The sequence below is a fragment of the Streptococcus sp. CCUG 71758 genome, assembly GCF_011714815.1.
GTDB lineage: Bacteria > Bacillota > Bacilli > Lactobacillales > Streptococcaceae > Streptococcus > Streptococcus halitosis.
The window spans coordinates 55,850-113,520 of record NZ_RXXO01000003.1 but is presented as its reverse complement, the minus strand read 5'-3'; the positions used below and the strand labels follow the sequence as shown (position 1 = coordinate 113,520).

Sequence of the window (57,671 nt, the reverse complement as noted above, 5' to 3'; positions counted from 1 at the left end):
CAGTTGGAGTTGGACAATGCAGAGTATGAAAATAATCGCATTCAAGAAGAAATCAACGCACTTTATGATATTTTCACTCGTGAAATTGAGGCTCAAAAAGTCGTTGAGAATCTCCTCTCAACACTTCCAACCTATCTCAACCACTTGAAAGAAAATAACCAGGTGCTTGTTCAAGATCTTGAACGCCTGAATAAAACTTATCTTCTTCCAGAAAGTGATGGAAATCATGTTCGCCGACTTCAAGAAGAATTAGCTGCACTTGATACTGCTATTTTAGAAATAACAGAGGATCAAAGAGAATCTGCTCAAGCCTATTCTGTTCTTGAAGAACAGTTGGAAATGCTTCAAAGCAATCTCAAAGATATTGAAGATGAGCAAATTTCTGTGAGCGAACGACTTGCGCAAATTGAAAAAGACGACCTCAATGCTCGCCAAAAAGCAAATGTCTATGTGAATCGTTTGCACACCATCAAACGTTACATGGAAAAGCGAAACTTACCAGGAATCCCTCAAAGTTTTTTGAAACTCTTCTTTACTGCAAGTCATAACACTGAAGATTTGATGGCGGAGCTAGAACAACCGCAGGTTAATATTGAATCTGTTAAGCGAATTCTTGAAATTGCAACGAATGATATGGCAGTACTTGAGACAGAAACATACGATATTGTTCAGTATGCAACTTTGACAGAGCAACTTCTCCAATACTCAAATCGTTACCGTTCATTTGATGAACGCATCCAAGAGGCTTTCAACGAAGCACTTGAAATTTTTGAGAAAGAGTTTGACTATCGGGCATCATTTGAGAAGATTTCTCAAGCCTTGGAAGTTGCAGAACCAGGAGTTACAAATCGTTTTGTGACTTCATATGAAAAAACACGTGAAGCAATTCGCTTTTAAAATAGAAGCTTAGAGAACTCTAAGCTTTTTCTTTATTTTTGAAATGGAGCTAGATTACCTGTTTATCATTGAAATAATAGCTTTGATTTGATATGATGGAAATATGAAGAAAAATATGAACCGTGTTTCTCACGATAAAAAGAGAAGTATATTGCTTTCCTTTGTTGGGATCTTAGGAATCGCTATGATTCTTTTGGGAAGTGCCATTGGCTACAAGGTTCTACAAAAGCAATCTTATGAACAAAAAATTGAAGCGTTAAAAAGCGAAAAGGATCAGCAATTCAACTCAGGTAGTCAGAGGGACAATTTCCGAAAAGGGCAAGCGGAGGTGATTGCCTACTACCCTCTGCAAGGAGAGGAAGTTATTGCGTCTATTAGAGAAAAAATCAACCAAGACATCAAAGAAAATCTAGAAGATAAAGAGGATCTGGTCTTTTATTATACTGAACAGCTGGATCCTGTCTTAAAGGGAGTTGTTGCTCGTAATATCAGCAAGCAAGTCTACGATTTGTCTGCATCAAAGGTTGAAGAAAAAGAAAAGACTTCTTTAGGAAAAATTTTCTTGACTGAAGATGGGAAAGATTTTGACCTCAGTAAACTTTTTAAAGATGCAAGCAAGGCTAAGGAACTCTTACTAAGTCAAATCAAATCAACTCTAGAAGATAAGAAACTTGACCAGGCAAAAATTGATCAGGTTGTCAAAAACTTCACAGATCAGGATTTGGCATCTTGGAGTTTTGATTATAAAGATAGTCAAATTATCCTTTATCCTGCTAATCCTGGAGAGACTGTTGAAGAAATTGCTTTACCAATATCCAGTTTCTTTGATGTCATTGATTCCTCTTATTTACTAGAAAAAGATGCTGAACTTTATCAAGCTTACTTTGCCAAGAAAAATAAAAAGGTTGTAGCCTTGACCTTTGATGATGGTCCTAATCCGACTACAACTCCACAAGCCTTGGATACCTTGGCTAAGTATGGTGTAAAAGCAACCTTCTTTGTACTTGGAAAAAACATAGCAGGAAATGAGGATCTTCTGAAACGAATGAAATCGGAAGGTCATGTTGTGGGAAATCATAGCTGGGATCACCCTATCCTTTCTAAATTATCCCTCGAAGATGCTAAAAAGCAAATCACTGATACAGAAGATTTGTTGACTCAAGTTTTAGGATCAAGCTCTAAACTGATGCGTCCACCTTATGGTGCCATCACTGATGATATTCGAAATAGTCTTGACTTGAGTTTTATCATGTGGGATGTGGATAGTTTAGACTGGAAGAGTAAGAATGAAGCTGCTATTTTGACAGAAATTCAACACCAAGTTCGTAATGGTTCTATCATTCTCATGCATGATATCCATGCTCCTTCTGTTAATTCTCTACCAAGTGTCATTGAGTATTTAAAGGGTGAGGGTTATACATTTGTGACCGTTCCTGAATTGCTCAATTCTCGCTTGAAGGCTCACGAGATCTATTACGACCGTGATCAATAATTGTTAAAATCTAAAGGAGCAAGTGTTCTGATAATCAGAATTTTGTTTCTTTAGATTTTCTTCACATAGAAAGGAAAAACGATGAAATCTTACACCCTTAATAATGGAGTTTCAATCCCAGTTTTAGGATTTGGAACATGGAAAGCTGAAAATGGAGAGGTAGCCTACCAAGCTGTTTTAGAAGCCTTGAAGGCTGGTTATCGTCATATCGATACTGCAGCTATCTACAAAAATGAGGAGAGTGTTGGTCGCGCTATTCGAGATAGCGGTATTCCTCGCCAAGAAATCTTTGTAACGACCAAACTCTGGAATACCAATCACAGCTATGAAGAAGCTCACCAAGCATTTGAAGAATCAATGGAAAAACTGGGATTGGACTATCTAGATTTGTACCTGATCCATTGGCCAAATCCAAAACCACTAAGAGAAAATGCCGAATGGAAAACTCGCAATGCTGAAGTCTGGAGAGCGATGGAGGATCTTTACCAAGAAGGCAAAATCCGTGCTATCGGCGTTAGTAATTTCCTTCCCCATCATTTGGATGCTTTGCTTGAGACAGCAAGAATCATCCCGGCGGTCAATCAGGTTCGCTTGGCGCCAGGAGTTTATCAAGAGGAAGTGGTTGACTACTGTAAAGAGAAAGGAATTCTCTTAGAGGCTTGGGGACCATTTGGGCAAGGGGAGTTGTTTGATAAGAAAGAAGTCCAAAAAATTGCTGCTAAGCATGGGAAATCAGTGGCCCAAATTGCCTTGGCTTGGAGTTTGGCAGAAGGATTTTTACCCCTACCTAAGTCAGTGACGGCTTCTCGCATCCAGAACAATCTTGACTGTTTTGGAATTGAACTCAGCAAAGACGAGCGAGAAGTCTTAAAGACAATTTCAGTGACTTCGGGCGCACCTCGTGTGGATGAGATGGATTTTTAGTTTGTGAAATCTGTTTATACCGAAATAACAAAGACTAGGAATTTTAAATCCTAGTCTTTTTGTGTATAAAAAATCTAAATTATTTGTATAATAAAATAGTTTTATAAATTGAAATAAATGAACAAGTTTAGAAAATGTTGCTTTGATAGAACAAATAACACGAACGATAAAACTAAATAAGAACATTACATACGCAAATATTACATTTTTGTGACAATTCAGATTTTTATGAAAATTTTTGATTATTTGCGTTATAATAGGTATACTTTAAAGAAAAAGGAGATTATTTATGGATAGACGACAACGTTTTTCATTAAGGAAATACAAATTTGGTCTTGCTTCAGTTTTATTGGGAACTGCTTTGGTTTTTGGAGCAAGTCAAGTCAGTGCCAACGAGCAGAGTACAGGTGAAAATCAAGCCCAAACTCAGGCAATCAAGACAGAGCTAAAAGACGATAAACACTCAAACTCTTCAACTGACCAAACCAATACTAATGGGATAGCACCAGTAGTTGGAGAGAAACAAGAAGTTGAAACTTCTAAAGAGGATGCTAGTAAACAAGATGCTAAGGTAAGAACTTCGGTTGATAAAACTGCTGAAGCCCAAGAATCAGGAAAAGATAGCGCAGTTGCAAAAGAAGAAAATCAAGGTGTCGTTCAAAAAGAAACAACAGTAGCTACCAGTACAGCGCCTGCTACTGAGAAGGCTTCTAACATAGAGAACAAAGAGGCTCAAGCAACGACAGCTCCTAAAACTACTGGAGAAACGGCAACTACTGAAAAAGAACAAGAAAAAGCTGAGTCTGCAAAACCCAATAGTCTTTCAAGCAATGATATCATCACAGTACCGAAAACTTGGAAGGCTGGTTACAAGGGGACAGGGACTGTTGTTGCCATTATTGACTCCGGGCTTGATTTGAATCATGAGGTTCTTCGAATTTCGGATCCGTCAAAAGCAAAATTTAAAAACAAGGAAGCCATCGAAGCAGCTAAAAAGGCTGCTGGAATCGACTACGGTAAATGGTATAGCGATAAGGTTGTCTATGCCTATGACTACTTTGACGGAACAGATAAGATTAAAGAAGCAGAAAGAACTTCTCATGGGATGCACGTAACAGGGATTGCTGCTGGAAACCCTGATAAAGAAGCACCAAATGGTGAAAAGGTCTATGGTGTTGCACCAGAAGCCCAAGTCATGTTTATGCGTGTCTTTTCAGATCGCCAAAAAACGACCAGTTCGGCCCTTTATGTAAAGGCGATTGATGACGCAGTTGCCTTAGGAGCAGATGCTATTAATATGAGTTTAGGATCTAGCACAGGTTCTATGGTGGATGCTGGTTCTGATATTGTGGATGCCATCAAACGGGCTCGTGCCAAGGGAGTGTCTGTTCTTATATCAGCAGGGAATAGCAATACATTCGGAAATGGTTATTCAAAACCGCTAGCCGAAAACCCAGACTATGGCTTGGTTGGAAATCCATCCACTGTTGAAGACTCAATTTCAGTTGCTTCTGTCAACAACAAAACATTGACAACAGCTGTTTTTGAAGTTAAAGGTTTAGAGGGAAATGCCGGCCTTCATAACGGAAAATTTGATTATAATCAACCTGAAGCAGATAAGGACTTTGAAAAAGGAAAAGAGTATGAATACGTCGAAGCAGGGTTAGGTCGTGAAGAAGACTTTGCGAAGTTGGATTTAACTGGGAAACTTGCCCTCATTCAGCGTGGAGCCATGAACTTTTCAGAGAAGATCAAAAATGCACGAAAACACGGTGCAGTTGGTGCTTTGATCTACAATAATGTAGAAGGTGCAAACATCAATATGTCTATTGATGATGAAGCAAAGAAAATTCCTTCTGTATTTATTTCTAAACAGTATGGTGAAGCCTTAAAATCAGGAAACTACAAGATTGTTTTTAATGGTAAGATGGATAATCGTCCTTCTGATGTAGCCAATCAGCTATCTGACTTTTCAAGTTGGGGAGTGACCACCGATGGACAATTGAAACCAGACGTGACAGCTCCTGGCGGCAATATCTACTCATCTTTTAATGACAATACCTATGGTAGTATCAGCGGAACCAGTATGGCGGCTCCTCACGTTACGGGTGTTGCAGTTCTGGTTAAGGAATACCTTCAAAAACACCATCCAGAATTGACTCCTGAGCAAGTATCAGAGACTGTCAAGGCCTTGATCATGTCAACTGCAAAACCACATGTTAATAAGGACACAGGCACTTATACCTCTCCTCGTCAGCAAGGTTCTGGTATTGTGGATACAGCTGCTGCAGTGTCAACTGACCTCTATGTAACGGGTGAAAATGGTTATCCAAGTGTGACTTTGGGAAATGTTGGAGATCAATTTACTTTCAAGGTCACTGTACACAATATTTCAGATACTGACCGTACTCTCAAGATGGTTGTGAATACCAATACAGACGAGGTCCAAGATGGAAAATTCACCCTTCGACCTCGAAAACTAACGGAGACAGTCTGGCCTGAAGTGACTGTCAAAGCCCACAGCAGTCAAACAGTCACTGTTAAAGTGGATGCTCGAAAATTTGCTGCTGAACTCAGCAAACAAATGCCAAATGGCTATTTCCTTGAAGGTTTTGTTCGATTTGTAGATCCAGCAGATGATGGGGATGTTGTGAGTCTTGCATTTATGGGCTTCCGAGGTGAATTCCAAAATCTCCCTGCTGTCGAAAAACCAATTTACAATCTTGTCCGAGAAGGAAAAAATGGATTTTACACAGAAGTAGACAAGGAAAATCCTGCAGTTAACTACTCTAATGATGCGACCTATCTAGCCACCTTGCAAAATGACCTTCTAGTTTCTAAAGGTCAACGCCAAGGACGCCGAATTACCGTTCTTGGGATTGAACAAAATGCTGAAGGTAAGCATGTTCTTCAGTTGGACGAAAAAGGGAATGTCCGTATTGCTATTTCTCCAAATGATGATGGAAACAAAGACCTAGTTGAATACAAAACGGTTGCTTTGAGAAATCTTGTAAATCTTCGGGCTACAGTTTATGCGGCTACGGATACTAAGCATGAACATCCTATTTGGGAGGGCGATGCAAAGGATCTTCGTAAGAATTATTTTGATGGTGACAGTAGAAATCTGAAGAGTTATATTCTAGATAATACTGCTTGGAGAGGTCAGGATTTTGATGGCAATACCGTTGCAGATGGTTTATATGACTATGTTATTAGTTACACACCAGACGTTCCAGGAGCTAAAGAACAACACACAACCTTTAAAATTCAGATTGATACTCAAAAACCTGTCATCACAAGTGGTTATATTCGCTTTAAAGATGGAAATCAAGAATTCGTAGCTCGCAAACCAAAAGATGTCGGTCAAGGCGGTATCCTTTCAGAAAAAGTCTTCTACCTCACACCATTTGACCAGAAAGGGACCATGGTTCTAACTGGGAAAGACCAGTCTGGAACTCGTGCGCTTGAGAACGCTCATCTGATTAAGGCAAATGCTGACGGTAGTTATACACTTCCTAAGGATGTTGACAAGGCTAATATTTACTATCTTGTAGAGGATTATGCAGGAAATGTAGATTATATCTCACTTGCTGAACTTGTCCGCGATCAAAATAGTGGTCGAGTGAAAATTGCCTTGAAGGATGCAAAAACAAACCAGGATATTGATACCCTCTATGTCTATCGAATCAAAAATAGCAAGGGACAATATGTTGATGTTGACAAGACAAAAGCGATTCATTTCTTACAATTTGGTCATTATACAGCAGAAATTTTCAGTTATGACCGAACAGAATTGAAATTTATCAGTGCCTTGTCCCAAGAGTTCGACTTGACGGAAGAAAATAGTTTCCAAACCATTACCTTCCTAGCAAATCTCCTAGAATATGCACCAGTGTCTGTTTCCTTCAACCAAGCAGTTCCAAAGACGACTACTGTGGTTCTGAAAGGAGAAGATGGGACAAGGATCACTCTTCCCGCTGAAAAATACGGTCAATACGCCTTTGGTAAGAAAGTTGCTACAGGTCGTTATACTGTACAAGTTACCTTGCCAACTGGATACGAACTCCTTGAAGATCTCGTTTCCTTGCTCGTTCAGCCAGGTCGAAATAATGCTTTGCGTCTATCTATTGTGTCTAAGTTGGCCTTAATTGCTGCGGTAAATCAACAAAAAGAACTGGTAGAAACGTCTCGTTACTTTAATAGTAGTGCAGATAAGAGAAAAGCTTATGACCAAGCTTTCCAAGTGGCGCAGTCAGCCTTATCAAGCAAGTTGAAGCAAGAATTGATTGATGGCGTTCTTGCTAGTATTGAGGCTGCTGGTAAAGCTTTGGATGGAAAAGATTCGAACGTTACAGCCTTGAAAGAAGCTATGAAAGCTTACTACGCAACGACTAAAACTGGACGATATGCTAATGCCAAGGAAAAAGTACGTCGTGCTTATGATCGTGCCTTCCAAGAAATTGCTTTACTCGCTGTGGACCCTAAAGTCAAACAAGATCAAATTGACCAATCTCTTATTGCCCTAGCTACAGCTAAAAGTAAACTAAATGGCAAGGCCACAGACTTCTCTAGTCTAAAGAAACTGGTCAAGGATGAACGTCTTTTCCAAGAAAAGAATGCGAGATTTATCTACGCAGATAAGAAAGAAAAAGTAGCTTATCTTTTAACTTTTAAAGAGGCACAGGAACTCCTTAATGATCTAGGAGCGAGCCAAGAAGATGTCAAAGATGCCATTACAGCATTGAAACAAGCCAAGAGAAATCTGCATGGCAAAAAACCAAAAGCAAGAAGACATCCTTAAACAGGACTTTCTGAAGCTTTACTAATAAATGAGTCTAGAACTTTGTTTTCAGACTCATTTTTGGTTTACACTAGCTAGAAAATCTGCTATAATACTAGCTAGGAAAGAAAGTCTTATGGCGTTTTTCAAGCGAGCTTGGGGTAGTGGGAGCCAAGTAGAACAAGGTAAGAAACTGGCGCTTTCTGTCGTATTTTTAAAAACAATGAAGTAATAAATTAGGGTGGAACCGCGTTTCTGACGCCCCTAGGTCACTTGACTTAGGAGCAAAGACACGGTTCTTTTTGTATCCAAAGTCATAAGAATTTATAAAAAAGGAGTAAACAATGTCTAAAAAATTGACTTTCCACTGCGTCAGTGGCAGAGACCTCCTTACAGTCGGACTGCCCCACGCTCAGCACTAGAGTGCCTGAGCTAGACGCAGTACTAACTCGTCTTGCCTCGTATAATCGACAAGGCAGACTCGTGTCGCAAAAAATCATTTTTTATTAAGGAGTATTCAATGTCTAAGAAATTAACATTTCAAGAAATTATTTTGACTTTGCAACAATTTTGGAATGACCAAGGTTGTATGCTCATGCAGGCTTATGATAATGAAAAAGGTGCGGGGACAATGAGTCCTTACACTTTCCTTCGTGCTATCGGACCTGAGCCATGGAATGCGGCTTATGTAGAGCCATCACGTCGTCCTGCTGACGGTCGTTATGGAGAAAATCCTAACCGTCTCTACCAACACCACCAATTCCAAGTGGTCATGAAGCCTTCTCCATCAAATATCCAAGAACTTTACCTTGAGTCTTTAGAAAAATTGGGAATCAACCCTTTGGAACACGATATTCGTTTCGTTGAGGACAACTGGGAAAACCCTTCTACTGGTTCAGCTGGTCTTGGATGGGAAGTTTGGCTTGATGGGATGGAAATCACTCAGTTCACTTATTTCCAACAAGTTGGTGGATTGGCAACTGGCCCTGTGACTTCGGAAGTTACCTATGGTTTGGAACGTTTGGCTTCTTACATTCAAGAAGTGGACTCTGTCTATGATATCGAGTGGGCCGATGGCGTAAAATATGGAGAAATTTTCATCCAGCCTGAGTACGAGCACTCAAAATATTCATTTGAAATTTCGGATCAAGAAATGTTGCTTGAAAACTTTGATAAGTTTGAAAAGGAAGCTGGTCGTGCCTTGGAAGAGGGCTTGGTTCACCCTGCCTATGACTATGTTCTCAAATGTTCACATACCTTTAACCTGCTTGATGCGCGTGGTGCTGTATCCGTAACCGAGCGCGCTGGCTATATTGCTCGTATCCGTAACTTGGCCCGTGTCGTAGCTAAAACTTTTGTCGCAGAACGCAAACGCCTAGGCTACCCACTTTTAGATGAAGCAACACGAGCTAAACTCTTAGCAGAAGACGCAGAATAAAGAGAGTGATAAATTACGAAAATGGGCGAACAGAGTGAGCCTTGAGCCAGTTGCCGTAGTGATGAAGGTATCCTTAGTGAAGCTAAGGATACTAGGCAAAATTGGAGACTTTAGGCTCCAATTTTAGCAATGAAACAACGAAGTTGGTTGCTTGCGTGCCAATCACATAAGGCAAACTGGAAAATAAAAAGATACTTTTCGGAGAAAAAACATGACAAAAAACTTATTAGTAGAACTCGGTCTTGAAGAGTTACCAGCCTACGTAGTAACTCCTAGTGAAAAACAACTAGGTGAAAAAATGGCAACCTTCCTCAAAGAAAATCGTCTTTCCTTTGAAGCCATTCAAACTTTCTCAACACCACGCCGTTTGGCTGTTCGTGTGACTGGTCTTGCAGACAAACAGTCTGATTTGACAGAAGATTTCAAGGGACCAGCAAAGAAAATTGCCTTGGATGGTGATGGAAACTTCACCAAAGCAGCTCAAGGATTTGTCCGTGGGAAAGGATTGACAGTTGAAGATATTGAATTCCGTGAAATCAAGGGTGAAGAATATGTCTATGTTACCAAGGAAGAAGTGGGTAAACCAGTTGAAGCCATTGTTCCTGGTGTTGTAGATGTCTTGAAGTCCTTGACTTTCCCTGTCAGCATGCACTGGGCTAACAACACTTTTGAATATATCCGCCCTGTACACACTTTGACAGTTCTTTTAGATGAAGAAGAGTTTGACTTGGATTTCCTTGATATTAAGGGCGGTCGTGTGAGTCGTGGTCATCGTTTCTTGGGACAAGAAACCAAGATTCAGTCAGCATTGAGCTACGAAGAAGATCTTCGTAAACAGTTTGTAATCGCGGATCCTCGTGAACGTGAGCAAATGATAGTTGACCAAATCAAGGCAATCGAAGCTGAACATGGTGTACGTATCGAAATTGATGCTGACTTACTGAACGAAGTCTTGAACTTGGTTGAATACCCAACTGCCTTCATGGGAAGTTTTGATGCCAAATACCTTGAAGTTCCAGAAGAAGTCTTGGTGACTTCGATGAAGGAACACCAACGTTACTTTGTTGTTCGTGATCAGGATGGTAAACTCTTGCCAAACTTCATTTCTGTTCGTAATGGAAACGCAGAGCATTTGGAAAATGTTATCAAGGGTAATGAAAAAGTCTTGGTAGCACGCTTGGAAGATGGAGAATTCTTCTGGCGTGAAGACCAAAAATTGGTGATTTCTGACCTTGTTGAAAAATTAAACCATGTGACCTTCCATGAAAAGATTGGTTCCCTTCGTGAACACATGATTCGTACAGGTCAGATTGCCGTCCTTTTGGCGGAAAAAGCTGGTTTATCAGTGGATGAAACGATTGATCTTGCCCGCGCAGCATCCATTTATAAGTTTGACTTGTTGACAGGGATGGTTGGTGAGTTTGATGAACTCCAAGGAATTATGGGTGAGAAATATGCCCTTCTTGCTGGGGAAACTCCAGCAGTTGCGGCTGCCATTCGTGAACACTACATGCCTACATCAGCGGATGGAGCTCTCCCAGAGAGCAAGATCGGAGCCATTCTAGCCATTGCAGACAAATTGGATACGATTTTGAGTTTCTTCTCAGTTGGCTTGATTCCATCAGGTTCTAATGACCCTTATGCCCTTCGTCGTGCAACTCAAGGTGTAGTTCGTATCTTGGATGCTTTTGGTTGGCACATTGCTATGGATGAGTTGATTGATAGCCTTTATGCTTTGAAATTTGACAGCTTGACTTATGGAAATAAAGCAGAGGTCATGGACTTTATCAAGGCTCGTGTTGATAAGATGATGGGTTCTACTCCAAAAGACATTAAGGAAGCGGTCCTTGCAAGTTCGAACTTTGTCGTGGCGGATATGTTAGAAGTAGCAAGTGCTCTTGTCGAAGCAAGCAAGGAAGAAAACTTCAAACCGTCTGTCGAATCTCTCTCTCGTGCTTTCAACTTGGCTGAGAAAGCAGAAGGATCTGAAACAGTTGATCCTGCTCTCTTTGAAAATGAAGAAGAGAAAGCCTTGGCGGAAGCAGTAGAATCACTCGTTTTATCAGGGACTGCAAGTCAGCAATTAGAACAACTCTTTGCGCTTAGTCCAGTTATTGATGCTTTCTTTGAGAATACTATGGTAATGACCGATGATCAAGATATTCGTCAAAATCGATTGGCTGTTTTGTCGCAATTAACCAAGAAAGCAGCTAAACTTGCACGCTTTAACCAAATCAATACCAAGTAGACTCTCTATTAAACGAACTGTATCTTTTTACAAAGGAGATAAACATGGATTCAAAAAAAATCGCTCGTATCAACGAGCTCGCTAAAAAGAAAAAAACAGAAGGCTTAACTTCTGCTGAAAAAGTAGAACAAGCTAAACTTCGTGAGGAATACATCGAAGGCTATCGTCGTGCTGTTCGTCACCATATTGAAGGAATTAAGATTGTTGATGAAGAGGGAAATGACGTCACACCAGAAAAACTACGCCAAGTGCAACGTGAAAAAGGTTTACACGGTCGCAGTTTAGATGATCCTAACTCATAAAATGAAAGGGGGCTGTAGATGATTTACAAGCCCTTTTTCTGTTGTAATAACAAAAGGAGCCAAATGGCTCCTTTTTGGTTTCTTAGTTGCTTGCACCAGAAGTAGCGTCTGCGCCACCACCGTGGCCTCCAGCATCACCTGAATCAGAAGCGCCAGAAGTAGCATCAGCGTCTCCATGACCTCCAGCAGCAGGAGCAAATGGTCCGCTACCACCTACCAAACGTTGACCCGTTTCTTTTAGGTACCAGTCAAGCCATGGTTGGAAGTTAAAGACAATTTCATTGATACCAGCGTATGATCCGTCAGGATAGTACATCGCTTGGTAGTTGTGAGTATTGATGACGCCTGCAGGAGAACCTGGAACGATCGTACGGACGTATTCTTGGTTTCCGTTGCGAAGTGTTCCGATGACCCACTCTACATTCTTCATACGTGCTGGTGGAAGAGAATTGTGAACAGTCGACATACGGTTACCTGATTGAGGTGGTACACGTTTGGCAAACATGGTGTCTGGATCTTGGTGAGCGTTGTTGTAGTAGAGGAATTGGTTGTTATCGTCAGCGTATGTCAATTCAAATGGCATAGCTTTCAAGAACATATCAATTTGGTTAACCGTCAAGATACCGTGGTCCAATTTGACATAGGTATCACCAGAAACAGCTCCAGTGATTGCAGCAACTTTTTCTACCCATTCTGGATCGTCAGGATCAACTTCTGTAATGGTTGTAGCGATTGGTTTTCCACAATCCAAGTCTTCTGGTTCAATTGGTTTTGGTTTTTTCAATTTTGAAACGACTCCTACGTATTTTACAAAGTTATCTAAGCAAGTTTCAAGGAATTTAACAGTTCCTTCATTAGTGATATTTCCGTCGTTATCAAAAGCTTCCTTAGCTTTACCAAGAAGGAATTCATTACCTGGAAGCGTGTAGGCATTAACACCTGGAGCGTCAAGGATTTTACGAAGGTGAACTTGGGCACGTGATGTTCCTTGGTCATAGTATGATGCACCCACAATCATAACAGGCTTGTTTTCAAATGGATGAACTTCGTATGAAAGCCATTCGAGTACAGATTTGAGTGAAGCTGAGATAGTGTGGTTGTGCTCAGGAGTTGCGATAATGACACCATCAGCACGTGTAATTTTGTTATACAAGAAACGCAATTGGAAGCTTTCGTCCCATTTTTCGTCTTGGTTAAACATTGGAACTTCGTCGATTTCAAGGACTTCTAATTCAAATTTGAATTTGAAATTGCGACGAATAAATTCCAAGAGTTTGCGGTTATATGATTGATCGTAGTTTGATCCAACAAGTCCAACAAATTTCATTCTTTCGGTCTCCTATCTTACAAATTTTCCCAGTCAAATTCTTCTGCATCTTTACGAAGCAATTCTTGTGCGTTGCGCAATTTTTCAGTAATTTTCACGAAGATACGGAAGTCATCAAAAATAGCATCCAATTTCTTGATGACATCAAGGTCAACCAAGTCACCACTTGGGTTAAATGCTTGAAGAGAGTGTGAGAGCAAGAATTCATCTGGAAGAACATTTGCCTTGATTTCAGGAGCATTCAAGATTTGACGAAGTTGCAATTGGGCACGAGATGAACCAAGTGTGCCGTATGAAGCACCAGTAATCATGATTGGTTTGTTCAAAAGTGGGTAGATACCGTAAGATAGCCAAGCAAGAGCGCTCATCAAAACTGCAGGGATAGAGTGGTCGTACTCAGGAGTACCGATAATCACACCGTCAGATGCTTCAATTTTAGCTGCAATCTCAAGAATTTCAGCTGGAAGTTGCTTATCTGCTGGTTTGTTGAAAACAGGGATATCCTTGATTTCAACGAGTTCAATTTCAGCTTTATCAGCAAAGTGTTTTTGCATGTATTGGAGCAATTGGCGGTTTGTAGAACGTTTAGAGTTCGTTCCAACAATGGCAATAAGTTTTAGCATGAGATTTCCTTTCTCTTTTTACATAATACAATTTTGAAGGCCTGAAGAACATGCAAGGCGTCCCTCTTTGTCGATGAGGATGGCTTCAATCCCATCTATAATTTCGACTTGCCAGAGGATAGAAGCGCTTCGCTCTCCGAAAAGGCGTGTTGTCCAAATCTCACCATCAACGGATTTATCAGAGATAATCGTTAGGCTAGCGAGATCGGTTTCGACAGGGAATCCTGTCTCACTATCAAAGATATGGTGATAGTCTTTTCCATCTACTGTCAGGTGGCGTTCATAGATACCTGAAGTGACAACGGATTTGTTAGAAGCAGGGATAGTTAGGAGATGATTGCCACGAGGATTTCGCGGATCTTGAATCCCAATCTGCCAGGCTTTCCCTTCTTTGGCTTGATTGTTCCCGATGGTGAGGATATTTCCTCCGAGATTGATCAAGGCAGAGGTGACACCGTGTTCTTTCAAATACTGGGCAACCTTATCTGCACTATAGCCCTTAGCTAAACAACCTAAATCAAGCTTCATTCCTTTCTTCTCTAAAAAGACAGTAGAGCTAGTCGGATCCAACTTGATAAAATGCGGGTCAACTAGAGATAAGACAGCTTCGATTTCTTTAGAGTCTGGAAGCCGTGCATCTGCAAATCCGATTCGCCAGGTTTGAATCAAGGGACCAATACTGATATTGAGATGGCTAGATGGTGCTAGACTATGCTCCAGTCCAAGAGCAATCAGTTCAAATAGGTCAGAATGAACCCTAACAGGTGCGATTCCAGCCTGGTAGTTGATTTCCATCAGTTCGGATTCTTGACTGTTGGCGTTAAAGCGGTATTCGAGCTCCTTGAGCAAATCAAAGGCTCCTTGAAGTAGGCAATCAGCCTGTTCATCTACTAATGAAATCGTGATCGTTGTTCCCATTAGCCGTTCCGAACGTGAGTGAAGAGGCAAGCTACCAGCTCCTTTCTCTTTATAGGAAATTATTCAATATAAGGTCGTCAAAGAAAAATTAAACCCCTTACATTTTCTCTCCATGTATCTAGCATATCATAAAGTCAGCGTTTTCACAAATGAATTTTGACAAAAAGTCAAGAAATATGCTCAAAATTAATATGAAAACGATAGAAAAATTAGATTTATCAATGTTAAGTGTATTTTTTTCTGAAAAAAAGAGAATTCTGAGCAAATGCCTTGTAAACGCTAACAGTAAATGATATACTAGGAAGGTAAATCAAAAATTAAAGGTAGGAATTTTTCTATGAGTAAAATCGTTGTAGTTGGTGCTAACCACGCTGGTACAGCTTGTATTAATACCATGTTGGACAACTTCGGACATGAGAACGAAATCGTAGTGTTTGACCAAAACTCAAATATTTCATTCCTTGGTTGTGGAATGGCGCTTTGGATCGGGGAACAAATTGATGGCCCAGAAGGCCTCTTCTACTCTGATAAAGAAAAATTGGAAGCAAAAGGTGCTAAAATTTACATGAACTCACCAGTTCTTTCAATTGACTACGATAATAAAGTTGTGACTGCAGAAGTTGAAGGTAAAGAACACAAAGAGTCTTATGATAAATTGATCTTTGCGACAGGTTCAACTCCTATTTTGCCTCCAATCGAAGGTGTAGAAATCGTTAAAGGTAACCGCGAATTCAAAGCAACACTTGAAAATGTTCAATTTGTTAAGTTGTACCAAAATGCAGAAGAAGTTATCGAAAAACTTGCTGACAAGAGCAAACACCTTGAGCGCATTGCCGTTGTTGGTGGTGGTTACATCGGTGTTGAGCTGGCTGAAGCTTTCGAACGTCTTGGAAAAGAAGTGGTGCTTGTTGATATCGTAGACACTGTTTTGAACGGCTACTATGACAAAGACTTCACCCAAATGATGGCGAAGAACTTGGAAGACCACAACATCCGCTTGGCGCTTGGTCAAACAGTTAAAGCCATCCAAGGTGACGGTAAAGTTGAACGTTTGGTAACAGACAAAGAAACATTTGATGTGGATATGGTGGTTCTTGCAGTTGGTTTCCGTCCAAACACAGCTCTTGCTGACGGTAAGATTGAACTTTTCCGCAACGGTGCCTTCCTTGTAGACAAGAAACAAGAAACATCTATCCCAGGTGTATACGCTGTTGGTGACTGTGCGACTGTTTATGACAATGCTCGTAAAGACACTAGCTACATCGCTCTTGCATCTAACGCTGTACGTACTGGTATCGTTGGTGCTTACAATGCTTGTGGACATGAATTGGAAGGAATCGGTGTGCAAGGATCAAACGGTATTTCAATCTATGGTCTTCACATGGTTTCAACTGGTTTGACTCTTGAAAAAGCAAAAGCAGCAGGTTACAATGCAACTGAAACTGGCTTTAACGATCTTCAAAAACCAGAATTTATGAAGCATGACAACCACGAAGTTGCCATCAAGATTGTCTTTGATAAAGACAGTCGCGAAATCCTTGGTGCACAAATGGTTTCACATGATGCTGCAATTAGTATGGGAATCCACATGTTCTCACTTGCTATCCAAGAGCATGTGACAATTGATAAATTGGCTTTGACAGACCTATTCTTCTTGCCACACTTCAACAAACCATACAACTACATCACAATGGCTGCACTTACAGCTGAAAAATAACAATAGCTGAGCTATCTGGCCTTAAGTTAAGGTCAGATAGTTTTTTTAATCCATCTGTACCCAGACAATTATTGTTTTTCTATCTTGTACTTCATTCTAATCTGGCTTAAAATGAAATGGTAGCTACCAATACAAATGATGAGGATTAAGAAATGACTGAAAATCGTTATGAACTAAATAAAAACTTGGCACAGATGCTCAAAGGTGGGGTTATCATGGACGTTCAAAACCCTGAACAGGCTCGTATCGCAGAGGCTGCTGGTGCGGCAGCTGTTATGGCCTTGGAACGGATTCCAGCTGATATTCGTGCAGCTGGTGGGGTTTCCCGTATGAGCGATCCAAAGATGATTAAGGAAATCCAAGAAGCGGTCAGCATTCCAGTGATGGCCAAGGTCAGAATTGGGCATTTTGTTGAAGCTCAGATTTTAGAGGCTATTGAGATTGACTATATCGATGAGAGTGAAGTGCTGTCTCCAGCAGACGATCGTTTCCATGTAGATAAGAAGGAATTTCAAGTTCCTTTTGTCTGTGGAGCTAAGGACTTGGGTGAAGCCTTGCGTCGTATCGCTGAAGGAGCTTCCATGATTCGCACAAAAGGAGAACCGGGGACAGGAGATATTGTTCAAGCCGTTCGTCATATGCGCATGATGAATCAAGAAATTCGCCGTATTCAAAATCTTCGCGAAGATGAACTTTATGTGGCTGCCAAGGACTTGCAAGTCCCTGTAGAATTGGTCCAATACGTTCATGAACATGGAAAATTGCCAGTTGTAAACTTCGCAGCTGGAGGTGTTGCAACACCAGCAGATGCTGCGCTGATGATGCAATTGGGGGCAGAGGGTGTCTTTGTTGGTTCAGGTATTTTCAAATCAGGCGACCCTGTTAAACGAGCAAGTGCTATTGTTAAGGCCGTAACCAACTACCAAAATCCTCAAATTCTGGCTCAAATCTCTGAAGATCTAGGGGAAGCCATGGTTGGTATCAATGAGAATGAAATCCAAATTCTTATGGCAGAGCGAGGAAAATAGATGAAAATTGGAATATTGGCCTTGCAAGGCGCCTTTGCAGAACATGCAAAAGTGCTAGAAAAGTTAGGTGTTGTTAGTGTCGAAATCAGAAATTTAGATGATTTTCAACAACATCAGAGTGACTTGGTGGGTTTGATATTACCTGGCGGTGAGTCTACAACCATGGGCAAGCTCTTGCGCGACCAGAACATGCTGCTTCCCATCCGAGAAGCCATTCTATCTGGATTACCCGCTTTTGGGACCTGTGCGGGCTTAATTTTGCTGGCTAAGGAAATCATTTCTCAGGAAGAAAGTCATCTAGCGACTATGGACATAGTAGTTGAGCGCAACGCCTATGGGCGCCAACTAGGAAGTTTTTATACAGAAGCAGAATGTAAGGGAGTTGGTCAGATTCCCATGACCTTTATCCGTGGACCGATTATCAGCAGTGTTGGAGAGGGTGTAGAAATTCTAGCAACAGTTGATGATCAAATCGTTGCTGCGCAAGAAAAAAATATGCTGGTAACCTCTTTTCATCCTGAGTTAACAGATGATGCTCGCTTGCACCAGTATTTTATCAATATGTGTAAAGAAAAAAGTTGAGAAAAGATTCTCAACTTTTTTACATGTAATAAACAATAGCGATGTACTGAAGTGCAGATGCTGCTAGGATAAAGAGATGCCAAATCATGTGGAAATAAGGTTTTTTCTTAGCGTAAAATCCAGCTCCAACTGTATAACAGAGCCCACCAGTTACCATGAGACTCCAGAAAATTGGTGTTGTTTGACTGATAATGGCAGGAATGATAGCCAGAACCAACCAGCCCATGATCAGGTAAAGGGCAAGGCTGAATTTCTCATTGACCTTTTTAGCAAAGATTTTATAAAGGATGCCAAAGATGGTCGTTCCCCACTGAATGGCAATGATCAGATAGCCAAACCAGTTATTCATCAAAGTCAATACGACCGGCGTATAAGAGCCCGCGATAGCCACGTAAATCATAGAATGGTCGATGATTCGCAAGACGTATTTGTGGGTCGAACCATAGGCCATAGAGTGGTAAATGGTTGACGAGAGGAACATGAGAAAGAGACTGATAACAAAGATAGAAACGCCAAAGGATGATAAAAATCCGTGTGCTTCATAACTATAGGTGGATGAAATGGGGAGTAGGATGAGCATGATAACGGCACCCACAGCATGGGTCACGCTATTAGCAATTTCCTCTCCAAAACTGAGTTTTTTACTGAGTTTTAGACTGGTATTCATTGGATTTCCTCCTCTTCTTTGATAAGGATTAAGTCTAGAGTTTGATGATAGAGTTTAACCGTTTGACAGCTAGTTTGGATAATAGGATTTTCTGGATCAATCCCATGGTTCATGTAGTCTACAAAAGCATCGTAGAGCTGGTCTGAGCTCGCTTGAGTTTGCAGAGTATTAAGGGTCTGAGCAATTTCTTGGATCGAAAAGACAGACTTGAGAGTGGTGATGGCAATCAAACGGGCGATCTGTTTGCGTTGGTATTTTTTCTTGTCTGGCTTTGTCAGGTAACCATGTTTGACATAGTTATTGACCATAGATGCTGTTAGTCCCTTGTCCTTATCTGGAGAGATAGGGGCACAGACCTGATTGACATAAAGTAAAACCTGATCCAGATAGAGGTCAATGTTTGGAATGTCTTCCCATTTTGGGTAGGAAAAGTTAGAATTCATTTCCAACTCCTTTTTATCTAGTTTCGATAACTAGATTATAAAATAATAAAAAACAAAAGTCAAGTTTCAACTGCTTGTAGAAAGCTTTAAATTATGCTATGATGAGAGAAAATAGTTAGAAATGAGGGGAAAAGATGGAGATTCGTTTAGCTTTCCCAAACGAAGTGGATGCGATTATGCAGGTGATGGAGGATGCCAAAAAGTGCTTAGCAAAGTCTGGTAGCGACCAGTGGCAAAATGGCTATCCAAATGCAGATATCATTATTGATGATATCATCTCAGGCCAAGCCTATGTGGCCTTGGAAGAAGGAGAACTGCTAGCTTATGCTACTGTAACCAAGAGTCCAGAGGAAGCCTATGAAGCCATTTATGAAGGAAGTTGGCAGGGGGAAGAATCAGAATATCTGGTCTTTCACCGTATCGCTGTGGCAGCAGATGTCCAAGGACAAGGTGTTGCTCAGACTTTCCTAGAAGGCTTGATTGAAGGTTTTGATTATCTAGATTTTCGCTCAGATACGCATGCAGAAAACAAGGCCATGCAGCATATCTTTGAAAAGCTAGGCTTCCAACAGGTTGGTAAGGTTCCAGTTGATGGGGAACGTTTGGCCTATCAGAAATTAAAAAAATGAAGCAGAAAAAGTACGCAAAGATGCTCTACCCGTCGCCAATTGGAACTTTATCCTTAGTTGCTGACGAGCAATATTTGTATGGAATTTGGGTACAGGACCAAACTCATTTTGAGAGGGGATTAGGAGATGAAACGATAGAAGAAGTTGCTAGCCATCCTGTATTAGAGCAAGTTATTTCCTATTTAGATACCTATTTCGAAGGCAGTGTTCAGGATCTATCTGACTTACCTTTAGCTCCCATTGGAACAGATTTTGAAAAGCGGGTTTGGGATTACTTACAGGCCATTCCTTATGGTCAAACAGTAACTTACGGACAAATAGCTCAAGACCTGCAAGTGGCTTCTGCTCAAGCGATTGGAGGAGCAGTGGGGCGCAATCCTTGGTCCATACTTGTTCCCTGTCATCGGGTGCTGGGGTCAGGCAATCGCTTGACAGGCTATGCATCTGGAGTCGAAAAGAAAGCCTGGCTCTTGCAACATGAAGGTGCAGCATTTCAAGAAAATAAAAAATAGAAAGAAAAGAAGATGTTAGAATTTATCGAATACCCAAAATGTTCAACTTGTAAGAAAGCAAAAAATGAATTGGATCAACTTGGACTGGACTACAAAGCTGTCCACATCGTAGAAGAAACACCAAGTGAAGACGTGATTTTGAAGTGGTTGGAAACTTCCGGTTTTGAAGTGAAACAATTTTTCAATACTAGCGGGATCAAATACCGCGAACTGGGCCTAAAAGATAAGGTGGGAAGTTTGTCAAAACAAGAAGCAGCCAAGCTTCTAGCGAGTGATGGTATGTTATTGAAACGTCCAATTTTGGTGGAGAATGGTGCTGTTAAACAAATCGGCTATAGAAAACCCTATGAGAACTTAGGTTTGAGATAGTTTTTATTTATCTCCTTGATAGGTAAAATATATAGCCTCCCTGTTTTAAAGTGTGATAAACTAGAAGATAGACAAAGTCTGAGTAGCCCGTAGCAAATAATTTGCTTGCGAGCAGAAGTATGATAGAATGAATCATTATCAGGAGAGGATGTTTTTATGACTGTTACAACATTTTTAGCATCAGATTGGTACCAAAGTTTGATGCAACTCATTCCGGATGGTAAACTCTTTAGTTTGCGTTCGGTCTTTGATGGAATTCCAAGGATTGTCCAACAACTGCCTACAACCTTGATGTTGACACTTGGAGGTGCACTCTTTGGTTTGCTACTTGCCTTGATTTTTGCCATTGTTAAGATCAATCGTGTTAAAATTCTATATCCCTTGCAGGCCTTTTTCGTTAGCTTCTTAAAAGGTACTCCAATCCTAGTTCAACTTATGTTGACCTACTACGGAATTCCTTTGGCACTGAAAGCTATCAACCAACAATGGGGCACTGGTTTCAATATCAATGCGATTCCAGCAGCGCTTTTTGCGATTGTGGCCTTTGCTTTTAATGAGGCGGCTTATGCAAGTGAAACGATTCGTGCAGCCATCCTTTCTGTTAATCCAGGTGAAATTGAGGCGGCGCGTAGTCTGGGTATGACTCGTGCTCAAGTTTATCGTCGCGTGATTATTCCAAATGCGGCGGTGGTAGCGACACCGACTTTGATTAACTCTCTTATCGGTTTGACCAAGGGAACTTCTCTAGCCTTTAGTGCGGGTGTTGTCGAAGTTTTTGCTCAAGCTCAGATTTTGGGTGGAGCAGATTATCGTTACTTTGAGCGTTTCATCTCCGTAGCCCTTGTTTATTGGGTAGTCAATATCGGAATTGAAAGCCTCGGTCGTTTCATCGAGAGAAAAATGGCTATTTCTGCACCTGATACAGTGCAAACAGATGTGAAAGGAGACCTTCGTTAATGATTAAGATTTCGAATTTAAGCAAATCCTTTTCAGGACAAACTGTCTTGGATCATCTGGACTTGGATATCCAAAAAGGGGAGGTAGTGGCCTTGATTGGTTCATCTGGAGCTGGGAAATCAACCTTTCTTCGTAGTTTGAACTATCTTGAAACTCCAGATAGTGGAACGATTCAGATTGACAATTTTAAAGTTGATTTTTCTCAGATTAGCCAAGAAGAAATCCTAACCCTTCGTCGCAAGTTGTCTATGGTTTTCCAACAGTTTAATTTGTTTGAACGCCGAACTGCTCTTGACAATGTTAAGGAAGGTTTGGTTGTTGTCAAGAAATTATCGGATGAGGAAGCAACAAAAATCGCCAAGGAAGAGTTGGCTAAAGTTGGTCTTTCTGACCGTGAAAACCATTACCCTCGCCACTTATCAGGTGGACAAAAGCAACGGGTTGCCCTCGCGCGTGCGCTTGCTATGAAACCAGATGTCTTGCTCTTGGATGAGCCCACTTCAGCCCTTGACCCAGAGTTGGTCGGTGAAGTAGAAAAGTCTATTGCAGACGCTGCCAAGTCAGGTCAGACCATGATTTTGGTCAGTCACGATATGTCTTTTGTAACCCAAGTGGCAGATAAGGTTTTATTCCTAGATAAAGGGAAAATCATCGAGTCTGGCACACCGGATGAAATCATCAATCATCCAAAAGAAGAACGGACAAAAGAATTCTTCGCTAGTTACAAACGGACTTATATTTGATATAATAGAAAAAGGAAAACTCAGTTAGTTGGACTAGCTGAGTTTACTCTTTAAAAAAGATAGAAACGAGAGAGATCATGCTGCTGCAACTGTTTTCTTTATATTTCGAGAGTTTGATCTTAACGACCATCCTTGTCGTGATTTTTCTGGGGATTTGGATTGGATTGAGAGCCATGTCTGGTGTGGACAAGACAGCCAAGGCTCGTCAAGCTCATCTCTATGATATGATTATGATTGGAGTTTTGGTCGTTCCGGTGTTATCCTTTGCCGTCATGAGTTTGCTCTTGGTTTTCAAGGCATAATCCTTGCGTGACTAGCAAGAATAAGTTAGAATAAAGATAGTTACAACAAGAAAGAAGGAATCGAAATGTACGATACGATTATTATCGGTGCTGGACCTGCGGGAATGACCGCTGCCTTATATGCTGCTCGAAGCAATCTGAAAGTAGGCTTGATTGAAGGTGGTCTGCCAGGCGGGCAAATGAATAACACATCTGATATCGAAAACTATCCAGGTTATGCCAATATCAGTGGACCTGAATTGGCTGAAAAGATGTTTGAACCACTTGAAAACCTTGGAGTAGAGCATCTTTATGGCTATGTTGAAAATATTGAAGACAAGGGTGACTATAAGAAGGTAATCACTGATGATCAAGTTTACGAAACCCGTACTGTCATCGTGGCAACTGGGTCAAAACACCGTCTTTTGGGAGTTCCCGGAGAAGAAGAACTGAACAGTCGTGGTGTTTCTTACTGTGCAGTCTGTGATGGAGCTTTCTTCCGTGACCAAGACTTGCTCGTAGTCGGTGGTGGAGATTCAGCGGTAGAAGAAGCCCTCTTCTTGACTCGCTTTGCCAAGACTGTTACCATTGTTCACCGTCGCGACCAACTTCGTGCCCAAAAGGTGTTGCAAGACCGTGCCTTTGCTAATGAGAAAGTCAACTTTATCTGGGACTCTGTCGTCAAGGAAATCAAAGGTGAAAACCGAGTAGAATCTGTCGTATTTGAAAATGTAAAAACAGGTCAAATAACAGAGCAAGCCTTTGGTGGTGTCTTTATCTATGTTGGTTTGGATCCCGTTAGCGATTTTGTCAAAGATTTGAATATTCAAGATCAGGCTGGCTGGATTGTGACAGATAACCACATGAAAACTGCCGTTGACGGTATCTTTGCGGTTGGAGATGTTCGCCAGAAAGACCTTCGCCAAGTAACAACAGCAGTTGGAGATGGGGCTATCGCTGGTCAAGAAGCTTACAAATTTATTACAGAACATAGTTAATACACTTCGAAAATCTCTTCAAACCACGTCAGCTTCGCCTTGCCGTAGGTATGGGTACTGACTTCGTCAGTTCTATCCACAACCTCAAAGCAGTGCTTTGAGCTGTCTTAAGCTAGCTTCCTAGTTTGCTCTTTGATTTTCATTGAGTATAATCATAAAAAAGTTTCCAATCAGATGACTGGAAACTTTTTTTATAGTCTATTTCGGAAAACTTCGTACATGAGAATGGCTGCAGCAACACTGGCATTGAGGCTTTGAACATGTCCATTCATGGGAATGGTAATCATCTCATCAACCTGTTTTTTGATGTTGCTCGAGATGCCTTTTCCTTCATTTCCGATGATGAGGGCGATTTTCCCTTTTGTATTCCACTTGTGGCAAGGGGTACCGTTCATATCCGTTCCAAAGGTCCAGAAGCCTTCGTCCTTGAGCTTATCTAAGGTTTGACTAAGGTTAGTCACTCGAGCAATCGGTACGTGCTCAATAGCTCCAGTAGCCGTTTTGGCAACGACTGGAGTTACACCGACAGCTCTGTGCTTAGGAATGATGACTCCTGAAACGTTGGTTGCATCAGCAGTTCTCAAGATAGAACCTAAGTTGTGAGGGTCAGTTAACCCGTCCAGAATCAATAGCAAAGGATTTTCTTCTTGGCGTATTTTTGCAAGGATGTGATCCAGCTCGCTATAGGCAAATTCAGAAACTCGAAGGACAAATCCTTGATGGACAGCGCCTTCGGTCATTTCAGAGAGGGATTTTTTTGAGGTCCAAGAGATGGAGACCTTTTTCTCAGCAGCCAGTTCCTTTACTTTCTCAACATTCTTACCTCGGAGATCATCTTGGAGGTAGAGTTTGTTTCCTGTATTTGCAAGGAGGGCTTCGGTAACGGCGTGGACGCCATAGACAATATCATTTGTTTTCATGCCTTTATTATAACACAAAACCCCGTCTTGCAACGGGATTTTCTTTATTCGAGGATGAGGAGTCCATCTTTGATAGCAAATGGGTCTTTCTCATTGATACGATCGTAGAACATGATTCCGTTGATGTGGTCAATTTCATGTTGGACAACGATAGAGTTGTATCCTTTGAGCTTGATACGGTGTTTTTCTCCGTCCTTGTCAAAGTAATCAACAGTGACGCGAGCATGACGAACAACATAGCCGGGAACTACACGGTCGACAGATAGGCACCCTTCTCCTTCACCGAGGGCGGCGTCCTGAACAGAGTGAGAGACGATTTTGGGATTGTACATAACAGCTTGCAGGTCGTAGGCTTCCTGAGGAGTTTCACCTTCTTCCACAATATTTGGCACTAAAACAGCGATAATGCGTTTTGAGATATCTAACTGAGGAGCGGCCAATCCAACCCCACCGCGGAGTCCCATCTTTTCAGCCATAACAGGATCCTGAGAATTTTTGAGGAATTGCATCATCTTTTCTCCAAGGATGATTTCCTGGTCAGACAGTGGGAAAGTGACCTCCTCAGCAACCGCGCGTAAAGTTGGGTTCCCCTCACGGATAATATCGTTCATATTAATTAAATGAGCAGCTTTTGTAATACGTTCTATAGCAGACATTTTCTCTCCTTTCATTACCTCTACATGATAACACAAAATAGGCGAGAAAGAAAGTAACAGAAGTTCCTAAAAAATAATATAATAAACGGTATTCCTCTTTTGTCTGTGGTATAATAAAAGAAAAGACTTGCAGTAAAAGCAAGGGGGGAATAAAGATGGAAAAGCGACAAGATAGACGGTCTCATGGTCCTATTTTTGGATTGTTGAAGAGTAGTATTGGTTTCTTTAGGAATTATAAATCTTGGACAAATGCCCAGTTTATTACGGTGCTGTTGCTTGCAGTTTCCTTGTCTATGGGGCTGAACTTGTTGACCCAAGCAGTACAAGGGAACAAGGGAACAAGTCCGAGTGGTCAAACAGTTGATTCTGCTCAGACGTCTAGTCAGTCTAAGGAAAATCAGTCTGCCGAAACGACAGCTCGTATCATGGCAAATGGTGACCTTCTCTACCATATTCCTATCTACCGAACAGCTCTGAAAGAAGATGGAACCTATGATTTCCATGAAAATTTTGAGTATGTAAAACCCTGGCTCAAACAAGCGGATTTAGTGCTTGGTGATTTTGAAGGAACGGTGAACAAGGACCACTACTTGGCAGGTTATCCTCTCTTTAATGCACCTGGAGAAGTCATGGATGCGATCAAGGATGCAGGCTACCAAGTTCTAGACTTAGCTCATAATCATATTTTGGATTCTCAAATTGAGGGAGTGGTTTCGACAGCAGAAGCTATTGAAAAGGCAGGGATGACACCCATAGGAGTCTACACACATGAATCCCGTGACCAAGCTCCACTAGTTATCAAGGAAGTCAATGGTATCAAGGTAGCTCTCCTAGCCTATTCTTACGGTTTTAATGGCATTGAGCAGTATATCTCTCAAGAGGATTATAATCGCTATCTTTCTGACCTGAATGAAGATAAGATGAAGGCGGAAATCGAACGAGCTGAGCAAGAGGCGGATATTACTGTCATCATGCCTCAGATGGGAATTGAGTACCAGCTAGAACCGACGGAAGAACAGAAAACACTGTACCACAAGATGATTGACTGGGGAGCTGATATTATTTTTGGAGGGCATCCTCACGTCGTTGAACCTGCTGAAACCGTTGAAAAGGATGGTGACAAAAAATTGATCATCTATTCCATGGGAAATTTCCTTTCAAACCAGCGCATTGAAACCATGCAAGATGAGGAAAATGCCAAGTGGACGGAGCGCGGTGTTCTCATGGATGTGACCATTAAGAAAAAAGATGGCAAGACAAGGATTGAAACTGCCAAAGCGCATCCTACTTGGGTCAATCGGACACCTAAAGGGACTTACTCTCCAGAAGGCTATCCGCTCTTCCTCTATCAGACCTATATCCTAGAGGACTTCATTGAGGGAGGCAGTCACCGTGACAAGTTGGATGAGGCGACCAAGGAACGAATTGACACGGCCTATAAAGAAATGAATGAACATGTGGGATTGAAGTGGTAGGTGCTCACCCTAAAGGAGATAGGATGACGATTAAATTAATTGCAACAGAAATAGAGATTAAATGGATAATACAATAGAAGCAAGAAATTCCTTGGAATAAAGAGAGTTAGAGTTAAGGTGAAATTTGGTGCGAATGAAATAATTTGATTCGCAGAAGATGAAATTTAAAACGTTAAAAGAATTGGTATAAGGCAGTTTATCTTCCACAGGAACAAGCTGCGAATACACCGTCACGTTAGGACGTAGCTTATGATTGAAAAAACAGTAACAGTTAACGACAAAGAAGTGAAGTTCAAATCATCAGCTACCATTCCACGTTTGTATCGTATCAAGTTCAAGCGTGATATTTTTAAAGATTTAGCTAAACTAGAAAAATCATTTAAAGTCAACGAACAAAGTTTTGAGATTGAAGATTTAGAGATTTTTGAGAATGTGGCATGTATTATGGCGTATCACGCAGATAAAACTATTCCTCCAACCATTGATGAATGGTTAGATGAGTTTGATAGGTTTTAGAAATAGGTATTTAGTAGTATAATAAGAGTTACAATACACATGGAGGTAGCTTATATATGAATGTAATATGTTCTGAATTATTTTGGACAGCATTATCTGCTGTAGGGACAATTGGAGCCGTTATTGTAGCTTTATGGCAAATATTAAGACCTAAATCAAGAAAATTATTAGTAAGTAGTACATTCTCTCAGTATCTGGATAAGAAGATGCTGGAGTTTGTAATTACATTGGAAAACATGGGTGATGTTCCCATAATTATAAAAGAATGTGGATTTGGAAAGTTTACAACTAAGGAAGGGAATCAAAAGTTTCTTACAGGTAAAAATGTTAAATTTATAGATAAGAAATTAATCAATGTAATTGATACTTCTATGAATAATTATGTCAATGATGCTAAATTTCCTTTATTAATAAAATCAGGAGAAGCTGTTTTAATTACTTATGAATATATAAGCGAAAAATCTTTTGAATTTGATGATGAATTTATCACTCAACAAACAGAATATAAGTATTTCACTAAAGGAATAGCAGCAGTGAGAGATTCGAGAAATAGGATTTATCTATAAAACAATACATGATCACGGCATTTAATGAAAAACTCTTCAACACATTAGTGGAAAAAATGGTCATACACACAAAAGATAAAGTAGAAGTCCACTTCAAAAACGGTCAGGTCATAGAAATATGATCTGACTGTTTTTATGAATGGAATGAGACATTCATTTTATGATATAATATAAAGGATTAACAGAGATGAGAAATGATGGGGGTTGCCTAAATCGTTAAAAGATGCACACCCTAAATGCCCTTTGCACAGCCCTAATAATAAAAAGGAGCTAATTGTATGATAAAACTCATTGCAACAGATATGGATGGAACCTTGTTGGATCCAAGAGGGCAACTGGACTTGCCACGTTTAGAAAAGATTTTAGACCAATTAGATGAACGAGGTATCCGTTTTGTCATTGCGACGGGAAATGAGGTTCATCGAATGAGGCAATTATTAGAACACTTGGCGAGTCGAGTGATCTTGGTTGTTGCTAACGGCGCTCGTATATTTGAGTATGATACATTACTTCAAGCTCAGACCTGGGATGATGCTATGGTTGACAAGGCTCTCCTTCATTTTAAAGGGAGAGAGTGTCGAGATCAGTTCGTCGTTACCAGTATGAATGGGAGTTTTGTCAAGAAAGGAACTGTTTTTACAGAACTTGATAAATTTATGACTCCTGAGATGATTGAAAAACTCTATCGGCATACAAACTTTGTTGAAGAGCTCAGATCGGATCTCTTTGGTGGAGTGCTTAAAATGAGCATGGTCGTTGGTGAAGAACGATCAAGTTCTGTTTTGCGGGAAATCAATGACCTCTTTAATGGGCATGTAAGAGCTGTTTCCAGTGGTTATGGTTGTATCGATATCCTACAGGCTGGTGTTCACAAGGCTTGGGGATTGGAAGAATTACTCAAGCGCTGGAATTTGCAATCGGAACAAGTCATGGCTTTTGGTGACAGTGAAAATGATGTCGAAATGTTAGAGCTGGCTGGAATTGCCTATGCGATGGAAAATGCAGATGATAATGTCAAGGCAGTTGCGACTGCCCTAGCACCAGCTAACAGCCAGGCGGGCGTTTATCAAGTTCTAGAGAATTGGTTAGAGAAAGAGGGATAGGGTGGCAGTACAGTTATTAGAGAATTGGCTCCTAAAAGAGCAGGAAAAAATTCAAGCCAAGTATCGTGGATTGAATCAAATTTCTGTCCTAGAGCCAGATATCATCTTTATTGGTGATTCGATTGTGGAATATTACCCTCTGCAAGAGTTGTTTGGGACGGCCAAGACGATTGTCAATCGTGGCATCCGAGGATACCAGACGAGACTTTTATTAGAGAATCTGGATGCCCATCTGTATGGTGATGCTGTCGATCAAATTGTTCTCCTAATTGGGACAAATGATATTGGAAAAGATATTCCCATGAATGAAGCCTTGGATAATCTCGAGCGTGTAATCCAATCGATTGCCCGAGATTATCCGCTATCACAAATAAAGCTCCTTTCCATTTTGCCAGTCAATGAGGGAGAGAAATACAAGCAGACCGTTTATATCCGAACCAATGAAAAGATTAGAGAATGGAATCAAGCCTATGAGGCTCTAGCATCCGCTTATATGCAAGTAGATTTTGTGCCTGTTTATGATAGTTTGACAGATACAGAAGGACAACTCAAAAAAGACTATACAACAGATGGCCTCCATCTAAGTGTAGCCGGTTATCAAGTCTTATCGGAAGCCTTAAAAGGGGTTCTTTTCTAAAGAGGTGGCTTGATTTTGCATTTTTCATGAAGATAGGTTATAATGGTTCTATCGTCTTTTGGGGTCGTTACGGATTCGACAGGCATTATGAGGCATATTTTGCAACCCGTGTGGCGACGTAAACGCTCAGTTAAATATAACTGCAAAAAATAACACTTCTTACGCTCTAGCTGCCTAAAAACCAGCAGGCGTGACCCGATTTGGATTGCTCGTGTTCAATGACAGGTCTTATGATTAGCGAGATACGATTAAGCCTTGTCTAGTGGTTTGATAAGAGATTAATAGACTCGCAGTTCCTAGGCTTGAGTTATGTGTCGAGGGACTGTTAAAACAATACATAACCTATGGTTGTAGACAAATATGTTGGCAGGTGTTTGGACGTGGGTTCGACTCCCACCGGCTCCATTATTCCTTTGCATTCTATTGCATTCCTTGGTAAAACGTTGTTAAATCAACGTTTTTTATTTTTGTCTTTGGTATTCCTTGGTATTCTTTTGCTAAAAAAGGATACAAAAAAAGATACAACATTGTTGTATCTAAAAAATAATTTTGCTTTTCTACGGAAGACATGGGATTCGAACCCACGCACGCTGTTACACGCCTACCGCGTTTCCAACACGGCCTCTTAAGCCTCTTGAGTAATCTTCCAATACTTACTCAAATAGTCTACCATAAAGCCACTTATCTTGCAATAAAAATTTTGGAAATAAGAAAAATGATAGAATTTGAAAGAAAATGATAAAAAATGCTTGACTTTGATAGAAATTGTGCTAGAATGAATAGTGTAAACGATAACAGGAGGTGATTTGGTGTTAAAAACTGAGCGGAAGCAACTGATTTTAGAGGAGTTAAATCAACATCATGTAGTTTCCCTAGAAAAATTGGTTAATCTATTAGAAACATCAGAATCGACAGTACGAAGAGATTTGGATGAGTTGGAGGCTGAAAACAAGCTTCGCCGTGTGCATGGTGGAGCAGAATTGCCCCACTCCTTGCAGGAAGAAGAAACCATCCAAGAAAAATCTGTCAAAAACCTTCAAGAGAAGAAGCTACTGGCTCAAAAAGCAGCCTCTCTTATTAAGGAACAAGATGTTATCTTTATTGATGCTGGAACGACAACTGCTTTTTTAATCAAGGAATTGGTTAATAAGAATATTACAGTTGTGACCAACTCCATTCATCATGCGGTACAGTTGGTTGAAAAACAGATTCCAACTGTCATGGTTGGAGGAAGTGTCAAGATGGCAACAGATGCATGTATCGGTGGTGTTGCTCTTAACCAAATCAATCAATTGCACTTTGACCGTGCCTTTATCGGGATGAATGGTGTAGACGATGGTTATTATACGACTCCTGATATGGAGGAGGGAGCCGTGAAACGTGCTATTTTTGAGAATGCCAAACAAACCTATGTTTTGGTCGATTCGTCAAAGATTGGACAAACTTGCTTTGCCAAGGTAGCACCACTTACACGCGCTATTGTCATCACAAGTCAAGGGCATGAGCTCTTGCAGGCTATTAAGAAGAAAACGGAGGTAATAGAAGTATGATTTATACAGTCACACTCAATCCATCCATTGACTATATCGTGCGCTTGGACCAAGTTCAAGTCGGTAGTGTCAATCGTATGGACAGTGATGATAAGTTTGCTGGTGGAAAAGGAATCAATGTCAGTCGTGTCTTGAAACGCTTGGATATTCCTAATACAGCGACGGGATTTATCGGAGGCTTTACTGGTAAATTTATCACAGATACCCTTGCAGAAGAGGAAATCGAAACTCGTTTTGTCCAAGTAGCAGAAGATACTCGTATCAATGTCAAGATTAAAGCAGACCAAGAAACAGAAATCAACGGAAGGGGTCCAACTGTTGAACCAGCCCAGCTAGAAGAGTTGAAAGCTATTTTATCTAGTTTGACTACAGAAGATACGGTTGTGTTTGCGGGTTCGAGTGCTAAGAACCTAGGCAATGTTATCTATAAGGATTTGATTGCATTGACACGCAAGACTGGTGCCCAAGTGGTTTGTGACTTTGAAGGACAGACCTTGATTGATAGTTTGGACTACCAGCCACTTTTGGTTAAACCAAACAATCACGAACTTGGAGCTATCTTTGGAGTGAAACTTGAAAGTTTAGATGAAATCGAGAAATATGCTCGAGAATTGTTGGCTAAAGGTGCTCAAAATGTTATCATCTCTATGGCTGGGGACGGTGCCCTCCTTGTAACATCTGAGGGAGCATACTTCGCTAAACCAATCAAAGGGACAGTAAAAAATTCAGTTGGTGCTGGTGACTCTATGGTTGCTGGATTTACCGGTGAATTTGTCAAATCAAAAGATGCAGTAGAGGCCTTCAAATGGGGAGTGGCTTGTGGGACAGCAACTACCTTCTCGGATGACTTGGCAACAGCGGACTTTATTAAAGAAACATATGAAAAAGTTGAGGTAGAAAAACGATGAAAATTCAAGACTTATTGAGAAAAGATGTTATGTTGCTGGATTTGCAGGCAACTGAAAAAACAGCTGTCATTGAAGAAATGATTAAAAGTTTGGTAGATCACGGTTATGTGACGGATTTTGAAACCTTTAAAGAAGGGATCTTAGCGCGTGAAGCTCTAACTTCCACTGGTTTGGGTGACGGAATCGCTATGCCACACAGCAAAAACTCTGCTGTCAAAGAAGCAACAGTTCTCTTTGCTAAGTCAAACAAGGGTGTTGACTATGAGAGCTTGGATGGGCAACCAACAGACCTCTTCTTTATGATTGCAGCTCCAGAAGGTGCCAATGACACTCACTTGGCAGCCTTGGCAGAATTGTCTCAATACTTGATGAAAGATGGTTTCGCTGACAAACTTCGCCAAGTAACATCTGCAGATCAAGTTATCGAACTATTTAACCAAGCTTCAGAAAAAGCTGAGAAACCTGTTCAAGCACCTGCCAATGAATCTGGTGACTTTATCGTTGCTGTTACAGCTTGTACAACAGGTATTGCTCATACTTACATGGCCCAAGAAGCCCTTCAAAAAGTGGCTGCTGAAATGGGTGTTGGGATCAAGGTTGAAATCAATGGTGCTAGCGGTGTTGGTAATCAACTAACTGCAGAAGACATTCGCAAGGCTAAAGCTGTTATCATCGCTGCAGATAAGGCAGTAGAAATGGATCGTTTTGATGGCAAACCATTGATCAATCGCCCGGTTGCAGACGGTATCCGTAAGACTGAAGAATTGATTAACTTGGCTCTTTCAGGAGATGCTGAAGTCTACCGTGCTGCTAATGGAGCAAAAGCTGCAACAGCATCTAATGAAAAACAAAGTATCGGTGGTGCCTTCTACAAACACTTGATGAGTGGTGTATCACAAATGTTGCCATTCGTTATTGGTGGTGGTATCATGATTGCCCTTGCCTTCTTGATCGATGGCGCTTTGGGTGTGCCACAGGATAGTCTTGGCAATCTCGGATCCTACCATGAGCTAGCTTCCATGTTCATGAAAATCGGTGGTGCAGCCTTTGGCTTGATGCTCCCAGTCTTTGCTGGTTATGTAGCCTACTCTATCGCTGAAAAACCAGGTTTGGTAGCTGGTTTTGTGGCTGGTGCAATTGCCAAAGAAGGTTTTGCCTTTGGTAAAATCCCTTATGCAGCAGGTGGTGAAGCAACTTCAACTCTTGCAGGTGTCTCATCCGGTTTCCTAGGTGCCCTTGTTGGTGGATTTATCGCAGGTGCTTTAGTTCTTGCTATCAAGAAATACGTTAAAGTTCCTCGTTCACTTGAAGGTGCTAAATCAATCCTTCTCTTGCCACTTCTTGGAACAATCTTAACAGGATTTGTCATGCTAGCTGTTAACATCCCGATGGCAGCAATCAACACTGCGATGAATGACTTCTTAGGCGGTCTTGGAGGCGGTTCAGCTGTCCTTCTTGGTATCGTTCTTGGTGGAATGATGGCTGTTGATATGGGTGGTCCAGTTAATAAAGCGGCCTATGTCTTTGGTACAGGTACGCTTGCAGCAACTGTTTCTTCAGGTGGTTCTGTAGCCATGGCAGCAGTTATGGCTGGAGGAATGGTGCCACCACTTGCTATCTTTGTCGCAACCCTTCTTTTCAAAGATAAATTCACCAAGGAAGAACGCAACTCTGGTTTGACAAACATCATCATGGGCTTGTCATTTATCACTGAGGGAGCGATTCCATTTGGTGCCGCTGACCCAGCTCGTGCTATCCCAAGCTTCATCTTTGGTTCTGCAGTAGCAGGCGGACTCGTTGGTCTTGCTGGAATTAAACTCATGGCGCCACACGGAGGAATCTTCGTTATCGCCCTCACTTCAAATGCCCTTCTCTACCTTGCCTGTGTCTTGGTTGGCGCAATTGTAAGTGGTGTGGTTTATGGTTACCTACGTAAACCATTAGAAAAATAATCATAAATACTCAAATGACTGAACACGAAAGTGGGCAGTCATTTTTTGATGATGGAGTTAGGGAGAACGGTCTTTAAAGTGATATAATAGAGGTAAATCTTAGAGAATTTAAATGATAGAATGCTGAAGTTCTACAAATATCTTAGAGGAGATAAGTGTCATGAGTGATTCTAGAAAAGAAGGAATCGACAAACTAGAAAAGGAACAGTTCGGTCGCAAAAGTCTTACAAAAGAAGCGTTACAAGGAACCTATGCCAGCTTGGTGGAGGAAGATTTTCCTGATTCTAAACGAATTCATTTTATAGCTGATTTAGGTAGGAGCCCAGAAATTGCCTTTCATTTTGAACTCATTTGCAACGATTGGGAGGAAGGAACTGACCTAAATTTTGAAGCAAGTTTTGACCAGCATGGGCAGGAGGGAATAGACTATCTTTTGGAAACTCTCAATCAAGAGGAAGATGAGAGTCAACGCATTTTGATTGTTTATTTTCTAGCGAAAATTCTTTTCAAAGTAAGACATAGAGATTTTTATGCATCTTCTTGCAAGCAAGTACTTCCTGTTCTAATCTCTCTTTTACCTAGTTCAGAAGCTTCGAATCGTAGAAAGCTAATCATTGCCCTAGGTTGGATTGGTTCAATAAGTGAGATAGAAATCTTAGGGCAACATCTCTTGACTGACCCAGATGCACTTTGTCGTGCCTGGTCTGCCAGTAGTTTGATGCAATTATCTTTTCATCAAGTTGAAAAAGAAGTCTTGATGGAGAAAACGAAGGATTTGTTTCGAGAGGCGATTCCAGAAGAAAAGGACTTTCGGGCTTGTGCTCTGATGATAGAAGCAGCTCAAGTTTTATTTGGGAAAAAATGGATTCCTACATCTGCTGTAGAGAAGTTGGAAATCGAGAAGATTGAGAAGGCAAGAAAATCAGCAATTAGATTTTTGAAGAAGTAGTGAGACAAGGTTGTTGAAAAATCATATAGAATAGAAAATTCAGAAATATCAACGAAAGATGATTGTGTCTAGTAGATGCAGTCATTTTTTTGATTTCTCTAGATGTTTCTGAAATATGGTATAATAGAAGCATGGCAAACAAAAATACAAGTAAAACAAGACGGAGACCGTCTAAAGCAGAACTCGAAAGAAAACAGGCTATCCAGAGGATGTTGATTTCCTTAGGAATTGCCTTATTGTTGATTATTGCAGCTTTCAAGCTTGGTGCTGCGGGTATCACCCTTTATAATCTCATTCGACTGTTAGTCGGAAGTTTAGCTTATGTGGCTATAGGTGCCCTCCTCATCTATCTTTTTCTATTTAAATGGATCCGCAAGCAAGAGGGACTTCTGTCAGGATTTCTCTGTATCTTCGCTGGCTTGCTCTTGATTTTTGAGGCCTATCTTGTCTGGAAGTTTGGTTTGGAGCAGTCAGTTCTAAAAGGGACCTTGGCTCAAGTTATGACGGATCTGACTGGTATTCGGGTGACTAGCTTTGCTGGTGGAGGTCTGCTAGGTGTTGGACTTTATATCCCCATATCCTTTCTTTTCTCCAATATCGGATCGTACTTTATTGGAGTTCTTTTGATTCTAGTTGGGGCTCTCTTGGTCAGTCCTTGGTCTATTTATGATGTTGCAGCCTTTATTGGAGCTCAGTTCAGATCCTTCATGGAAAAACAGGAACAGAGAAAACAGGAACGCTTCATCAAGAGAGAAGAAGAGAAGGCTCGTCAAGAAGCTGAAGAAGCTGCCAGAATCAAGAGAGAACAAGAAGAACAGGATGCACTACCGCTTCCTCCTGTAGATCCTGAAACGGGAGAAATCTTATCAGAAGTTCCAGACTATGATCTTCCACAAATTCCTGAAAAAGAATGGAGTGAACCGGAGATTATCCTCCCTCAAGCTGAATTTGAAGTTCCAGATGCGGAAGAAGATTTTGAGGATGAAGAGGTACAGGTTGATTTTTCTGCCAAAGAAGCTCTTGAATACAAACTGCCAAGCTTGCAACTCTTTGCGCCAGATAAACCCAAAGATCAATCCAAGGAAAAGAAGATTGTTCGAGAAAATATCAAAATCCTAGAAGAAACCTTTGCTAGCTTTGGTATCAAGGTGACAGTAGAACGGGCTGAAATTGGACCATCAGTTACCAAGTATGAAGTCAAACCAGCAGTCGGTGTACGGGTTAACCGCATTTCCAATCTGGCAGACGACTTAGCGCTAGCTCTAGCAGCTAAGGATGTTCGGATAGAGGCTCCAATCCCTGGTAAATCCTTAGTTGGAATTGAAGTGCCCAACTCTGAGATTGCGACCGTTTCCTTCCGTGAACTCTGGGAACAGTCTCAAACAAAACCAGAAAATCTCCTTGAAATACCTCTAGGTAAGGCTGTCAATGGAACTGCTCGCACCTTTGATCTTTCCAAGATGCCCCACTTACTTGTTGCAGGTTCAACGGGATCAGGGAAGTCCGTCGCAGTTAACGGTATTATTGCCAGCATTCTCATGAAAGCAAGACCAGACCAGGTCAAGTTTATGATGGTGGATCCAAAGATGGTTGAGTTATCGGTTTACAATGACATTCCTCACCTCTTGATTCCAGTTGTGACCAATCCACGCAAGGCCAGCAAGGCCCTGCAAAAGGTTGTGGATGAGATGGAAAACCGTTATGAACTCTTTGCTAAGGTTGGTGTGCGAAATATCGCTGGTTACAATGCCAAGGTCGAGGAATTTAATAGCCAGTCTGAGTACAAACAAGTACCGCTTCCTTTGATTGTTGTCATTGTAGACGAGTTAGCAGACCTCATGATGGTGGCCAGCAAGGAAGTGGAAGATGCCATTATTCGTCTCGGACAGAAGGCACGTGCCGCAGGGATTCACATGATTCTCGCAACGCAACGTCCATCAGTTGATGTTATCTCTGGTCTCATCAAGGCCAATGTCCCATCTCGTGTAGCTTTTGCAGTTTCATCAGGTACAGATTCACGAACCATCTTGGATGAAAATGGAGCTGAAAAATTGCTCGGTCGAGGAGACATGCTCTTTAAACCAATCGATGAAAATCACCCAGTCCGTCTGCAAGGATCCTTTATCTCGGATGATGATGTTGAACGCATCGTAAACTTCATCAAGGCTCAGGCGGATGCGGACTACGATGAGAGTTTTGATCCAGGTGAGGTTTCTGAAAATGACGGTGAATTTTCAGATGGTGAAGCTGGTGGCGATCCGCTCTTTGAAGAAGCTAAGGCTCTGGTTATCGAGACGCAGAAAGCCAGTGCCTCTATGATTCAGCGTCGTTTGTCGGTTGGATTTAACCGTGCGACCCGCCTTATGGAAGAACTCGAAATGGCAGGTGTCATCGGTCCAGCTGAGGGAACCAAACCACGAAAAGTATTGCAACAATAAAAAATAGCTTCTTTCCAAAGCTGGAAGGAAGCTATTTTAGTAGTTATTGATTGCTTTTGTTTTCGGAACTAGTCGTTTTGGACGAGTTTCCACTATCAGTTGTTTCTTTTGTTGAGGAAGGTGTAGAAGAATCCTGAGTTGTTGTTTTCTTCTCTTCTTTTTTCTCTTCCTTTTTATTGGATTGAGGAGTTTCTTCCTGCGAGGTATTTTCTTTAGTGGAAGTGTTGTCCTTGTTAGGAGTAGTATTCTCCTGAGGGGCTTCTTTTTGAATTTCCTTGACAACAGTTGTTTGGGTTGTCGTCGGTTCTTTTTTATTGTTTTTGCTATTATCCATGGCGTTCATGATAGTGATAGTAGCGGTGATTAGGCCAAGGATACTACCGATGGTAGCAATCGTTTTTTGAAAGACAGTAAATCCCTTTTTGATGTGTTCTGTTTTTGGTTTTGAAGTTCTATGATAGTTAGACATGATACTCTCCTTTAATTATGATTTATTATACCTCATTTCTTTAAAAAAATCTTAAAAAAAGAGGACTTGCCCTTTCTTGTCGCAAGCTTTGTTTCATGATACAATAGAAGAAGTGATTTTAGAAAGCGTGAGAAAACATGATCTACTTTGATAATTCGGCAACGACCAAGCCTTATCCTGAAGCACTTGAAACCTATACGCAGGTCGCTTCGAAAATTGTAGGAAATCCTTCTAGCCTCCATCATTTGGGAGACCAGGCGACACGAATTTTAGATGCTTCCCGGCAGCAAATTGCAGATTTGATTGGCAAGAAGAGTGATGAAATCTTCTTTACTTCTGGAGGAACAGAAGGGGATAACTGGGTCATCAAAGGTGTGGCCCTTGAAAAAGCCCAATTTGGCAAGCACATCATCGTATCAGCCATTGAACATCCAGCAGTCAAGGAGTCAGCCCTCTGGCTGAAAAGTCAGGGTTTTGAGGTGGATTTTGCTCCAGTTGATGAGAAAGGGTTTGTGGATGTTGAGGCTCTAGGAGCTTTGATACGACCTGATACGACCCTCGTCTCCATTATGGCAGTAAACAACGAAATTGGATCTATTCAACCTATTGAGGCCATCTCAGAACTGTTGGCAGACAAGCCAACTATTTCCTTCCACGTTGATGCAGTTCAGGCACTCGCTAAGATTCCGACTGAAAAATATCTGACAGATCGTGTAGATTTTGCGACCTTCTCAAGTCATAAATTTCATGGTGTCCGAGGTGTTGGCTTTGTCTATATCAAGTCTGGTAAGAAAATTACGCCTCTTTTGACAGGTGGTGGTCAAGAGCGTGATTATCGTTCGACAACTGAAAATGTAGCAGGGATTGCAGCGACAGCCAAGGCCCTCCGTTTGTCTATGGAAAAGTTAGATATCTTTACTAATAAGGCAGGGCAGATGAAATCAGTCATTCGCCAAGCGCTTTTGGACTATCCAGATATTTTTGTCTTTTCAGATGAGGAAGACTTTGCCCCTCATATCCTGACTTTTGGAATCAAGGGTGTTCGTGGTGAAGTCATTGTTCACGCCTTTGAAGACTATGATATTTTCATCTCCACAACCTCTGCTTGTTCATCCAAGGCTGGAAAACCTGCGGGAACCTTGATTGCCATGGGAGTGGACAAAGATAAGGCCCAGTCAGCTGTGCGTCTTAGCCTAGACCTTGAAAATGATATGAGTCAGGTTGAGCAGTTTTTGACCAAGCTAAAATTAATTTACAATCAAACTAGAAAAGTAAGATAGGAGCATTCATGCAGTATTCAGAAATTATGATTCGCTACGGAGAGTTGTCAACTAAGGGCAAAAACCGTATGCGTTTCATCAATAAACTTCGCAATAATATTTCGGGCGTTTTGTCCATCTATCCCCAAGTTAAGGTAACTGCTGATCGCGACCGTGCCCACGTTTACCTCAATGGAGCCGACTACACAGCAGTTGCAGAATCTCTTAAACAAGTCTTCGGGATTCAAAATTTTTCTCCAGTATATAAGGTTGAAAAATCTGTAGAAGTTCTGAAGTCTTCTGTCCAAGAGATTATGACAGATATCTACAAGGAAGGCATGACCTTTAAGATTTCTAGTAAGCGTAGCGATCACAACTTTGAGCTCGATAGTCGTGAACTCAACCAAACACTTGGTGGAGCTGTATTTGAGGCAATTCCAAATGTCCAAGCTCAAATGAAAAATCCTGATATCAATCTTCAGGTGGAGATTCGTGAGGAAGCAGCTTATCTTTCTTATGAAACTATTCGTGGAGCAGGTGGCTTGCCTGTAGGGACTTCTGGTAAGGGGATGCTCATGTTGTCAGGAGGGATTGACTCGCCTGTAGCAGGTTATCTAGCCCTTAAACGTGGAGTAGATATTGAGGCCGTTCACTTTGCCAGTCCACCTTACACTAGTCCAGGTGCTCTCAAAAAAGCCCAAGATTTGACTCGTAAATTAACCAAGTTTGGCGGCAATATCCAATTTATCGAAGTGCCTTTCACTGAGATTCAAGAGGAAATCAAAGCCAAGGCGCCAGAAGCCTACCTCATGACTTTGACCCGTCGTTTTATGATGCGCATTACCGACCGTATTCGTGAGGTACGAAATGGTTTAGTTATCATCAATGGGGAAAGTCTCGGTCAAGTAGCTAGCCAAACTCTTGAAAGTATGCAGGCTATCAACGCTGTGACCAACACTCCTATCATCCGCCCTGTGGTTACTATGGACAAGTTGGAAATCATTGACATCGCTCAGGAAATTGATACTTTTGAAATTTCTATCCAACCGTTTGAGGACTGCTGTACCATTTTTGCACCTGATCGTCCTAAGACCAATCCTAAAATTAAGAATGCAGAGCAGTATGAAGCACGCATGGATGTTGAAGGTTTGGTTGAGCGAGCAGTGGCTGGTATCATGATTACTGAGATTACACCTCAAGCTGAAAAAGATGAAGTCGATAACTTAATTGACAATCTCCTCTAATCAGAAAATCCAGAAGAATTCAGAAAAACAAATGAAAAAGTTAGTTATTTATCCTTAAAATGGACATTTACTGACTTTTTTTCTATTTTTTATGGTATAATGAGATAAAATTTTGAATATAGAGAGTTTTCTGACAATGAATCATTCCTACTTTTACTTAAAAATGAAAGAACACAAACTCAAGGTTCCTTATACAGGAAAGGAGCGTCGTGTGCGTGTTCTTCTGCCTAAGGACTACGAGAAGGACACAGACCGTTTTTATCCTGTAGTTTACTTTCATGATGGGCAAAATGTCTTTTACAGCAAGGAGTCTTATATCGGACACTCTTGGAAAATTATTCCAGCCATTAAGCGAAATCCTGACATCAGTCGCATGATTGTCGTTGCTATTGATAATGATGGTATGGGACGGATGAATGAGTACGCAGCTTGGAAGTTTCAAGAATCTCCTATTCCAGGGCAGCAGTTTGGCGGTAAGGGTGTGGAGTATGCCGAGTTTGTCATGGAGGTGGTCAAGCCTTTTATCGATGAAACCTATCGTACCAAAGCTGATCGCCAGCACACGGCTATGATTGGTTCGTCTCTAGGAGGCAATATTACCCAGTTTATCGGACTAGAGTACCAAGACCGAATTGGTTGTCTAGGTGTCTTCTCATCTGCCAACTGGCTTCACCAAGAAGCTTTTAACCGCTATATCGAGCGTAAGAAATTGACGCCTGAACAGCGCATTTTCATCTATGTGGGAACAGAAGAAGCAGACGATACGGACAAGACCCTGATGGCTGGCAATATCAAGCAAGCCTATATCGACTCGTCGCTTCGCTACTACCATGATTTGATTGCAGGTGGAGTACACTTGGATAATCTTGTCTTGAAAGTTCAGTCTGGTGCCATCCATAGTGAAATCCCTTGGTCGGAAAATTTACCAGACTGTCTCCGATTTTTTGCAGAGAAATGGTAAGTTAGGAAAGGAGAAAGCCAATGCATATTGAAAACCTTAGCCACTGGAGTGGCAATCTCAACCGTGAAATGTACCTAAACCGTTATGGACATGCTGGGATTCCAGTTGTTGTTTTTGCTTCATCTGGTGGTAGTCACAATGAATACTATGATTTTGGCATGATTGATGCCTGTTCTTCCTTTATCGAAGAAGGTCGTGTTCAGTTCTTTACCCTATCCAGTGTTGACAGTGAGAGCTGGTTGGCCACTTGGAAAAATAGTCATGACCAAGCTGAAATGCACCGTGCCTATGAGCGTTATGTGATTGAGGAGGCGATTCCTTTTATAAAGCATAAGACAGGTTGGTTTGACGGTATGATGACAACAGGTTGCTCAATGGGGGCCTACCATGCACTCAATTTCTTTCTCCAGCATCCAGATGTCTTTACCAAGGTGATTGCCCTCAGTGGTGTTTATGATGCACGTTTCTTCGTTGGCGATTACTACAATGATGATGCTATTTACCAAAACTCGCCAGTAGATTATATCTGGAATCAAAACGACGGCTGGTTTATCGATCGTTATCGTCAGGCGGAGATTGTCGTTTGTACGGGCCTTGGTGCCTGGGAACAAGACGGTCTGCCATCCTTCTACAAGCTCAAAGAAGCCTTTGACCAGAAACAAATTCCAGCCTGGTTTGCTGAATGGGGGCACGATGTCGCCCACGACTGGGAATGGTGGCGTAAACAAATGCCCTATTTTCTTGGACACCTGTATCTATAAAAGGAGTTGCCTATGAATTACCTTGTTATTTCTCCCTACTATCCGCAAAACTTTCAACAGTTTACCATCGAGCTAGCTAATAAAGGCATTACAGTCTTGGGGATTGGTCAGGAGCCTTACGAACAACTAGATGAACCTTTGCGCAATAGCCTAACCGAGTATTTCCGTGTAGATAATCTTGAGAACATAGACGAAGTCAAGCGTGCTGTTGCCTTTCTTTTCTACAAGCATGGTCCTATCGACCGTATCGAGTCGCACAATGAATACTGGCTTGAACTAGACGCAGCCCTACGAGAACAATTCAATGTCTTTGGTGCCAAACCCGAAGACCTTAAAAAAACCAAGTTTAAGTCTGAAATGAAGAAACTCTTCCAAAAGGCAGGTGTACCTGTTGTACCTGGCACTGTTATCCAGACAGAAGCAGATGTAGACCAAGCAGTCGAGACGATTGGCCTACCAATGATTGCCAAACCGGATAATGGAGTGGGAGCGGCAGCAACCTTTAAGCTTGAGACAGAAGACGATGTAAATCACTTCAAGGAAGAATGGGACCATTCAACCGTTTATTTCTTTGAGAAATTTGTCACTTCCAGCGAAATCTGTACCTTTGATGGACTAGTGGACAAGGATGGTAATATCGTCTTTTCAACGACTTTTGACTACGCCCATACACCACTTGATCTCATGATTTATAAGATGGACAATTCCTACTATGTGCTTAAGGATATGGATCCCAAACTGCGCAAGTATGGGGAGGCCATTGTCAAGGAATTTGGCATGAGAGAACGCTTTTTCCATATCGAGTTCTTTCGTGACGGGGACGACTACATTGCCATTGAGTACAATAACCGTCCTGCAGGTGGCTTTACCATTGATGTTTATAACTTTGCTCACTCTTTGGACCTCTATCGTGGCTATGCAGCTATTGTCGCAGGAGAAGAGTTTCCAAGTTCAGAGTTTGAGCCCCAGTATTGCTTGGCAACTTCACGTCGTGCCAATGTCAACTATGTTTATTCAGAAGAAGACTTGCTTGCCAAATACAGCCATCAGTTCAAGGTTAAGAAGATCATGCCAGCTGCCTTTGCGGAACTTCAAGGAGATTACCTGTATATGATGACAACTCCGAGTCGACAAGAAATGGAGCAGATGATTGCAGACTTTGGTCAACGTCAAGATTAATGAAAAGGATGAAAGGAGTTTGACTTCTTTTGTCCTTTTCTTAAAGATAGATTAAATAAAGCGTTTTCCAGAGATTCTTTTAGAAAATCTGTTGCTAAAAGGCCTAAAAATTGATAGAATAAGGATTGTCTAAAAAAATTGAAGGAGAATCTATCAAATGGATTTTACATGGGCTATTAAATATGCCACTGAATTCTTGGGAACTGCTATTTTGATCATTCTTGGTAATGGTGCAGTTGCTAACGTTGAACTTAAAGGTACGAAAGGTCACCAAAGTGGCTGGCTCGTTATCGCTGTTGGTTATGGTATGGGGGTTATGATTCCGGCCTTGATGTTTGGTAATGTATCTGGTAACCACATCAACCCAGCTTTCACTCTTGGTCTTGCAGTTAGCGGACTTTTCCCTTGGGCTCAAGTAGTGCCATACATTATCGCACAAGTTTTGGGAGCAATCTTCGGACAAGCTTTGGTTGTTGCAACTCATCGTCCTTACTACTTGAAAACAGAAAATCCAAATAATATCTTGGGAACTTTCTCAACTATTTCAAATGTTGACCAAGGAACAAAAGAATCACACTTTGCAGCATCTGTTAACGGGTTTATCAACGAGTTTGTTGGTTCGTTCGTTCTCTTTTTTGCAGCACTAGGTATGACTAAAAACTTTTTTGGTGCAGAAGTAATGCAATACATGAAACAAATGGCAACGCAGGCTAATCAAACAGTTGACTTTTCTGAATTAGCTATCAAAGCTCAAATAGCACCACACACAACAGCAGGTCTTTCAGTAGCTCATTTAGGACTTGGTTTCCTAGTAATGGCCTTGGTAACTTCACTCGGTGGACCTACTGGACCTGCTTTGAACCCAGCTCGTGACTTTGGACCACGTCTCCTTCACGCTGTTCTTCCAAAATCGGTTCTTGGTCAACACAAGGGTGATTCAAAATGGTGGTATGCTTGGGTTCCGGTTGTAGCTCCAATTGCAGCGGGTATTGCAGCAGTAGCAGTATTCAAACTACTTTACCTATAAGAAACGAAACTGGGGAAACCCAGTTTTTTGTTATAAAATTTCTAAATAAATCAGATATGTCTTGTAAAATATTCGAAAATCCTTTAAAATAAAAGAGTTGGGGGAATTTATGGATGTGAATAAGATTGTTCGGATCATTCCGACTTTGAAAGTTAATAATCGAAAATTAAATGAGACATTTTACATTGAAACTCTAGGAATGAAACCCTTACTAGAAGAGTCTGCCTTTCTTTCATTAGGTGACCAGACGGGTACGGAGAGATTGATTTTAGAAGAAGCTCCAAGCATGCGAACTCGTAGAGTTGAAGGACTTAAGAAGCTAGCTAGACTCTTGATAAAGGTTGAGGATCCTTCTGAAATCGAGGCCCTTCTTTCTCAAATGAAGTCTCTTCCTCGCTTATTTAAAGGAAGCCGTGGATATGCTTTTGAGATTGTTTCTCCTGAAGAGGATGTGATCCTTGTTCATGCAGAAAATGATATAAGAAATTTGGTTCCACTGGAAACTGTTCCTGAATTTTATTCAAATACAAGTATAAAATACGTGAGCCAATTTGATGTTTCTATGGAGTTGCGTTTGCCTGAGGGGACAGAGAGTTTACTTGATTCTGAAGGAGTAGCGTCAGCAATCACCTTTACTAAAGGGCAAGGGCCAGATTTGGCTGTTGAAAACAATGTTACTTGGGACCTGACGATGTTGAAATTTTTAGTAAAGAATTTTGATCTAACCAGTCTTCGTCAAAAATTTGAAAAGACAGGCTACTTTGTCCCTAAGTCTGAAAAATTCTTCCTTGGTAAAGATACCAATAACATTGAATTGTGGTTTGAAGAAGCATGAAGTTGGAAAAAATTCTAAGAAAAATAGAAAATCAAATCGAGGCAGGGATTTATCCCGGGGCCTCTTTTGCGTATTATAAGGATGGTGAATGGAAAGAGTCTTATCTAGGATTGAGTGATCCAGAAAGGGGCTTGAAAACAGAGAGCGGTTTGGTCTATGATCTGGCCAGTGTGAGTAAAGTTGTGGGAGTGGGGACGGTTCTCATCTTCTTGTGGCTGCAGGGCATATTAGATATTGATCGATCGGTGACGGATTTTTTACCGGAGTGTGATTATTCTGATATCACTATACGGCAACTTCTGACCCATGCCACAGACTTGGACCCCTTTATTCCCAATCGAGACAAGTTAAGTGCAGAGGAATTAAGAGAAGCCATGTTTCACCTCAATAGACGAAATCAGCCAGCCTTCCTATACTCGGATGTTCATTTTTTACTCTTGGGCTTTCTTTTGGAAAAAATCTTTAACCAAGACTTGGATCAGATTATAGAAGAACAAGTTTTGAAACCATGGGGGATGAAGGAAACGATGTTTGGTCCCGTTGAGGTTGCTGTACCAACAGTGAGAGGAGTGGAGGCCGGAATCATTCACGATCCTAAAGCCCGTCTATTAGGAAGACACGCTGGTAGTGCAGGTTTGTTTTCGACTGTTAAGGATTTGCAGATCTTTCTGGAACATTACTTGAAAGATGATTTTGCTGCAGAATTGAGCCGAAATTTTTCTCCTTTAGATGATAAGGAGCGGTCTCTAGCCTGGAATCTGGAGGGAGCTTGGCTCGACCATACGGGCTATACGGGTACCTTTATCATGTGGAATCGAGAGAAGCAGGAGGCGGCTATCTTTTTATCCAATCGAACGTATGAGAAGGATGAGCGTGCCCAGTGGATAGTCGATCGAAATCAAGTGATGGAAATGATTCGTCAAGAGGAGTAGGGAGAAGCATGTCAAAAATCGTAAAAGGAACTCTGTATACAGTAGTGGCAGGGATTGCTTGGGGCTTGTCTGGAACCAGTGGCCAATACCTGATGGCACACGGGATTTCTGCTCTAGTCTTGACCAATTTGCGACTTATTATTGCAGGCTTGGCACTGGTAGCCTTATCCTATATGACTGCAAAGGATAAACTCTATGCTTTTTTTAAAGACAGAAAAAGCCTTTTATCTCTGCTGTTATTTGCAGTTTTCGGGCTTTTCTTAAACCAGTTTGCCTATCTTTCTGCCATTCAGGAAACCAATGCTGGAACGGCGACAGTTCTCCAGTATGTATGCCCCGTTGGGATCTTGATTTATACTTGTATCAAGGACAAGGTGGCGCCTACTCTGGCTGAGATTATTTCGATTGGTTTAGCAATTGGAGGAACGTTTCTGATCGCGACGCATGGGAAAGTCGACCAGTTGTCTGTCACACCCCTAGGTCTGTTCTGGGGCCTCTTTTCAGCCTTGACCTATGCCCTCTATATCATCCTTCCTATTGCTTTGATTAAGAAGTGGGGCAGTATTTTGGTGATTGGTGTCGGGATGGTTATTTCTGGTGTAGTGGCTATTCCTTTCACAGGAGTCTTACAGGCCAGCATACCGACTAGCCTAGATTTTCTCTTTGCATTTGCTGGGATTATCATCATCGGAACGGTCTTTGCCTATACAGCTTTCCTAAAAGGAGCTAGTCTGATAGGCCCTGTTAAGTCTAGTTTATTGGCTTCTATAGAGCCAATTTCTGCCGTTTTCTTTGCCTTTCTGATTATGAAGGAACAGTTTTATGCGATTGATTTTGTCGGTATGGCTATGATTTTACTAGCCGTGACCATTATTTCATTGAAAGATTTACTGTTGGAAATAAAGAGTAAGTAATTAAAAAATCCACTCAATCGAGTGGATTTTGTGTGTATAGATGATTAGTCTTTATTTTCGTGTGGCAAAATCAAGTTCAAGATAATTCCTGTCATGGCTGATAGAGCAGTACCTGAAAGTGTAACTGGGCCAAGTTTGAGGATAGCCCCACCAAGTCCAAGTACTAACATGGCACTTGCGATGATGAGATTACGCATTTGACTGAAGTCAACGCGCTCTTTAATCAAAACTTTTAGACCGTTGCTGGCGATAACTCCGTAGAGAAGGATGGACATGCCACCAAGCACAGCATTTGGAATGGTTGAAATCAAGGCAGTGAACTTGCCTAGGAAGCTAAGAGCAATGGCGATGAAGGCCGCGTTACGGATAACAGAGACAGAAGCGATACGAGTCATCCCGATAACCCCTGTATTTTCTCCGTAAGTCGTGTTAGCTGGTCCACCGAGGAAAGCAGATACAGATGTCGCGATACCGTCACCGAGAAGCGTACGGTGAAGTCCTGGTTCTTTTAGGAATTGACGGCCACAGATTTGGCTCAAAACAGTGTGGTCTCCGATGTGTTCTGAAATTGTTACGATTGCAATTGGCAAGATAGCAATTGTTTCAGGACCGAAGTACAAGTTGTACTCTTTAAAGGCACCACCAGTGCTAAATGGCAAGTAGAAACCAGGAATTTCAAACCAGTTGGCTTGAAGGACTGGGGTAAAGTCAACCAAACCAAGCATCATAGCGAAGATATACCCACCGATGATGGCAAAGAGGAAAGGAATGATACGGAGGAACCCTTTTCCTTTTGTATTGATAAAGGCCGCAATCAAGAACGTAACAACGGCTACAAGAGCGTTCTTCCAGTTTCCGTCTGCTACAAGTCCAGCATTCGTTACAGCAGAACCAGCAAGACCAAGACCGATAACGATAATCATAGGTCCGATAATGATTGGGGGCAAGAGTTTGTCAATCCATTTCGTACCTGCAAAACGAACACTTGCTGCTACAAGGACATAGACCAAACCAGTCAAGATGACCCCAGTTTGAGCAGCAGATACATCGCCTCCCATTTCTTTCATGGCTAGAGACATAGCTGTGATAAAGGCGAATGAAGAACCTAGGTAAACTGGAACCTTAAAGCCAGTAGAAATCATATAGATAAGTGTTCCAATACCGGATGCAAAGAGAGCAACCGATACGGGCATTCCCAAAATTAAGGGAACGAGAATGGTTGCACCAAACATGGCAAATACGTGCTGGAAGCTTAGAAGAATACCTTTACCAGCAGAAGGACGTTGATCAACGTCTAGTAACAAGTCAACAGTTGATTCCTGTTTCATAAAAACCTCACTTTTGGGCACCAAAAAAGAGCCCATTATTTTGCAGCAATAGGCCCTCAGAGTAAGACTTTTTAAAAAATAGCTATCTTTTAAAAATTTATATAAATCTGCGCCTTCGTCACCTCACAGGATGACATTAAAAACCTTTGCTTGTGATAGTATAGCAGAAAAAAATGATTTTGTAAATCATTTTTTCCCGAGCCCGGAAATGCGAGAGCGAGGTATGATTTTGTAAATCATTTTTTCCCGAGCCTAGAAATGTGAGAGCGAGGTTGATTTTGTAAATTGTTTAAAGTGGGCGTTTGTTGGGCATGCCAGCCTTACGTGGATATTTGTTTGGGGTTTCCTTTTTCTTTTCAACCACAGTGATGTAGCGCGGATCTCCATTTGGTAGAGCGTAGCTGAGATTGTTCTCTACCTTGCTAAAGAGGAGGTTGAGAGCGTTCTTGGCTTCTAGCAATTCCTCAGGAGCATTGCTGGCCTTGAGTGCCAATAGTTTTCCTCCGACTTTAAGATAGGGAATGGTCAGCTCAGACAAGACCTGCATACGGGCAACCGCACGAGCCGTCACCACATCAAACTGGGCACGGAAGTTCTTGTCTTGGGCAAAGTCTTCAGCGCGTCCATGGTAGAAGTGAACACCATCCAAATCCAACTCCTGAGCCAAAAGCTGAAGGAAGTTGATGCGCTTATTGAGCGAATCAATGATGGTCACATCTAGCTGAGGATAGAGAATTTTCATGGGTAGACTAGGAAATCCTGCCCCCGCTCCGATATCAAGAAGTTTGATAGTTTCATTTGAAATCAAACCTTGCAGGATGGGAGCAATCGAATCATAAAAATGTTTGAGATAAACTTCTTCCTTGTCTGTAATAGCCGTCAAATTAATCTTTTCATTCCACTCGACCAAGAGCTCAAAATAACGTTCAAATTGGTTCTTTTGCTGGTCAGAAAGTGGAAGATTTTGCTCAGCTAGTAGTCTGTAAAATGTTTCTGGTTTCATAGTAGTTTCCTTCTCTAGTATCATCTTATTTTACCACAATCATTAAAATTTTGATATACTGGTAGTAATCTAAAAGCAGAAAGGAATAAGATTATGACTTGGATTATTCTTGGAGTTTTGGCTCTGATTGTTATTTTTGTGATTGTTAGTTATAACGGTTTGGTTAAAAATCGTATGCAGACCAAGGAGGCTTGGAGCCAGATAGATGTTCAGTTGAAGCGTCGTAATGATCTCCTCCCAAACTTGATTGAAACAGTCAAAGGCTATGCGAAATATGAAGGTTCTACCTTGGAAAAAGTAACAGAACTTCGTAGACAAGTATCTACAGCAACTTCACCAGCAGAAGCTATGAAGGCCAGTGATGCCCTTACTCGCCAGATTTCTGGTATCTTTGCAGTAGCGGAGAATTACCCAGACTTGAAAGCTAGTGCTAACTTTATCAAATTGCAAGAAGAGTTGACCAATACAGAAAATAAAATTTCATACTCACGCCAACTCTACAACAGTGTTGTCAGCAACTACAATGTAAAACTTGAAAGCTTCCCAAGTAACATCATCGCAGGACTATTTGGCTTTAAAGCTGCAGACTTCCTTCAAACACCTGAAGAGGAAAAGGCAGTTCCTAAAGTTGACTTTAGCGGATTAGGTGACTAAGATGTTGTTTGATCAAATTGCGAGCAATAAACGAAAAACCTGGATTTTGTTGCTGGTTTTCTTCCTACTCTTGGCCTTGGTTGGTTATGCGGTTGGCTATCTCTTCATGCGCTCAGGTCTTGGTGGCATGATTATTGCCTTGATTATTGGTCTTATCTACGCTCTGACCATGATCTTTCAATCGACAGAGATTGTCATGTCCATGAATGGGGCGCGTGAGGTTGATGAGCAAACAGCACCAGACCTCTACCATGTAGTAGAAGATATGGCCATGGTGGCTCAGATTCCTATGCCGCGTGTTTTCATTATTGAGGATTCTTCTTTAAATGCCTTTGCAACAGGTTCCAACCCGCAGAATGCAGCAGTCGCAGCCACTTCGGGTCTTCTGGCTATCATGAATCGTGAGGAGCTAGAAGCTGTTATGGGTCATGAAGTCAGTCATATCCGAAACTACGATATCCGCATTTCGACCATTGCTGTCGCCCTCGCCAGTGCCATTACCCTTCTGTCTAGTATGGCAGGACGGATGATGTGGTGGGGAGGCGCTGGTCGCAGACGGAGTGATAATGATCGCGATGGAAATGGTTTGGAGATTATCATGCTTGTTATCTCTCTCTTAGCCATTGTTCTAGCACCTCTCGCAGCAACCTTGGTGCAATTAGCCATTTCCCGTCAGAGGGAATTTCTGGCGGATGCATCCAGTGTGGAGCTGACTCGTAATCCTCAAGGGATGATCAATGCCTTGCGTAAGTTGGAAAATAGCGAGCCGATGCATCACCATGTTGACGATGCCAGCAGCGCTCTTTATATCAATGATCCGAAGAAAGGTGGGGGACTTCAAAAACTCTTTTATACCCACCCACCTATCTCAGAACGAATCGAACGCTTGAAACAGATGTAAAAAAATCCAGAGATGACCTCTGGATTTTTGCTTTTAGTATCTCGCTTTTAACTTGTTATCTCTCCAAAAAATAGTATAATATATGTAATTCTATATAATTGAGGTGAATGATGTATAAGCGCTGGATGACGTTTTTCTTGATTTTGATTTTTATGCCGATTCATTTGAGTATAGCAGAGAAAATCATGCGAATAAATTCATTACCGCTATCAATCCTTTTTACACTTGTTGAACTTGCATTATTTTTATATGTAGGAAAAAAGTATGACTTGTTTCACATTCGGCAAATCAGCCTAAAAGATATTCTTAAATGTTTTCTTTCATACGCCTTGCTTTTCCTGTTTTATATTATGGTCAATTTTTTAGGCCCTACCCAATCAGACACAACTCAAACTGTGCAAAGTTTATCACTTTCATGGTCTGTACTTTTTGTGGATCTCTGTGTTTTGGCACCTGTCACGGAAGAAATCTTTATGCGAGGTATGTTACAGGGGATAGTATTTAAGAATACCTATTTTGGATTGTTTGCCACATCGCTTCTTTTTGCTTATCTTCATGGTCCCTATACTATTCCTAGCTTTATCAGCTATTTAGGTATGGGATTTGCATTTGGGGTAAGGTATAAGACTTCTGACAACCTATGGAATTCCATTCTTTTGCATGTCCTCAATAATCTGGTTGCATTTTGCTTTTTGTAAATGAGATAATGCTACATTAGAATGCTTTGAGCTGTAAGATAGTAAAAAATGATTTCTAGCTTATACAATTTAAACAAAAGCCAGAGCATAATCTGTCACGTCGATGATGCCAGCAGCGATCTTTATATCAATGTTCCCAAGAGCGACGTATGTAAAAAGAATCCAGAGAAGTCTCTGGATTTTTGCTATGTTCAAAAATTATAAATCTTGTAAATCAACAACTTCCAAACCATTTTCTGTCAAACGATAGATACTCGTACAGACCTCTTTTAAGAAGCGTCTGTCATGCGAAACAGTGATCAGACCGCCGGGATAGGAGGCAAAGAGTTTTCTGATTTCGGGTTGAGAAGTGGGAGAAAAATTACGTGTAGGCTCATCCAGAAGGAGAAAGTTTGGTTTGTGCAACACTAAATCCAAAAGTAGGAGTTTGCCTTGTTGCCCGCCAGATAGGGAGCGGATTTGGTGGTGCATCTCTAGATAGCTGAAATTGAGACTGGCTAGGTGAGATTGGATTTTCTGTAGTTCTTCTTTTTGTCCAGTGTGGCTGAGGTAGGCTACTGGAGATAAATCCAATTGCAGTTTTTTATGGTAATCTTGTGGCATAAAACCAAGCGAAATCTCTCTTTTGGCGCTGAGCAGTTGTTGAAACTTGGCTAACAGAGTTGATTTCCCAACACCATTTGGCCCGATGATACCAATTTTATCTTGACCACGGACCGTTAGTTGTAACTCCTGAGCTAAAATGCGCTGGCCAATGGACAAATTTTCTTTTTCCAGTTGGATTAAGACTTTAGAAGCCGCTAATGGTTGGACGTCTGAAAAGAAAAGTTGGATTTGCTCCTCTTCAAGTGGCTTTTGTGTCATTAACTGGGCTGCTTTTTCGTAGCGTTTTTCTTGAGAGAGTATATTTTTCATTTTTTTAGCTAATAGGCGCCCAGCAACATCATTTTTAGTGTTACGCAAAGCAGTTTCTACATTCTGCTTAACGCGACGATGTTTTTCCATGGTTTTATCATGGGCTCGTTGGTCGTTAGCAGCTTGCTGGCTTTGTCTGGCAAAACTAGCCTTCCTCTGCTCATTATAGCGATCGTAGTCTAAATGCTCCACTAGGGTTTCGGCTTCTTTCCGGTGTTTAACAAGGCGTAAATGGATAATAGTATCCGCAGTTTGAGAGAGAAAGTCTTCATCGTGTGAAATGAAAATAACAGTTTGCCTAATCTTTCGAATCTGACTTTTTAGCCAATCAACCGTCTCAAGGTCTAGGTCATTTGAAGGTTCATCTAAAAATAGAATCTCAAAGGGTTTTGCCAGCTCATGGATGAGCTGAATTTTCAAAGCTTCGCCACCTGATAGACTGCCAATTTCTTGGTCGCTAGCAAAACGGTCGCTATCAAAGTGCAAATCCTCCGCCAAACGATAAAGAATGCTGTAGTCTAAATCAGCAGAATCCAAAAAGAAGTAGTCATGTAGAGATTTCTTTTTCAGGTCCTCAGCTAGTTTTTGAGGAATGTAAGCCAGTGATTGAAGGTCAGACTGGATGTCGCCCTTGATAGTAAAATCAGGTAATGCTTCCCCCATTAAAGCTCGTAGTAAAGTCGATTTACCATTTCCTTCTTCACCAATAATAGCAACTTTTTCTCCGTCTTGGATAGTCATGGTTAGGTCAGATACAAGATCTCGTAGATTTTTGTTTTGTGTGATGGTCAGATGATTGATTTTTATCATATTGTCGCCCTTTCTAGAATGTCGATAGTGCATAACAAAAAGCTCTACTTTATCTAGTAGAGCCCAAAGTCACTGTAAAACTCTATTATCCTCGTTGAAAAACTCGTCAAACTAGCTTGGAGCTGCCTAACCCAATCAAAGATGAGCATAACTTTCTAGTTTTTTGATTTTCAATGAGGACAAGATACTAGAAAATCTAGTATAAAAAGAGCACACAAAAAGAGACAAAAACAAGATCTACTAAATAAAGTTCTTTATTTGATAGATTAGTTGTTCATGTCTCCCTTACCTCCGAGTATTAGTACCTCTATCCTATACCTTTCAGGAAATTTTGTCAATAAAAAACAAGTAATTTCAAGCTCTAAAAACCAAAAACAGGTCCATAGAGAGTCAGTACGTGTTTGACATGTTCGTAATGGAACTTGTCATAGTTGCGCCAAGCGGTGCGTGCTTGATCGTTTAGTTTTAGGCTCCCTAGTCCAATAAGAAGACTGGTACGTTGGTAAAATTTCTCAAGGTCGATTAAGATACTGTTGTCCAGCTTTTCTGCTTTTTTAAGTTTCTTAAGAGTGGTGTTCAGCAGCTCTTGCAGTCGAAGATCATCGGCAGTTCCTTGTTTGCAACTTTGGTAGCTTTTATTTAACTCGAAAAGGAGTTGGTAAGCTTCAGTGATGAGTGCTTTGTCTTCCATATGAGCATCCTCCTTGCTCTGATGTATTCTTGCCTGTAGTATAGCACTAATAGGAAGTTTTGTCATAGTAAATATGTTAAAAAATGAGATTTCAATATCAAAGTTTGGAAAGCTGACTTATAGCCTTTTCATGGTATAATCAAGTGAGTACATCTTTATGGAGGAAATATGAAGTTAAATATTCAAGAAATTCGTAAGCAACCTGAAGGTCTGCATTTTGAACAAGCTTTAGACCTGGCAGCAGACTTGCGCAAACGGAACCAAGAGATTTTAGATGTCAAAGATATCCTTGCAGTGGGGAAGGTACAGTACGAAGACCGTCTGTATTTCTTGGACTATCAGTTGTCATATACCATTGTCCTTGCTTCCAGCCGCAGTATGGAGCCAGTTGAGTTGGCTGAATCTTATCCAGTCACAGAAGTTTTCATGGAAGGAGCGACCAACCAACTAGACCAGGAAGTTCTAGATGATGACTTGGTCTTGCCTATCGAAAATGGGGAAATCGACCTTGCTGAGAGCGTAGCAGATAATATTCTGCTCAATATCCCAATCAAGGTCTTGACGGCAGAAGAAGAGGCGGGTCAAGGTTTTGTGTCCGGAAATGACTGGCAAATCATGACAGAGGAAGAATACCAAGCTCAACAAGCAGTCAAGAAAGAAGAAAACAGTCCATTTGCTGGCTTGCAAGGACTATTTGATGGAGACGAGTAGATGGTTTTATCCAAGAAACGTGCCCGTCATGTCATTGAGGAAATTATTGCCCTCTTTCCAGATGCCAAGCCTAGTCTTGATTTTACTAATCATTTTGAACTACTGGTTGCGGTGATGTTGTCAGCTCAGACGACAGATGCAGCGGTAAATAAGGCCACACCAGGTCTCTTCGCTGCCTTTCCGACACCACAAGCCATGTCTGTAGCGACAGAGAGTGAAATTGCTTCACACATTTCTCGCCTGGGACTGTATCGAAATAAGGCTAAATTCCTTAAAAAATGTGCCCAACAGTTACTAGACGATTTTGATGGTCAAGTGCCTCAGACTCGAGAGGAATTAGAAAGTCTAGCTGGTGTTGGTCGTAAAACAGCAAATGTAGTATTGAGTGTGGGCTTTGGAATTCCTGCTTTTGCAGTGGACACTCATGTGGAGCGTATCTGTAAGCATCACGATATCGTTAAAAAATCAGCTACGCCACTTGAAGTAGAAAAACGTGTCATGGATGTCCTACCACCAGAAGAGTGGTTAGCAGCCCACCAGGCCATGATTTACTTTGGACGAGCTATCTGTCATCCCAAAAATCCAGAATGCGATCACTATCCCCAATTATATGATTTTAGTAATGTTTAAGAGGACTCTGAAAAAAGTTTTTGCTTGATTTTAAGGGTGCTTTGTGCTATAGTAAATGGTAACTAAATAGTCCTTTAAACCTGTCCCGTGAGGCAGGCAAGGAGCGCGATAAAGTAGAAGGGTGAAGTCTATACTGTTTATAGTAGGGCTCGCTTGGCTATACATTTCAAGTCTCCTTGTAGAAGGAGACTTTTCTTTTTGGAGGTTTGTCATGAAGACAAAAGAAGTTGTAGACGAATTGACTGTCAAACGAGCGATTACGCGAATTACTTATGAGATTATTGAGCGCAATAAAGATTTGAATAAAATTATCCTAGCGGGGATAAAAACGCGTGGTGTTTTCATCGCTCATCGTATCAAAGAACGCTTGGAGCAGTTGGAAAATATCACTGTTCCTGTTGTGGAATTGGACACCAAGCCTTTCCGTGACGATGTTAAAAGCGGAGAAGATACTTCTTTGATTTCTGTTGATGTGACAGACCGTGAAGTTATCTTGGTGGATGATGTACTCTATACAGGCCGTACTATCCGTGCTGCTATTGATAATATTGTTGGCCATGGTCGTCCTGCGCGCGTGAGTCTTGCGGTGCTAGTTGACCGTGGACATAGAGAATTGCCTATCCGTCCAGATTACGTTGGGAAAAATATCCCAACCAGTCGTTCTGAAGAAATCATCGTAGAGATGACAGAACTTGATGGCCAAGATAGAGTTCTGATTACTGAAGAAGCTTAGAAAGCTGAAGGAGTAGCTATGTCAGAAAATCAACAAGCATTGAACCATGTGGTTTCTATGGAAGACCTCACTGTCGATCAAGTGATGAAATTGATTAAGCGAGGAATTGAGTTTAAAAATGGAGCCCAGCTTCCTTATGAAGACCATCCGATTGTTTCAAATCTTTTCTTTGAGGATTCTACACGGACACATAAGTCCTTTGAAGTGGCAGAGATTAAGCTAGGGCTGGAGCGGCTTGACTTTGATGTGAAGACCAGCTCAGTAAATAAGGGCGAGACACTTTATGATACCATCTTAACCTTGTCTGCGCTTGGTGTAGATGTCTGTGTGATTCGTCACCCAGAGGTCGATTATTATAAAGAACTGATTGCGAGTCCAACCATTACGACTTCCATTATCAATGGTGGTGATGGTTCGGGACAACATCCTAGTCAGAGCTTGCTTGATTTGATGACCATTTATGAGGAATTTGGTCACTTTGAGGGTCTCAAGGTTGCTATTGCAGGCGACTTGGATCATTCACGTGTTGCCAAATCCAATATGCAGATTTTAAAACGCTTAGGAGCTGAACTGTATTTTGCAGGACCTGAGGAATGGAGAAGTCAAGAGTTTGCGGACTATGGACAGTTTGTAACTATTGATGAGATTGTTGATCAGGTGGATGTTTTGATGTTACTCCGAGTTCAACATGAACGCCATGAAAGCGGAGCGGTCTTTTCAAAAGAAGACTACCATGCTCAACACGGTTTGAACCAAGAACGCTATAATCGTTTGAAAGAAACAGCAATCATTATGCATCCTGCTCCAGTGAATCGAGATGTGGAAATTGCTGACCACTTGGTTGAAGCACCAAAATCACGCATTGTCCAACAAATGACCAACGGTGTCTTTGTTCGAATGGCAATTTTAGAATCCGTATTGGCGAGTAGAAACGCCAACTAAAACACAAGACGTTAAAAGACGCCAGTGAGCGTCCACGAGAGGTGAAAATATGACAAAAAGACTTCTAGTATTAGAAGATGGTACAGTTTTTGAAGGAAAGGCCTTCGGAGCAGACATTGATGTAACAGGTGAGATCGTCTTTAACACAGGGATGACCGGCTACCAAGAATCCATTACAGACCAGTCTTATAATGGACAAATCTTGACTTTCACTTATCCTTTGGTGGGAAATTATGGAATAAATCGTGATGATTATGAATCCATCATTCCAACTTGTAAGGGAGTTGTCGTTTTCGAAGAGGCACGTCGAGCTAGCAACTGGCGGAATCAAATGACGCTGGATGAATTTTTGAAAGCTAAGAAAATTCCGGGTATTTCAGGGATTGATACGCGTGCCCTTACCAAGATTATCCGTAAGCATGGTACGATGCGTGCAACCTTGACTCACGTTGGGGACAGTATGGACCATGTGACGGACCAGCTCCAAGCAACAGTCTTGCCGACAGACAATATCAAACAAGTTTCTACT

56 protein-coding genes, 1 tRNA gene and 1 other RNA gene (2 of these 58 running past the window's edge) are annotated in these 57,671 nt (G+C 41.3%); 45 read left to right on the top strand and 13 right to left on the bottom strand.

What is annotated here, in order from left to right:
- The 7 genes from ezrA to EKB01_RS06985 form a co-directional block, all read left to right on the top strand.
- Nucleotides 1-897 carry the 3' portion of a septation ring formation regulator EzrA gene (gene ezrA / locus EKB01_RS07015; protein ID WP_167266279.1) on the top strand. 831 nt of this gene lie to the left of the window's left edge, so 897 of the gene's 1,728 nt are visible here — the last part of the coding sequence; its start codon lies off the left edge, out of view; its stop codon occupies nt 895-897.
- A 103-nt stretch (nt 898-1,000) separates the two neighbouring features.
- Nucleotides 1,001-2,389 carry a peptidoglycan-N-acetylglucosamine deacetylase PgdA gene (gene pgdA / locus EKB01_RS07010; protein ID WP_167266276.1) on the top strand — a complete coding sequence of 463 codons (1,389 nt, stop codon included), beginning with the start codon at nt 1,001-1,003 and terminating at the stop codon, nt 2,387-2,389.
- 81 nt (nt 2,390-2,470) lie between these two features.
- A complete protein-coding gene (locus EKB01_RS07005) occupies nt 2,471-3,313 on the top strand; it encodes an aldo/keto reductase (protein WP_167266273.1) in 843 nt (280 codons plus the stop codon).
- 289 nt (nt 3,314-3,602) lie between these two features.
- Nucleotides 3,603-8,114, top strand: coding sequence for a S8 family serine peptidase (locus tag EKB01_RS07000; RefSeq protein ID WP_167266270.1), 4,512 nt, complete (start codon nt 3,603-3,605; stop codon nt 8,112-8,114).
- A 499-nt stretch (nt 8,115-8,613) separates the two neighbouring features.
- Nucleotides 8,614-9,531 (top strand): glycine--tRNA ligase subunit alpha, encoded by a 918-nt coding sequence (gene glyQ / locus EKB01_RS06995; protein ID WP_000038746.1) that lies wholly within the window; start codon nt 8,614-8,616, stop codon nt 9,529-9,531.
- Between the two features lie 211 nt (nt 9,532-9,742).
- The gene (gene glyS / locus EKB01_RS06990) at nt 9,743-11,779 is read left to right on the top strand and encodes a glycine--tRNA ligase subunit beta (RefSeq protein WP_167266268.1); all 2,037 of its coding nucleotides are present in this window, start codon (nt 9,743-9,745) and stop codon (nt 11,777-11,779) included.
- A 44-nt stretch (nt 11,780-11,823) separates the two neighbouring features.
- A complete protein-coding gene (locus EKB01_RS06985; protein WP_000377481.1) occupies nt 11,824-12,081 on the top strand; it encodes a DUF896 family protein in 258 nt (85 codons plus the stop codon).
- A gap of 82 nt (nt 12,082-12,163) precedes the next feature.
- On the opposite strand, the gene EKB01_RS06980 is transcribed toward EKB01_RS06985, so the two are convergent.
- From EKB01_RS06980 to EKB01_RS06970, 3 genes are read right to left on the bottom strand one after another with little or no spacing between them, the layout of a single operon-like run.
- Nucleotides 12,164-13,408, bottom strand: coding sequence for an NAD(P)H-dependent oxidoreductase (locus EKB01_RS06980; RefSeq protein WP_000673667.1), 1,245 nt, complete (start codon nt 13,406-13,408; stop codon nt 12,164-12,166).
- A gap of 17 nt (nt 13,409-13,425) precedes the next feature.
- Nucleotides 13,426-14,031, bottom strand: coding sequence for an NADPH-dependent FMN reductase (locus tag EKB01_RS06975; RefSeq protein WP_000915933.1), 606 nt, complete (start codon nt 14,029-14,031; stop codon nt 13,426-13,428).
- An 18-nt stretch (nt 14,032-14,049) separates the two neighbouring features.
- On the bottom strand, nt 14,050-14,979 hold the full coding sequence (locus tag EKB01_RS06970) for an FAD:protein FMN transferase (RefSeq protein ID WP_167266265.1): 930 nt from the start codon (nt 14,977-14,979) through the stop codon (nt 14,050-14,052).
- Nucleotides 14,980-15,286: 307 nt separating this feature from the next.
- On the opposite strand from EKB01_RS06970, the gene EKB01_RS06965 reads away from it, so the two are divergent.
- The 3 genes from EKB01_RS06965 (at nt 15,287) to pdxT (ending at nt 18,276) form a co-directional block, all read left to right on the top strand.
- On the top strand, nt 15,287-16,666 hold the full coding sequence (locus tag EKB01_RS06965; RefSeq protein WP_000036760.1) for an FAD-dependent oxidoreductase: 1,380 nt from the start codon (nt 15,287-15,289) through the stop codon (nt 16,664-16,666).
- A 152-nt stretch (nt 16,667-16,818) separates the two neighbouring features.
- Nucleotides 16,819-17,694 (top strand): pyridoxal 5'-phosphate synthase lyase subunit PdxS, encoded by an 876-nt coding sequence (gene pdxS, locus EKB01_RS06960; RefSeq protein ID WP_000138520.1) that lies wholly within the window; start codon nt 16,819-16,821, stop codon nt 17,692-17,694.
- Nucleotides 17,695-18,276 (top strand): pyridoxal 5'-phosphate synthase glutaminase subunit PdxT, encoded by a 582-nt coding sequence (pdxT, locus tag EKB01_RS06955; protein WP_033584991.1) that lies wholly within the window; start codon nt 17,695-17,697, stop codon nt 18,274-18,276. It abuts the gene before it with no gap.
- Nucleotides 18,277-18,295: 19 nt separating this feature from the next.
- Here pdxT and EKB01_RS06950 read toward each other — a convergent pair whose 3' ends face one another.
- Together EKB01_RS06950 and EKB01_RS06945 are read right to left on the bottom strand one after the other, a co-directional pair.
- A complete protein-coding gene (locus EKB01_RS06950) occupies nt 18,296-18,943 on the bottom strand; it encodes a hemolysin III family protein (RefSeq protein WP_001097972.1) in 648 nt (215 codons plus the stop codon).
- Nucleotides 18,940-19,386 (bottom strand): DUF1836 domain-containing protein, encoded by a 447-nt coding sequence (locus EKB01_RS06945; protein WP_001087578.1) that lies wholly within the window; start codon nt 19,384-19,386, stop codon nt 18,940-18,942. Before EKB01_RS06945 ends, EKB01_RS06950 begins: the two co-directional genes overlap by 4 nt.
- 134 nt (nt 19,387-19,520) lie before the next feature.
- Here EKB01_RS06945 and EKB01_RS06940 point away from each other — a divergent pair, with 134 nt between their 5' ends.
- The 7 genes from EKB01_RS06940 (at nt 19,521) to trxB (ending at nt 23,875) form a co-directional block, all read left to right on the top strand.
- Complete coding sequence (locus tag EKB01_RS06940) at nt 19,521-20,015, top strand: GNAT family N-acetyltransferase (protein ID WP_033584992.1); 495 nt, start codon at nt 19,521-19,523, stop codon at nt 20,013-20,015.
- Nucleotides 20,012-20,527: a methylated-DNA--[protein]-cysteine S-methyltransferase gene (locus EKB01_RS06935; RefSeq protein WP_084851636.1), complete on the top strand. Its 516-nt coding sequence runs from the start codon at nt 20,012-20,014 to the stop codon at nt 20,525-20,527. Before EKB01_RS06940 ends, EKB01_RS06935 begins: the two co-directional genes overlap by 4 nt.
- Nucleotides 20,528-20,539: 12 nt before the next feature.
- Entirely contained in the window at nt 20,540-20,896 is a 357-nt protein-coding gene (locus EKB01_RS06930) for an arsenate reductase family protein (RefSeq protein WP_057488562.1), read from the top strand.
- A 156-nt stretch (nt 20,897-21,052) separates the two neighbouring features.
- Complete coding sequence (locus EKB01_RS06925) at nt 21,053-21,853, top strand: amino acid ABC transporter permease (RefSeq protein WP_000219161.1); 801 nt, start codon at nt 21,053-21,055, stop codon at nt 21,851-21,853.
- Nucleotides 21,853-22,596 (top strand): amino acid ABC transporter ATP-binding protein, encoded by a 744-nt coding sequence (locus EKB01_RS06920; protein WP_000590976.1) that lies wholly within the window; start codon nt 21,853-21,855, stop codon nt 22,594-22,596. Before EKB01_RS06925 ends, EKB01_RS06920 begins: the two co-directional genes overlap by 1 nt.
- A 77-nt stretch (nt 22,597-22,673) precedes the next feature.
- Entirely contained in the window at nt 22,674-22,898 is a 225-nt protein-coding gene (locus EKB01_RS06915; RefSeq protein WP_000926603.1) for a DUF4059 family protein, read from the top strand.
- Between the two features lie 65 nt (nt 22,899-22,963).
- Complete coding sequence (trxB, locus tag EKB01_RS06910) at nt 22,964-23,875, top strand: thioredoxin-disulfide reductase (RefSeq protein ID WP_000272337.1); 912 nt, start codon at nt 22,964-22,966, stop codon at nt 23,873-23,875.
- A 191-nt stretch (nt 23,876-24,066) separates the two neighbouring features.
- Here trxB and rlmB read toward each other — a convergent pair whose 3' ends face one another.
- Both rlmB and def read right to left on the bottom strand, forming a co-directional pair.
- Nucleotides 24,067-24,795: a 23S rRNA (guanosine(2251)-2'-O)-methyltransferase RlmB gene (gene rlmB, locus EKB01_RS06905; RefSeq protein ID WP_007521462.1), complete on the bottom strand. Its 729-nt coding sequence runs from the start codon at nt 24,793-24,795 to the stop codon at nt 24,067-24,069.
- 44 nt (nt 24,796-24,839) lie between these two features.
- Nucleotides 24,840-25,451: a peptide deformylase gene (gene def / locus EKB01_RS06900; RefSeq protein WP_001272963.1), complete on the bottom strand. Its 612-nt coding sequence runs from the start codon at nt 25,449-25,451 to the stop codon at nt 24,840-24,842.
- Nucleotides 25,452-25,606: 155 nt separating this feature from the next.
- On the opposite strand from def, the gene EKB01_RS06895 reads away from it, so the two are divergent.
- The 6 genes from EKB01_RS06895 (at nt 25,607) to ssrA (ending at nt 30,156) form a co-directional block, all read left to right on the top strand.
- Nucleotides 25,607-26,926 carry a CapA family protein gene (locus EKB01_RS06895; RefSeq protein ID WP_167266263.1) on the top strand — a complete coding sequence of 440 codons (1,320 nt, stop codon included), beginning with the start codon at nt 25,607-25,609 and terminating at the stop codon, nt 26,924-26,926.
- A gap of 249 nt (nt 26,927-27,175) precedes the next feature.
- Nucleotides 27,176-27,442, top strand: coding sequence for a hypothetical protein (locus tag EKB01_RS06890; protein WP_000570834.1), 267 nt, complete (start codon nt 27,176-27,178; stop codon nt 27,440-27,442).
- Nucleotides 27,443-27,498: 56 nt separating this feature from the next.
- On the top strand, nt 27,499-28,008 hold the full coding sequence (locus tag EKB01_RS06885; protein WP_001100687.1) for a hypothetical protein: 510 nt from the start codon (nt 27,499-27,501) through the stop codon (nt 28,006-28,008).
- 278 nt (nt 28,009-28,286) lie between these two features.
- Nucleotides 28,287-29,111, top strand: a complete 825-nt coding sequence (locus EKB01_RS06880) for an HAD family hydrolase (protein ID WP_000593352.1) — start codon at nt 28,287-28,289, stop codon at nt 29,109-29,111.
- A gap of 1 nt (nt 29,112) precedes the next feature.
- Entirely contained in the window at nt 29,113-29,748 is a 636-nt protein-coding gene (locus EKB01_RS06875; protein WP_007521468.1) for an SGNH/GDSL hydrolase family protein, read from the top strand.
- A 60-nt stretch (nt 29,749-29,808) separates the two neighbouring features.
- Nucleotides 29,809-30,156, top strand: a transfer-messenger RNA (tmRNA) gene (gene ssrA, locus EKB01_RS06870).
- Nucleotides 30,157-30,308: 152 nt separating this feature from the next.
- On the opposite strand, the gene EKB01_RS06865 is transcribed toward ssrA, so the two are convergent.
- Nucleotides 30,309-30,396: transfer RNA gene (locus EKB01_RS06865), tRNA-Ser, on the bottom strand.
- 161 nt (nt 30,397-30,557) lie between these two features.
- Between EKB01_RS06865 and EKB01_RS06860 the strand changes: the two genes are divergently transcribed.
- From EKB01_RS06860 to EKB01_RS06840, 5 genes are all read left to right on the top strand, one after another.
- Nucleotides 30,558-31,298: a DeoR/GlpR family DNA-binding transcription regulator gene (locus tag EKB01_RS06860; RefSeq protein WP_167266260.1), complete on the top strand. Its 741-nt coding sequence runs from the start codon at nt 30,558-30,560 to the stop codon at nt 31,296-31,298.
- Nucleotides 31,295-32,206, top strand: coding sequence for a 1-phosphofructokinase (pfkB, locus tag EKB01_RS06855; protein WP_167266258.1), 912 nt, complete (start codon nt 31,295-31,297; stop codon nt 32,204-32,206). Before EKB01_RS06860 ends, pfkB begins: the two co-directional genes overlap by 4 nt.
- Entirely contained in the window at nt 32,203-34,158 is a 1,956-nt protein-coding gene (locus EKB01_RS06850) for a fructose-specific PTS transporter subunit EIIC (RefSeq protein WP_167266255.1), read from the top strand. Before pfkB ends, EKB01_RS06850 begins: the two co-directional genes overlap by 4 nt.
- A gap of 160 nt (nt 34,159-34,318) precedes the next feature.
- Nucleotides 34,319-35,107 (top strand): HEAT repeat domain-containing protein, encoded by a 789-nt coding sequence (locus EKB01_RS06845; RefSeq protein ID WP_167266253.1) that lies wholly within the window; start codon nt 34,319-34,321, stop codon nt 35,105-35,107.
- Between the two features lie 131 nt (nt 35,108-35,238).
- The gene (locus EKB01_RS06840) at nt 35,239-37,545 is read left to right on the top strand and encodes a DNA translocase FtsK (protein ID WP_167266249.1); all 2,307 of its coding nucleotides are present in this window, start codon (nt 35,239-35,241) and stop codon (nt 37,543-37,545) included.
- A gap of 43 nt (nt 37,546-37,588) precedes the next feature.
- Here the strand turns inward: EKB01_RS06840 and EKB01_RS06835 are convergent, their stop codons facing one another.
- Nucleotides 37,589-38,014, bottom strand: coding sequence for a DUF6556 family protein (locus EKB01_RS06835; RefSeq protein WP_061588080.1), 426 nt, complete (start codon nt 38,012-38,014; stop codon nt 37,589-37,591).
- A 137-nt stretch (nt 38,015-38,151) separates the two neighbouring features.
- On the opposite strand from EKB01_RS06835, the gene EKB01_RS06830 reads away from it, so the two are divergent.
- The 9 genes from EKB01_RS06830 to EKB01_RS06790 all read left to right on the top strand — a co-directional run bounded on the left by EKB01_RS06830 (nt 38,152) and on the right by EKB01_RS06790 (nt 47,126).
- Nucleotides 38,152-39,294: a cysteine desulfurase family protein gene (locus EKB01_RS06830; RefSeq protein ID WP_061588081.1), complete on the top strand. Its 1,143-nt coding sequence runs from the start codon at nt 38,152-38,154 to the stop codon at nt 39,292-39,294.
- Between the two features lie 8 nt (nt 39,295-39,302).
- Entirely contained in the window at nt 39,303-40,517 is a 1,215-nt protein-coding gene (gene thiI / locus EKB01_RS06825) for a tRNA uracil 4-sulfurtransferase ThiI (RefSeq protein ID WP_167266246.1), read from the top strand.
- 136 nt (nt 40,518-40,653) lie between these two features.
- Nucleotides 40,654-41,478, top strand: a complete 825-nt coding sequence (locus tag EKB01_RS06820) for an alpha/beta hydrolase (RefSeq protein WP_167266243.1) — start codon at nt 40,654-40,656, stop codon at nt 41,476-41,478.
- A 20-nt stretch (nt 41,479-41,498) separates the two neighbouring features.
- Nucleotides 41,499-42,239: an esterase family protein gene (locus EKB01_RS06815; protein WP_096422444.1), complete on the top strand. Its 741-nt coding sequence runs from the start codon at nt 41,499-41,501 to the stop codon at nt 42,237-42,239.
- Between the two features lie 12 nt (nt 42,240-42,251).
- A complete protein-coding gene (locus EKB01_RS06810; protein ID WP_061588085.1) occupies nt 42,252-43,418 on the top strand; it encodes an ATP-grasp domain-containing protein in 1,167 nt (388 codons plus the stop codon).
- A 157-nt stretch (nt 43,419-43,575) separates the two neighbouring features.
- Nucleotides 43,576-44,445 carry an aquaglyceroporin Gla gene (gene gla / locus EKB01_RS06805; protein ID WP_057488548.1) on the top strand — a complete coding sequence of 290 codons (870 nt, stop codon included), beginning with the start codon at nt 43,576-43,578 and terminating at the stop codon, nt 44,443-44,445.
- 109 nt (nt 44,446-44,554) lie between these two features.
- The gene (locus EKB01_RS06800) at nt 44,555-45,280 is read left to right on the top strand and encodes a CppA N-terminal domain-containing protein (protein WP_109289809.1); all 726 of its coding nucleotides are present in this window, start codon (nt 44,555-44,557) and stop codon (nt 45,278-45,280) included.
- Nucleotides 45,277-46,212 (top strand): serine hydrolase domain-containing protein, encoded by a 936-nt coding sequence (locus tag EKB01_RS06795; RefSeq protein WP_109289810.1) that lies wholly within the window; start codon nt 45,277-45,279, stop codon nt 46,210-46,212. The genes EKB01_RS06800 and EKB01_RS06795 overlap by 4 nt, the downstream gene beginning before the upstream one ends.
- Before the next feature lie 8 nt (nt 46,213-46,220).
- A complete protein-coding gene (locus EKB01_RS06790) occupies nt 46,221-47,126 on the top strand; it encodes a DMT family transporter (RefSeq protein WP_109289811.1) in 906 nt (301 codons plus the stop codon).
- A gap of 44 nt (nt 47,127-47,170) precedes the next feature.
- On the opposite strand, the gene EKB01_RS06785 is transcribed toward EKB01_RS06790, so the two are convergent.
- Both EKB01_RS06785 and rsmG read right to left on the bottom strand, forming a co-directional pair.
- Complete coding sequence (locus EKB01_RS06785) at nt 47,171-48,454, bottom strand: solute carrier family 23 protein (protein WP_000808282.1); 1,284 nt, start codon at nt 48,452-48,454, stop codon at nt 47,171-47,173.
- A gap of 289 nt (nt 48,455-48,743) precedes the next feature.
- Complete coding sequence (gene rsmG, locus EKB01_RS06780) at nt 48,744-49,457, bottom strand: 16S rRNA (guanine(527)-N(7))-methyltransferase RsmG (protein ID WP_167266241.1); 714 nt, start codon at nt 49,455-49,457, stop codon at nt 48,744-48,746.
- A 93-nt stretch (nt 49,458-49,550) separates the two neighbouring features.
- Here rsmG and EKB01_RS06775 point away from each other — a divergent pair, with 93 nt between their 5' ends.
- From EKB01_RS06775 to EKB01_RS06765, 3 genes are all read left to right on the top strand, one after another.
- Entirely contained in the window at nt 49,551-50,111 is a 561-nt protein-coding gene (locus EKB01_RS06775; RefSeq protein WP_109289813.1) for a LemA family protein, read from the top strand.
- Nucleotide 50,112: 1 nt separating this feature from the next.
- Nucleotides 50,113-51,012: a zinc metalloprotease HtpX gene (htpX, locus tag EKB01_RS06770; RefSeq protein ID WP_049501339.1), complete on the top strand. Its 900-nt coding sequence runs from the start codon at nt 50,113-50,115 to the stop codon at nt 51,010-51,012.
- Nucleotides 51,013-51,119: 107 nt separating this feature from the next.
- Nucleotides 51,120-51,710: a type II CAAX endopeptidase family protein gene (locus EKB01_RS06765; protein WP_243830656.1), complete on the top strand. Its 591-nt coding sequence runs from the start codon at nt 51,120-51,122 to the stop codon at nt 51,708-51,710.
- A gap of 198 nt (nt 51,711-51,908) precedes the next feature.
- Here EKB01_RS06765 and EKB01_RS06760 read toward each other — a convergent pair whose 3' ends face one another.
- Both EKB01_RS06760 and EKB01_RS06755 read right to left on the bottom strand, forming a co-directional pair.
- Nucleotides 51,909-53,468, bottom strand: coding sequence for an ATP-binding cassette domain-containing protein (locus EKB01_RS06760; protein WP_167266238.1), 1,560 nt, complete (start codon nt 53,466-53,468; stop codon nt 51,909-51,911).
- A gap of 328 nt (nt 53,469-53,796) precedes the next feature.
- Nucleotides 53,797-54,126, bottom strand: a complete 330-nt coding sequence (locus tag EKB01_RS06755; RefSeq protein WP_084851689.1) for a helicase BlpT — start codon at nt 54,124-54,126, stop codon at nt 53,797-53,799.
- 168 nt (nt 54,127-54,294) lie between these two features.
- Between EKB01_RS06755 and EKB01_RS06750 the strand changes: the two genes are divergently transcribed.
- The 5 genes from EKB01_RS06750 to EKB01_RS06730 all read left to right on the top strand — a co-directional run.
- Nucleotides 54,295-54,837, top strand: coding sequence for a DUF177 domain-containing protein (locus EKB01_RS06750; RefSeq protein ID WP_000773191.1), 543 nt, complete (start codon nt 54,295-54,297; stop codon nt 54,835-54,837).
- Entirely contained in the window at nt 54,838-55,467 is a 630-nt protein-coding gene (gene nth, locus EKB01_RS06745; protein WP_000244435.1) for an endonuclease III, read from the top strand.
- 211 nt (nt 55,468-55,678) lie between these two features.
- Entirely contained in the window at nt 55,679-56,200 is a 522-nt protein-coding gene (gene pyrR, locus EKB01_RS06740; RefSeq protein ID WP_000850018.1) for a bifunctional pyr operon transcriptional regulator/uracil phosphoribosyltransferase PyrR, read from the top strand.
- Between the two features lie 18 nt (nt 56,201-56,218).
- Nucleotides 56,219-57,142 (top strand): aspartate carbamoyltransferase catalytic subunit, encoded by a 924-nt coding sequence (locus EKB01_RS06735; RefSeq protein WP_167266236.1) that lies wholly within the window; start codon nt 56,219-56,221, stop codon nt 57,140-57,142.
- 49 nt (nt 57,143-57,191) lie between these two features.
- Nucleotides 57,192-57,671, top strand: partial view of a carbamoyl phosphate synthase small subunit gene (locus EKB01_RS06730; RefSeq protein ID WP_125388774.1) — the 5' end (the start) only. The gene runs 600 nt beyond the window's last position; the window shows 480 of its 1,080 coding nt (coding positions 1-480); the start codon lies at nt 57,192-57,194; its stop codon lies beyond the right edge, outside the window.

Bases quoted from the DNA above. Each gene is read 5' to 3' on its own strand.
- pgdA (WP_167266276.1), top strand. From the start codon at position 1,001: ATGAAGAAAAATATGAACCGTGTTTCTCACGATAAAAAGAGAAGTATA.
- EKB01_RS07005 (WP_167266273.1), top strand. From the start codon at position 2,471: ATGAAATCTTACACCCTTAATAATGGAGTTTCAATCCCAGTTTTAGGA.
- EKB01_RS07000 (WP_167266270.1), top strand. From the start codon at position 3,603: ATGGATAGACGACAACGTTTTTCATTAAGGAAATACAAATTTGGTCTT.
- glyQ (WP_000038746.1), top strand. From the start codon at position 8,614: ATGTCTAAGAAATTAACATTTCAAGAAATTATTTTGACTTTGCAACAA.
- glyS (WP_167266268.1), top strand. From the start codon at position 9,743: ATGACAAAAAACTTATTAGTAGAACTCGGTCTTGAAGAGTTACCAGCC.
- EKB01_RS06985 (WP_000377481.1), top strand. From the start codon at position 11,824: ATGGATTCAAAAAAAATCGCTCGTATCAACGAGCTCGCTAAAAAGAAA.
- EKB01_RS06980 (WP_000673667.1), bottom strand. From the start codon at position 13,408: ATGAAATTTGTTGGACTTGTTGGATCAAACTACGATCAATCATATAAC.
- EKB01_RS06975 (WP_000915933.1), bottom strand. From the start codon at position 14,031: ATGCTAAAACTTATTGCCATTGTTGGAACGAACTCTAAACGTTCTACA.
- EKB01_RS06965 (WP_000036760.1), top strand. From the start codon at position 15,287: ATGAGTAAAATCGTTGTAGTTGGTGCTAACCACGCTGGTACAGCTTGT.
- pdxS (WP_000138520.1), top strand. From the start codon at position 16,819: ATGACTGAAAATCGTTATGAACTAAATAAAAACTTGGCACAGATGCTC.
- pdxT (WP_033584991.1), top strand. From the start codon at position 17,695: ATGAAAATTGGAATATTGGCCTTGCAAGGCGCCTTTGCAGAACATGCA.
- EKB01_RS06950 (WP_001097972.1), bottom strand. From the start codon at position 18,943: ATGAATACCAGTCTAAAACTCAGTAAAAAACTCAGTTTTGGAGAGGAA.
- EKB01_RS06945 (WP_001087578.1), bottom strand. From the start codon at position 19,386: ATGAATTCTAACTTTTCCTACCCAAAATGGGAAGACATTCCAAACATT.
- EKB01_RS06940 (WP_033584992.1), top strand. From the start codon at position 19,521: ATGGAGATTCGTTTAGCTTTCCCAAACGAAGTGGATGCGATTATGCAG.
- EKB01_RS06935 (WP_084851636.1), top strand. From the start codon at position 20,012: ATGAAGCAGAAAAAGTACGCAAAGATGCTCTACCCGTCGCCAATTGGA.
- EKB01_RS06930 (WP_057488562.1), top strand. From the start codon at position 20,540: ATGTTAGAATTTATCGAATACCCAAAATGTTCAACTTGTAAGAAAGCA.
- EKB01_RS06925 (WP_000219161.1), top strand. From the start codon at position 21,053: ATGACTGTTACAACATTTTTAGCATCAGATTGGTACCAAAGTTTGATG.
- EKB01_RS06920 (WP_000590976.1), top strand. From the start codon at position 21,853: ATGATTAAGATTTCGAATTTAAGCAAATCCTTTTCAGGACAAACTGTC.
- EKB01_RS06915 (WP_000926603.1), top strand. From the start codon at position 22,674: ATGCTGCTGCAACTGTTTTCTTTATATTTCGAGAGTTTGATCTTAACG.
- trxB (WP_000272337.1), top strand. From the start codon at position 22,964: ATGTACGATACGATTATTATCGGTGCTGGACCTGCGGGAATGACCGCT.
- rlmB (WP_007521462.1), bottom strand. From the start codon at position 24,795: ATGAAAACAAATGATATTGTCTATGGCGTCCACGCCGTTACCGAAGCC.
- def (WP_001272963.1), bottom strand. From the start codon at position 25,451: ATGTCTGCTATAGAACGTATTACAAAAGCTGCTCATTTAATTAATATG.
- EKB01_RS06895 (WP_167266263.1), top strand. From the start codon at position 25,607: ATGGAAAAGCGACAAGATAGACGGTCTCATGGTCCTATTTTTGGATTG.
- EKB01_RS06890 (WP_000570834.1), top strand. From the start codon at position 27,176: ATGATTGAAAAAACAGTAACAGTTAACGACAAAGAAGTGAAGTTCAAA.
- EKB01_RS06885 (WP_001100687.1), top strand. From the start codon at position 27,499: ATGAATGTAATATGTTCTGAATTATTTTGGACAGCATTATCTGCTGTA.
- EKB01_RS06880 (WP_000593352.1), top strand. From the start codon at position 28,287: ATGATAAAACTCATTGCAACAGATATGGATGGAACCTTGTTGGATCCA.
- pfkB (WP_167266258.1), top strand. From the start codon at position 31,295: ATGATTTATACAGTCACACTCAATCCATCCATTGACTATATCGTGCGC.
- EKB01_RS06850 (WP_167266255.1), top strand. From the start codon at position 32,203: ATGAAAATTCAAGACTTATTGAGAAAAGATGTTATGTTGCTGGATTTG.
- EKB01_RS06845 (WP_167266253.1), top strand. From the start codon at position 34,319: ATGAGTGATTCTAGAAAAGAAGGAATCGACAAACTAGAAAAGGAACAG.
- EKB01_RS06840 (WP_167266249.1), top strand. From the start codon at position 35,239: ATGGCAAACAAAAATACAAGTAAAACAAGACGGAGACCGTCTAAAGCA.
- EKB01_RS06835 (WP_061588080.1), bottom strand. From the start codon at position 38,014: ATGTCTAACTATCATAGAACTTCAAAACCAAAAACAGAACACATCAAA.
- EKB01_RS06830 (WP_061588081.1), top strand. From the start codon at position 38,152: ATGATCTACTTTGATAATTCGGCAACGACCAAGCCTTATCCTGAAGCA.
- thiI (WP_167266246.1), top strand. From the start codon at position 39,303: ATGCAGTATTCAGAAATTATGATTCGCTACGGAGAGTTGTCAACTAAG.
- EKB01_RS06820 (WP_167266243.1), top strand. From the start codon at position 40,654: ATGAATCATTCCTACTTTTACTTAAAAATGAAAGAACACAAACTCAAG.
- EKB01_RS06815 (WP_096422444.1), top strand. From the start codon at position 41,499: ATGCATATTGAAAACCTTAGCCACTGGAGTGGCAATCTCAACCGTGAA.
- EKB01_RS06810 (WP_061588085.1), top strand. From the start codon at position 42,252: ATGAATTACCTTGTTATTTCTCCCTACTATCCGCAAAACTTTCAACAG.
- gla (WP_057488548.1), top strand. From the start codon at position 43,576: ATGGATTTTACATGGGCTATTAAATATGCCACTGAATTCTTGGGAACT.
- EKB01_RS06800 (WP_109289809.1), top strand. From the start codon at position 44,555: ATGGATGTGAATAAGATTGTTCGGATCATTCCGACTTTGAAAGTTAAT.
- EKB01_RS06795 (WP_109289810.1), top strand. From the start codon at position 45,277: ATGAAGTTGGAAAAAATTCTAAGAAAAATAGAAAATCAAATCGAGGCA.
- EKB01_RS06790 (WP_109289811.1), top strand. From the start codon at position 46,221: ATGTCAAAAATCGTAAAAGGAACTCTGTATACAGTAGTGGCAGGGATT.
- EKB01_RS06785 (WP_000808282.1), bottom strand. From the start codon at position 48,454: ATGAAACAGGAATCAACTGTTGACTTGTTACTAGACGTTGATCAACGT.
- rsmG (WP_167266241.1), bottom strand. From the start codon at position 49,457: ATGAAACCAGAAACATTTTACAGACTACTAGCTGAGCAAAATCTTCCA.
- EKB01_RS06775 (WP_109289813.1), top strand. From the start codon at position 49,551: ATGACTTGGATTATTCTTGGAGTTTTGGCTCTGATTGTTATTTTTGTG.
- htpX (WP_049501339.1), top strand. From the start codon at position 50,113: ATGTTGTTTGATCAAATTGCGAGCAATAAACGAAAAACCTGGATTTTG.
- EKB01_RS06765 (WP_243830656.1), top strand. From the start codon at position 51,120: ATGATGTATAAGCGCTGGATGACGTTTTTCTTGATTTTGATTTTTATG.
- EKB01_RS06760 (WP_167266238.1), bottom strand. From the start codon at position 53,468: ATGCACTATCGACATTCTAGAAAGGGCGACAATATGATAAAAATCAAT.
- EKB01_RS06755 (WP_084851689.1), bottom strand. From the start codon at position 54,126: ATGGAAGACAAAGCACTCATCACTGAAGCTTACCAACTCCTTTTCGAG.
- EKB01_RS06750 (WP_000773191.1), top strand. From the start codon at position 54,295: ATGAAGTTAAATATTCAAGAAATTCGTAAGCAACCTGAAGGTCTGCAT.
- nth (WP_000244435.1), top strand. From the start codon at position 54,838: ATGGTTTTATCCAAGAAACGTGCCCGTCATGTCATTGAGGAAATTATT.
- pyrR (WP_000850018.1), top strand. From the start codon at position 55,679: ATGAAGACAAAAGAAGTTGTAGACGAATTGACTGTCAAACGAGCGATT.
- EKB01_RS06735 (WP_167266236.1), top strand. From the start codon at position 56,219: ATGTCAGAAAATCAACAAGCATTGAACCATGTGGTTTCTATGGAAGAC.